General features: G+C 60.3%; 30 protein-coding genes. 12 read left to right on the forward strand and 18 right to left on the reverse strand.

Going from position 1 to position 45147, the window contains the following annotated elements; genetic code table 11:
• Window positions 1–218: 218 nt before the first annotated feature.
• Window positions 219–1187 carry an HNH endonuclease family protein gene (locus tag EII11_RS10890; protein ID WP_240623143.1) on the reverse strand — a complete coding sequence of 323 codons (969 nt, stop codon included), beginning with the start codon at window positions 1185–1187 and terminating at the stop codon, window positions 219–221.
• Window positions 1184–1897: a trimeric intracellular cation channel family protein gene (locus tag EII11_RS09995; RefSeq protein ID WP_124872400.1), complete on the reverse strand. Its 714-nt coding sequence runs from the start codon at window positions 1895–1897 to the stop codon at window positions 1184–1186. The genes EII11_RS10890 and EII11_RS09995 overlap by 4 nt, the downstream gene beginning before the upstream one ends.
• Window positions 1898–2049: 152 nt before the next feature.
• On the opposite strand from EII11_RS09995, the gene EII11_RS10000 reads away from it, so the two are divergent.
• From EII11_RS10000 to EII11_RS10010, 3 genes are all read left to right on the forward strand, one after another.
• On the forward strand, window positions 2050–2388 hold the full coding sequence (locus tag EII11_RS10000) for a YtxH domain-containing protein (RefSeq protein WP_240623144.1): 339 nt from the start codon (window positions 2050–2052) through the stop codon (window positions 2386–2388).
• 212 nt (window positions 2389–2600) lie between these two features.
• On the forward strand, window positions 2601–3647 hold the full coding sequence (locus EII11_RS10005) for a VIT1/CCC1 transporter family protein (RefSeq protein ID WP_124872402.1): 1047 nt from the start codon (window positions 2601–2603) through the stop codon (window positions 3645–3647).
• 75 nt (window positions 3648–3722) lie between these two features.
• Window positions 3723–4493, forward strand: coding sequence for an alpha/beta fold hydrolase (locus tag EII11_RS10010; RefSeq protein WP_124872339.1), 771 nt, complete (start codon window positions 3723–3725; stop codon window positions 4491–4493).
• Window positions 4494–4729: 236 nt separating this feature from the next.
• On the opposite strand, the gene EII11_RS10015 is transcribed toward EII11_RS10010, so the two are convergent.
• A complete protein-coding gene (locus EII11_RS10015) occupies window positions 4730–5905 on the reverse strand; it encodes a PfkB family carbohydrate kinase (RefSeq protein WP_240623145.1) in 1176 nt (391 codons plus the stop codon).
• Window positions 5906–6446: 541 nt separating this feature from the next.
• Between EII11_RS10015 and EII11_RS10560 the strand changes: the two genes are divergently transcribed.
• The 5 genes from EII11_RS10560 (at window position 6447) to EII11_RS10045 (ending at window position 19201) form a co-directional block, all read left to right on the forward strand.
• Entirely contained in the window at window positions 6447–12146 is a 5700-nt protein-coding gene (locus tag EII11_RS10560; RefSeq protein WP_338068048.1) for a DUF3418 domain-containing protein, read from the forward strand.
• Window positions 12143–12658 carry a SprT-like domain-containing protein gene (locus tag EII11_RS10030; RefSeq protein ID WP_124872341.1) on the forward strand — a complete coding sequence of 172 codons (516 nt, stop codon included), beginning with the start codon at window positions 12143–12145 and terminating at the stop codon, window positions 12656–12658. The genes EII11_RS10560 and EII11_RS10030 overlap by 4 nt, the downstream gene beginning before the upstream one ends.
• 280 nt (window positions 12659–12938) lie before the next feature.
• Window positions 12939–17183 (forward strand): alpha-L-fucosidase, encoded by a 4245-nt coding sequence (locus EII11_RS10780; RefSeq protein WP_205649287.1) that lies wholly within the window; start codon window positions 12939–12941, stop codon window positions 17181–17183.
• A gap of 508 nt (window positions 17184–17691) precedes the next feature.
• Window positions 17692–18249 carry a phosphoribosyltransferase gene (locus EII11_RS10040; protein WP_124872344.1) on the forward strand — a complete coding sequence of 186 codons (558 nt, stop codon included), beginning with the start codon at window positions 17692–17694 and terminating at the stop codon, window positions 18247–18249.
• A 217-nt stretch (window positions 18250–18466) separates the two neighbouring features.
• A complete protein-coding gene (locus tag EII11_RS10045) occupies window positions 18467–19201 on the forward strand; it encodes a TraX family protein (RefSeq protein ID WP_240623147.1) in 735 nt (244 codons plus the stop codon).
• 20 nt (window positions 19202–19221) lie between these two features.
• On the opposite strand, the gene EII11_RS10050 is transcribed toward EII11_RS10045, so the two are convergent.
• The 4 genes from EII11_RS10050 to EII11_RS10065 all read right to left on the reverse strand — a co-directional run bounded on the left by EII11_RS10050 (window position 19222) and on the right by EII11_RS10065 (window position 24113).
• Window positions 19222–20169: a hemagglutinin gene (locus EII11_RS10050; RefSeq protein WP_124872349.1), complete on the reverse strand. Its 948-nt coding sequence runs from the start codon at window positions 20167–20169 to the stop codon at window positions 19222–19224.
• A 219-nt stretch (window positions 20170–20388) separates the two neighbouring features.
• Window positions 20389–20922, reverse strand: a complete 534-nt coding sequence (locus EII11_RS10055) for a low molecular weight protein-tyrosine-phosphatase (protein ID WP_124872352.1) — start codon at window positions 20920–20922, stop codon at window positions 20389–20391.
• A 95-nt stretch (window positions 20923–21017) separates the two neighbouring features.
• On the reverse strand, window positions 21018–21695 hold the full coding sequence (locus EII11_RS10060) for a hypothetical protein (protein ID WP_124872355.1): 678 nt from the start codon (window positions 21693–21695) through the stop codon (window positions 21018–21020).
• 30 nt (window positions 21696–21725) lie between these two features.
• Window positions 21726–24113 carry a choice-of-anchor L domain-containing protein gene (locus EII11_RS10065; RefSeq protein ID WP_124872358.1) on the reverse strand — a complete coding sequence of 796 codons (2388 nt, stop codon included), beginning with the start codon at window positions 24111–24113 and terminating at the stop codon, window positions 21726–21728.
• 256 nt (window positions 24114–24369) lie between these two features.
• Here EII11_RS10065 and EII11_RS10070 point away from each other — a divergent pair, with 256 nt between their 5' ends.
• Complete coding sequence (locus EII11_RS10070) at window positions 24370–25191, forward strand: class F sortase (RefSeq protein WP_124872361.1); 822 nt, start codon at window positions 24370–24372, stop codon at window positions 25189–25191.
• Between the two features lie 67 nt (window positions 25192–25258).
• On the opposite strand, the gene mtnN is transcribed toward EII11_RS10070, so the two are convergent.
• From mtnN to EII11_RS10120, 10 genes are all read right to left on the reverse strand, one after another.
• A complete protein-coding gene (gene mtnN, locus EII11_RS10075) occupies window positions 25259–26011 on the reverse strand; it encodes a 5'-methylthioadenosine/S-adenosylhomocysteine nucleosidase (RefSeq protein WP_124872363.1) in 753 nt (250 codons plus the stop codon).
• 172 nt (window positions 26012–26183) lie between these two features.
• Window positions 26184–26708 (reverse strand): S-ribosylhomocysteine lyase, encoded by a 525-nt coding sequence (locus tag EII11_RS10080; RefSeq protein ID WP_124872407.1) that lies wholly within the window; start codon window positions 26706–26708, stop codon window positions 26184–26186.
• 335 nt (window positions 26709–27043) lie between these two features.
• On the reverse strand, window positions 27044–28522 hold the full coding sequence (locus EII11_RS10085; protein WP_124872365.1) for an amino acid permease: 1479 nt from the start codon (window positions 28520–28522) through the stop codon (window positions 27044–27046).
• Window positions 28523–28713: 191 nt separating this feature from the next.
• Window positions 28714–30045, reverse strand: a complete 1332-nt coding sequence (locus tag EII11_RS10090) for an MFS transporter (RefSeq protein ID WP_124872367.1) — start codon at window positions 30043–30045, stop codon at window positions 28714–28716.
• 89 nt (window positions 30046–30134) lie between these two features.
• On the reverse strand, window positions 30135–31139 hold the full coding sequence (locus tag EII11_RS10095) for an acetylxylan esterase (protein ID WP_124872369.1): 1005 nt from the start codon (window positions 31137–31139) through the stop codon (window positions 30135–30137).
• Window positions 31140–31141: 2 nt separating this feature from the next.
• Window positions 31142–33550 (reverse strand): beta-glucosidase, encoded by a 2409-nt coding sequence (locus tag EII11_RS10100; protein ID WP_124872372.1) that lies wholly within the window; start codon window positions 33548–33550, stop codon window positions 31142–31144.
• 63 nt (window positions 33551–33613) lie between these two features.
• Window positions 33614–35140, reverse strand: a complete 1527-nt coding sequence (locus EII11_RS10105) for a glycoside hydrolase family 43 protein (RefSeq protein WP_124872375.1) — start codon at window positions 35138–35140, stop codon at window positions 33614–33616.
• Complete coding sequence (locus EII11_RS10110; RefSeq protein WP_124872378.1) at window positions 35137–35988, reverse strand: carbohydrate ABC transporter permease; 852 nt, start codon at window positions 35986–35988, stop codon at window positions 35137–35139. The genes EII11_RS10105 and EII11_RS10110 overlap by 4 nt, the downstream gene beginning before the upstream one ends.
• Window positions 35985–37019 carry a carbohydrate ABC transporter permease gene (locus EII11_RS10115; RefSeq protein WP_124872382.1) on the reverse strand — a complete coding sequence of 345 codons (1035 nt, stop codon included), beginning with the start codon at window positions 37017–37019 and terminating at the stop codon, window positions 35985–35987. Before EII11_RS10115 ends, EII11_RS10110 begins: the two co-directional genes overlap by 4 nt.
• A gap of 8 nt (window positions 37020–37027) precedes the next feature.
• Window positions 37028–38326 (reverse strand): ABC transporter substrate-binding protein, encoded by a 1299-nt coding sequence (locus EII11_RS10120; protein WP_124872385.1) that lies wholly within the window; start codon window positions 38324–38326, stop codon window positions 37028–37030.
• A 189-nt stretch (window positions 38327–38515) separates the two neighbouring features.
• On the opposite strand from EII11_RS10120, the gene EII11_RS10125 reads away from it, so the two are divergent.
• The gene (locus EII11_RS10125) at window positions 38516–39583 is read left to right on the forward strand and encodes a LacI family DNA-binding transcriptional regulator (protein ID WP_124872388.1); all 1068 of its coding nucleotides are present in this window, start codon (window positions 38516–38518) and stop codon (window positions 39581–39583) included.
• A 123-nt stretch (window positions 39584–39706) separates the two neighbouring features.
• Here EII11_RS10125 and EII11_RS10130 read toward each other — a convergent pair whose 3' ends face one another.
• Complete coding sequence (locus tag EII11_RS10130) at window positions 39707–41110, reverse strand: endo-1,4-beta-xylanase (RefSeq protein WP_205649288.1); 1404 nt, start codon at window positions 41108–41110, stop codon at window positions 39707–39709.
• 330 nt (window positions 41111–41440) lie between these two features.
• Here EII11_RS10130 and EII11_RS10135 point away from each other — a divergent pair, with 330 nt between their 5' ends.
• Together EII11_RS10135 and nhaC are read left to right on the forward strand one after the other, a co-directional pair.
• Window positions 41441–42736, forward strand: a complete 1296-nt coding sequence (locus EII11_RS10135; protein ID WP_124872391.1) for a MalY/PatB family protein — start codon at window positions 41441–41443, stop codon at window positions 42734–42736.
• A 17-nt stretch (window positions 42737–42753) separates the two neighbouring features.
• A complete protein-coding gene (gene nhaC, locus EII11_RS10140) occupies window positions 42754–44220 on the forward strand; it encodes a Na+/H+ antiporter NhaC (RefSeq protein ID WP_124872394.1) in 1467 nt (488 codons plus the stop codon).
• Window positions 44221–45147 lie beyond the last annotated feature (927 nt).

Here is a 45147-nt window from a genome sequence, read left to right on the forward strand (position 1 = left end):
CCACCTACCTCCAACACACCCCCTCACCCCTATCCCCACCCCACTACGACCAACTCCCCACCAACCCCCACTGGACAGTCCCCCACACCACCCCCTGGTAAACCAGCAACCGCCCTATTTCAAATCCAAATTTGCTGCGAGACTGTCGCAAATTTGGCCAACAGCAGGCGATTGAACCTTATACAGCAAAGCCCATCATCCGAGGCTGAGCATTCCCGTCAGGGGCATGTATCAAGAGCGTCAAGCATGGCTTGGCGCTCACTCTCAATGACGCTCAGCCCCCAGGCGTGCTTCACCGCAATCTGGCGGGCCACATACTCGCAGTGATAGTCACGGTTGGGTGGCATCCACTGATCGGCACGAGAAGCCTCTTTATCCTGATTGGCCTGGCCTTCCACAGCCAGCAGATTTTCTGGATCATTGGCAAAACGCACGCGCTCAGCCGTACTCCACTCCCACGCGCCCGCACGCCACGCATCCCCCAAAGCCACCACATGATCGATCTGCACCAGCGGTGAGGTCGCATCCCCACGCTGGAAAGGCATCGTCACGCCCACATAGGGGTCATGCAGCGTGCCCGTCTGGATCACGCAGCGCGAGCCCTTCCGGTAACGAATATTGTCAAGATCGCGAGCAAGCACATCATTGCGCGTATCGCAGCCGTTACCGTCAACGTCCTCCCACGCCGGGCCGAATTCAGACCGGTCATAGCCTTCGACATACGCCTTAGGGCGCACCTCCAATTCGGCAAGCTGACTGCGGGCTTCAGCCTCCATGGGGGACATGGTGGCCTCGCCGCCCTCCAGCACGCCCCCGTCTGACGAGGTAGACGCGCCAGGTGAGTCCGCACGACTGCCTGACGTTTCAGCCGAGGCGGGGTTCGAGCTTCCCCCCAGGTCAAGCACATCCGGCCCCACCCCGGGTAGCACCAGCCAGCCGCCGAATACGGCGGCGACAAGGGATCCGATAATGCCTGCCCACGGGCCAAAGGGAGACTTCTTCTGGCCAGGGGATGCGGGGCGGTGGCCTCGTGAATTGGCTGGGCGCGACTTGGGTGCGCCTGTATGCGACGCCCCCGACTGGCGAGGGCCGGGCTTTGGTGGGCCTGGCCTTGGCGAGCGCGTCTGAGGGGCTCCGGGCGTGGGCCCAGGCGTAGGAGCCGATTCAGGTGAAGACGTAGAGCTCATTGGGGCGGGGCACCTCGTGAAAGCAGTCGGCGGATCTGAGTGGAGGTCAGCGTCAGCGTCCAGTCATCATGCTGGGGGAGCTGCCACCGCTTCCAGTGTGACAGGCCCGTGAAGGCCGTGCCCACGATCGTGGCCACCAGCATGCCCAGGGTTGCCAGCTCAAAGTGGTAGAAGATCACCATAATCGAGGCTGATACCAGTGCTGGCGTGGCGTAGAGGTTATTGCCTCCGAAAACTTGGGGAACAGAGCCGGCAGAGATGTCACGAATCATGCCGCCGCCAACTGCCGTAATAATGCCGAGCATGATCGCCGGAATTACACCAAAACCTGCCGCCAGCGTCTTTTGCGCGCCCGTTGCCGCCCAGCATCCCAGCACCGCTCCGTCGGCAATGACCAGGGCAATCCTCCACGGGCGTGATTCAAGTTTCCACAACATGGCGATTGCGGCACCCACCAAGGCCGTCGCCAAGTAGAACGGATCCGTCAACGCTACGGGCGGACCCGCCTGCAGCAGCGTATCGCGCACCATCCCGCCCGCCAGAGCCGACATGATCGCCAGCACCGCAAAGCCGACAGCATCGAAATGCTTCGCGCGTGCCAGGCGCCCACCGAGGATGCCGTTGAGCAGCACCCCCAGCAGGTCGATAGCCCGGAACAGGTCGGGCAGCATCTCGTTTGCTCCGTCAAAGAGTTCACGCATCACGCTCATATTGTCCGTCATCACGCCACGCGCACGCACGCGCGTGGCAGGGTTCGGACAGGATTCAACGGTGAAAATCGCCACCGGCGGCTGCGGGAGGCACGCGGGCACGCTAGGGTAATAAGGTCGCACTAAGCACCACAATTCCCCGGGAGGCTGGCATGGGCATGAAGTTTGGCGTACTCGTCGGTTTAGGTATCGGCTACGTCCTGGGTACCCGCGCTGGCCGCGAACAGTACGAACGCATCCGCGAAACCACTCACCGCCTGCGTCGCAACCCCCTGGTCGCCCGCCCTCTCGATGCCGCGGGGCAAAAGGTGTCCGATATTGTGCGCTCGCAAGGCGAAGCCGTCACCGACAAAGTTGCCGACGCAGTGAAGGAGCGCCTCTTCGGCGCGCCTGCAACTCCGCGCACTGCGGCGGACCCGACCATCACCGTTGAGGTCATTGACGAGGCTCCCGCCACCCATCCTTCCGCTGGCAACACCGCAGGCAAGTGAACGCGCCTTTCGCTCCGGAGGCGAACGCTCACCCCGCCGCTGAAGACTCCCCCGCGCGCGAGTCCGCCCTCGACAGCCCTGCCAGCACAGCGACGCACTCGGCCTCTGCTTCTTCACCTTCCGTCTCCTCACCTTCCGCGTGCGCGCACACCGTCGACAATCCAACATCAGCGCAGATTCGACGCTGGCGGCGTCACCTCGCTGAAGAGCGCATGGAGGCCGACACCTACCGTTCCCTCGCCCGCAGGCGCACCGGCGAAGAACGCGCCGTACTGCTCGCACTGGCTGAAGCTGAGTCCCGCCACGAGGAACACTGGCTGGCCCTGCTCGGCGACCACGCCCTTCCCGCGCCCAAACCCTCCCTGTCAGGACGCCTAGGAGCCGCACTCGCCCAACGCTTCGGCACCATCTTTATTCTCGCGATGGCTCAGCGCTCCGAACAGCGCAACCGCTACGACTATGACGACGACGCCACCGCTCAAATGGCCGCCGACGAGCACATTCACGGCGAGGTCGTGCGCGGCCTCACCGCCCGCTCACGCCAATCCCTAGCCGGAACCTTCCGCGCCGCCGTCTTTGGCGCCAACGATGGCCTCGTCTCCAACCTCGCCCTCGTGCTGGGAATTGCCGCTTCTGGCGCTTCCACCGCAGTCGTCCTCTTCACCGGCCTGGCTGGCCTCCTTGCCGGAGCCCTATCCATGGCCGCAGGCGAATGGGTGAGCGTCAAAAGCCAACAAGAACTCCTCGACGCCTCCGTGCCCGACCCTGAGGCCCACCGTTCCGTACCAGCTCTGGACGTCAACGCCAACGAGCTTGAACTCGTGTTCCGAGCCCGAGGTGAAAGCGCCCAAGAAGCAGCCGCTCACGCGGCACAAATTTTCGCTCAAGTGCGCACCCCCGCCACCGGCGAATCCTCCTCCATTGCCGTGCGCGCCGCCCTTGGAGAAGGCCTGCCCAGCGAGGCCAGCGGCGCAGGGGAAGAAATCGGCACACCGTGGCGGGCGGCAGCCTCGTCCTTCCTGTTCTTCGCAGGGGGCGCGGCCGTGCCCCTCCTGCCCTACATTGCCGGCCTGAGCGGCTGGTGGGCCATTGGAACTGCCACCGCGCTGGTGGGCTGCGCGCTACTTTTCACCGGCGGCATTGTGGGAATCCTGGCTGGACAGTCGCCTGCTCCCAGGGCTTTACGTCAGCTCGCGATTGGCTACGGCGCGGCCGCCGTCACCTACCTGCTGGGGCTGGCCTTTGGGGCAACCTTCTAGTCACAGGTTTGGCACAAATTCCCGCACAGTGGGCTCCCTCGTGCTCTTCCCAGGATCGACCGATAGGTTTAATTCATGAGCGAAATCACGATCCTGACTCCTCGCGGCGTTGAGCTGTCAGCGACCTTCATTAACCCCGTTGACACCGGCGACGCTGCCGTGCTGTTCTCCCACTCCGTACTGGCCGATCGCCGCTCCATCGGTCACTTCCGTAAACTCGCCGCCGCCTACCGCGGCGCCGGGTACGCCACCCTTGAATTCGACTACTCTGGACATGGCCTATCCAGCGATGACGTCATCGTTTTAGCCAGCCAAGTCGAAGACATTAAAGCAGCCTCCGGGTGGCTGGCCGACCAGGGTTTCACCCGCCAAATCATTCACGCCCACTCTTTTGGCGTGCACGCCGCCCTTGCCGCCCACCTACCGGCTGTGCGCACCCACATCCTATGCGGCGCCGCCCTGCAGCCCATCTCTTTTGACTGGGAAGCAATCTTCTCTGAGCAGCAACTTGACGACCTGGAAACCCGCGGCGCCACCGACATTCCCGATGATTCACCCGGACCGCGCACCCATTTCACCATCTCTAAGCAGACCCTGGCTGACCTGTCACTGACTGACACCTCAGAACTGCTAGGTAACTTGGAGCATCCAGTACTCGTTGTTCACGACGCTGACGATGCGGAAATGGGCCTGGTTGAAGTAACTCAGGAGGCCTTCCCTCTGCTACCTGCCGGTTCGCGAGTTGAAGTCGTGCGGGATGAATCCTTAAGTGCCGACGAAACTCCAACGACCCTGATTGAGGCGGCCCTGTCCTGGGCGAAGCTGCAGGTGCCCGTGGTGCGCTGAGGGTGGATCATTCACTCGTCCGTTGACCTGAATCTATCGAGGCACGGGTGACGCCCCATCTGCATACGCTCAAGGCCAGTTATGAGATAACTCTGCGTTTTTATCTCATAACTGGCCTATTGTTTTCATAACTGCCCATTTTATGGCCAAGTTATGTCATAACTATGGTTTTGACGAACATAACTGCCACTTTTTGGCGTCATTTCATCGGCGCGATGCAACGAGTTCGGACGCCTTCAGTTCCTATGCTCTGCAACCAAATCACGCAAGGCCGGGTCCTCGCGCCAGCTTCGCGTGCCAAAGTGCGTGGTTGATAAGGCGGCGACCTGCGCAGCGAATTCGATGCAGGCAACCGGGGTGGCGGGGGTGGCCTCGTTGTTGGAATGTGCGGACCGTGCGCTCTGACGGGACTCCGATCCCCCAAGGCGATCGTGGCCCTCAATGCGATGCTGTGCGAGCGCCCAGGCGAAGGCTCCGTGGAAAATATCGCCCGCACCCATAGTGGAAATGGCGTTGACCTGCGGCACGGGAACTTCGCCACGCTCCCCATCCCACCACCATTGGACGGGGCCGGGGCCGTTCGTGCGAATCGTGCGCGTAATACCGAAACCACGCAGGAAATCCGCGATAGCCTGCGCATCCCCTGCAGGAACGAGGGGCGGAAGGAAGTCAGCCGACAGCACCGCAACATCCACAAAACCCAGCAGAGGCATCAGCCACGGCTTCCACGAGCCACCATCAAGGACACGCAGGTGAGAGGGCTTATCCTCAAGAGCGGCGAAAGGATCGCCGTCACTATCGACGCTCTGAGTGTACGAGGCAGTTCCTACGCGCAGAGCAAGATCAGCGAGCGCCGGGTTATGCCCGTCAATAAGGACAACGGCGACATCTGCGGCAGAGCTTGACGGCGGGAGGTGAGCGGGGGCAAGAGCCTCGTCAAGCAGACTCCGGGCAGCCGCCGTATCAACGGCCACACGGGCGTTCGTCGAGGCCACCATACGGCCTTCGGGATGCTCAATAATGGACGAGATCGCAGGCTCGGATTCCGTGGGAGTGCTTTGGCCTGCAGCGCGATCGGTGGCATCAAGGATGCTCAGGCCAGCTACCTGCAGGTCTGCGCGCAACAGTTCAGAGCTGGCACCCGTGCCTAGGGCGGTGAGAAGCAGCGGGGCGTTGAGGGGGTGCGCCGCGGTGGGCATCAGATCGTGCGCAATGGCATCAAGTGCTGCGTAGGCGACGGCAGCATTGGTGGCGGGGCCTCCGGCCGCCAGGGTGAAATCAGTAGAAGTCACCTTCACCGTTGGGTCGGGCGCATGATCCAGGCGGTGGATGACATCCACGGTGGTAAGTCCACTAAACACTGCTCGCATCTGCCAGCCTTTCTCTGCAGCGCGGTCTGAAGCCAGATCCATTGTCACCCATTCAGTCCATGTAATGCTTTGTCGCCAAGCTCTGGCCTGGCCTTTCCTTCTCCCTGTTTGCTGCCCTGCTTAATGTCCTGCATCATGTCCGCTGACTCCGCGCTCCCGCGTGTGCGCTCAAGACGATTTCAGTGCCGATGCCCGCAGTTTTTGCTCTGAGCTCACACGCGGGAGCTAGGCGTGCGGGCAGGTACCCCTCAACCTCCGCACGCGCCCCCAACCCGCATACCTCACGCTGCCCACTCAGAGGCATTCGCCCGCCCTTTCGTACACTTAATGCGTGTCAGAATCTGCCTCCTCCTCGCCTCGCTCGCCGCACCCAGGCCGCAGTGGCCGACGCAATTCGCCGCATAAGGGGCGATCCGCAGGCCGCAATGTCGGCCAATCGGGTGCGCCAGCCCGCGGTCGATCACATGCGCGTGCCCACGCTCAGGCGTCCGCACCTGCGCGCCGCCAACGCCGCCCCATTGACGAGGTCGCAGCCCCTTTCACCCCCTTCACCCCTGATGAGCTTGCCGCCCGAGCCGCCGCCATCCCTGTCATCTCTTTCCCTGATCTTCCTGTCAGCGCCCGCCGGGATGAGATAGCCCAGGCGATCCGTGACAATCAGGTGGTCATTGTTGCTGGCGAAACCGGCTCTGGTAAGACCACGCAGCTACCCAAGATCTGCCTGCAGCTCGGCCGCGGCGTGCAGGGCATGATTGGGCACACCCAGCCTCGCCGCCTGGCTGCGCACGCTGTTGCCACGCGCATCGCCCAGGAAATGGGCCAGCAGGTGGGTAAGGAGCCCGGCCAGGTTGTGGGCTACCAGGTACGTTTCACTGACCAGGTGGGCCCTACCACCCTGGTCAAGCTCATGACTGACGGCATCCTTTTGGCCGAGATCCAGTCCGACCCGATGCTGCGCCGCTACGACACGCTCATTATTGACGAGGCCCACGAACGCTCCCTCAATATTGACTTCATCCTGGGCTACCTGGCGCGCTTGCTGCCCCTGCGCCCCGACCTGAAGGTCATCATCACCTCGGCCACGATTGATTCGGCGCGTTTTGCCGCCCACTTTGGCCGTTGGGAGGATGCTGCGGGGAAACACTGCCAGCCAGGGCGCGGTACGCTCACCGCGCCCGCCCCGGTGATTGAGGTGTCGGGGAGGACGTACCCTGTGGAGATCCGCTACCGGCCTCTCAGTGCTGACTTGCCCAGCCAGTGGACGTCGGAGAGCACCAGCCAACGCTCCAACGCGCCGCAGCGAGCCGACGGCGACCTCGACAAACACGCCGACGCGAACCAGATGGACGCCGACAGCGTCCACTTCCAACAGCTCGTCCTTGAAGATCCCGATGACGACCTGCCAACCCTCGGCTACGGGGCGGGCGAGGACATTGACCAGGAGGCTGCGATCTGCGCCGCCGTTGATGAGCTCTGCGCCGAGGGCGAGGGTGACATCCTCGTGTTCCTGCCCGGTGAGCGCGACATCCGCGACGTGCAGCACGCCCTCGTGGATCACCTGGGGCCGCGAGCCGTCACCGACAGCGGCGCCCAACGACGCCAGCTTCTGCCAGATTCCATCGAGATCCTGCCCTTGTACGCGCGCCTGACCGCCGCCGAGCAGCAGCGCATCTTCGAGCCGCATTCCCTGCGTCGCATTGTGCTGGCAACGAATGTCGCTGAAACGTCCCTGACTGTGCCCGGCATCCGCTACGTCATTGACCCGGGTTTGGCGCGTATCAGCCGCTACTCGAATCGCACGAAGGTCCAGCGCCTGCCCATTGAGCCCGTCAGCCAGGCCAGCGCTAACCAGCGTGCGGGCCGCTGTGGCCGCGTCAGTGATGGTGTTGCTATTCGCCTGTATTCTCAGCGTGACTACGAGGCCCGCCCGGCCTTTACTGAGCCTGAAATCCTGCGCACTTCTCTGGCCAGCGTCATCTTGCAGATGGCGGCCCTGGGCTTGGGGTCGGTGGCGGATTTTCCCTTCCTTGACGCCCCGGATTCGCGGGCAGTGCGTGACGGCGTGCAGCTCCTGGTGGAGATTGGCGCGTTGGAGTATGACGAGGCCGGAGCCTCTGGCCGGGCGCGTGGGAAGCGCGCGAGCCAGGCTGGGGGCGAGGGCGGTCACGGTGACACTGCTGGTCACGTCGGCGGGAGCGCTGGTGGTGACAATGCTGCTGCCTCCGACAGAGTCAGCGGCGCCGGTAGAGCCAGCGACGCCGGAGCCACACCCAATGCGGGCGGCACCCGCCTGACACGTATTGGCCGCGATCTTGCGCGCCTACCCATCGACCCACGTCTGGGCCGTATCCTCCTGGAGGCTGACGCGAATGGCTGCGCCTCCGAGGTGCTCGTTATCGTTGCCGCCCTGTCCTTGCAGGATGTCCGCGAGCGCCCCCTTGACCACCAGCAGGCCGCCGACACAGCGCATGCGCGTTTCACGGATCCGACCTCGGACTTCATCACCTATCTGAACCTGTGGCGCTACCTGAATGTGCAGTCACGTGACCTGTCGGGGTCGGCTTTTCGGCGTATGTGTCGGGCGGAGTTCCTTCATCATCTGCGCTGGCGTGAGTGGCGCGATATTGTCAACCAGCTTCGCCAGCTTGCTCGACCTCTGGATTTGGACCTTCACCCTATCGGTATGCCCTCGGGCGAGGATGTAGCCCACGCGGCAATGACGGGTGGGCTTGCGGACGCTGCGGCGCGCGCGGTGGTTGCCTACACGGCGTCAACCTCGTCGGTGGATGCTGACCAGATTCACCGATCGCTGCTGGTGGGCTTGCTGTCGAACCTGGGTTCGTGGGATGAGGCCAAGCGTGACTATGAGGGCGCTCGCGGCACTCACTTTACGATCTGGCCGGGTTCTGGCCTGGCGCACGCCCGTCCGGCGTGGGTGATGACGGCGGAGCTGGTGGAAACCTCGCGGCTGTTTGCTCGCACGGTGGCGCGGATTAATCCTGATTGGATTGAACCTGTCGCTGGGCCGCTGCTTAAGCGCGTTTACTCTGAGCCGTATTGGTCGACCTCGAAGGGGGCGGCCATGGTCAAAGAGAAGGTGCTGCTCTATGGCATGACGCTGGTGGCGGATCGTTCGGTGTTGCTTGGCCGGGTGGAGACGGTGTTTGGCGAGGGCGGCGTGCGGCGTTCCTCTGTGGCCAGGCCGGGGACTTTGGCGGGTATTGCGCAGGGTTTGCGTGCGGCGGAGCCACGTTTTGATGTGCAGATTCGTGGGATTGACCGCCTGGCGGAGGCTAGTGCTGATGAGAGGGCCACTGAACGTGGCATGGCTGAAGGCGCGGGGGCAGAAGATGTGGAGTCCAAAGACGCCTCTACGGGAATTGGCTCTAGGGAATTGTCCGCTGGAGCAGCTACCGGTTCTTCTACTTCCCCCGGCTTGCTTGATGCCAATAACGCTGCGGCAACGTCTTCTTCGTCGGGGATCACTGCTCGTGAATTGGCGCGCGAGATGCTTATTCGGCACGGTTTGGTGCGTGGCGAGTGGCGTGAGGTTCACCGATTCCAGAAGGACAACGAGCGTCTGCTTGAACAAGCGCGGGAGGTGGAGCGACGCTCGCGCACGCATGGGCTGGTGGCCGATGAGGAAGCGCGCGTTGCTTTCTTCGATGACCTGATTCCTGATGATTGTGTGTCAGCCAGGCATTTTGATAAGTGGTGGAAGCAGCAGAGGCGTTCGACCCCTGACCTGTTGACCTATCCGATGGCGTTGCTGTTGCCGCGTGGGACGGGTGATGCGGAGGGGGCTTTCCCTGATTCCTGGGAGTACGGGGATATGTCTTTGCCGTTGTCGTATCAGTTCAATCCGGGGTCGTCCCGTGATGGTGTCACGATGACGATTCCTATTGAGGTGTTGGAGCGTGTCTCGGAGTCGGGAACGGATTGGCTGGTGCCTGGCCTGTTTGAGGAGCTTGTGACCGAGTCGATTCGGGCACTGCCGAAGGCGAAGCGTCGTTTGCTGGCTCCTGCGCCGGAGGTGGGGGCGAAGGTGGCGGCGTGGATTCGTCAAGAATTCGCTGGCGGTGCTTCTTCGGCTCCCATATGTGACTCCACGGGTGTTGTGGCTTCTGGCGGCGCTGCTTCGGGTGTGGATGCACATGCGGGCGCGCAGTCCGATACGCAGAAGACAGTTGGGCATGGCGAAGCTGCCCAGGGTGATCCAGACCGGAGCAATTCCGATCAGGGCAATTCAGGACAGGGCACGCCTGCACAGGGTAAAGCTGCACAAGGTAAGTCTGCGCAGGGTAAGTCTGCACAGGGTAACTCTGCACAAGGTAACTCCGCACAGGGCAAACGAGCACACGGCAATGCGCCTCAGACTACTGACGTGGATCCGATGTCCCTGTCGGCGGCGATGGATCGCCTGGCTGCCTGGGGTGCTCGCACCGGTCACACACGTGCCTCTCAGGGGCAGGCTCAGAAGTCATCCGCAAAGCAAGCGCAGACCCAGGCACAGGCGATGCCCCAGTCAGAGGTGCAGGCACCGCCAGATGGACAGGCACGGACAGAAACACCGGAACAGACAGACTCGCAGGCACAGGGGCACAATCAGCGCGACCAGAAGGATTTAAGCAATCCTTCGTCTGTGCTCCCGGGTGTGCGCCCAGACCAGGAACAGCCCCTTTCGGGTGCATCTGATGCCGTGGCTGCACACGCGGGAACCAACTCTGCGACTGCTATGGCAGACGCTCATACGGGTTCTACCGTGGCCCCTGTTTCGCACACTCAAGCTGCATCCAGCGCGCACTCCACTTTCTTAGCGCCTCCGAGCTTGTCCCTTGATGAGGTACCCCCTGCCCAGCGGCCACCTTTTGCCACGCTTTTTGCTGATGGTGTGCGCACGATTCGCGGCGTTGATTTGTCGGCTGAAGATTTGGCTCATGTCCGTGATGCTTTGCCGTCGCATCTGCAGATGACTTTCGTGGTGGTTGACCGCTCCGGTAAAGAGTTGGGCGCAGGCACCTCTTTGCCGTATCTGCAAAAGACCTTAGCCAATCAGGCTGATGCTGCAGTGCGCCGCGCTGTGCGTGGCGCTGTTGCTGAGGCCTTGGAAGAGGCTCAGCGACGTGGCGCCACCAGCACACGCCGGGGCCAGAAGAAAGGCTCAAACAAAGGCCACAGCGCGGGTCGGGTGCCCGCCGATGCTTCCCCTACTCAGGCCAGTGCAGGGGTGTCGGCTCCCGCCTGTGATGTCAGCGCAGAAAATGCCTCCGCAGGTGGTGTTTCCTCCTTGGGCACACATGCGGGCGCCGGGAAGGATCAAACTACAGCGACTGCCTCGGGTCTAGGACAGGGAGCATCCGACCTGCATATTGATGGCCTCACCGCTTTCCCCGCCTCACCTCTTCCACGCAGCGTGGACTCTCGAGGTATTGGAGGCATGGTGCTGCGGGGCTATCCCTGCCTGGTGCCCCAGGGCACGCCTGCAGCCCCAGCAGCAGGCGTGCGCGTCATGGCAAATCCAGGCCATGCTGATCGCCTTCACCGCGAAGGCCTTGCCCGTCTTCTCGCCGTTCGACTGAGCTTGGCTACCGCACGCATTACAACGCGGTGGACGGGTCGGCAGGCGCTCATGTTGGCTGCTTCGCCCTATGCGGACACGGCTGCGCTCGTTGCTGATGCTCAACTTGCTTCTGCACTGTCCCTGGTGGATGAGCTTGCCCCGTCGAAGGATCCCAGCTCCATTCGTGACGCTGCCGCCTTTGATGCGCTGGCAGTCCTGGCTCGTGACTTGCATGAGGACAGGGTGTATGACTTCCTGGGTGACGTGGTGCGGGCAATGGAGGCTTTGTCAGAGGTTCAAGGAGCGTTGAAGCAGTATGAGGCAGTGTCTTCCCTTCATGAGGTGACAGCCGATGTGCAAGCGACAGTGAATCACCTGGTGCATGATGGTTTTCTCTCAGCTACCCCTGCCTTTGCCCTGCCGCATCTGGCTCGCTATCTGCGGGCGGGAGCTGTGCGTTTGGCGAAGGCAGCGTCCTCATCGGGCGCGTTGAATCGTGATTGTGAGGCAATGGATACTGTTCACGCCCTTGAGGATGCCCTGCAGGATGCGCGTGATGCTGCCCAGGCGCGCCCCTTCAATCCGGCGCGCAACGCTCATCTTGTGCAGGCTGAGTGGATGATTCAAGAGCTTCGTGTCTCTCTTTTTGCTCAGACCTTGGGCACTCCGCAGAAGGTGTCGGCTAAGCGTGTGCGCTCTGTGCTGGCGGAGGCGGGCGCGTGAATCGTGAGGCTGCGCGGCAGCTTGCTCTCCGTTTGATGGCTGAGCATGGCGTGTCTGATTGGGGGTTTCGTTTTGATCGGGCTCGGCGTCGGGCGGGGGCGTGCCATTATTCGTCGCGCACGATTTCTTTGTCGGCACAGTTGACGGATCTGTATGACGAGGCCACCGTTCGTGGCGTGGTTTTGCACGAGATCGCCCATGCGTTGGTGGGGGCGCGGCATCATCATGATCGGGTGTGGAGGGCGAAGGCTCGGGAGTTGGGGGCACCGGATTCGGTGCGTTTACCTCGGGAGCTGCCCTCTGTTGAGGCGCCGTGGGTGGGGACATGTGCTCGCTGTGGAATGCAGAAGCAGTTGTTTTCTGCGCCGCGGCGGGTGGTGTCGTGTGGGAGTTGCGACCGGATGTTTAATGGCGATCTGGTGTTGGAGTGGTCCTATGGTGGAGTGCCAACTGTTCCTGGTGGCCGGTATGCTCGGGAGCTTGCCCACCTCAAACTTAATCGAGAATTATAACATATCTAATCTAAGGGCCGGTTGATACTTGTCGCCCACAGGAGCAGTCGCGCCATATTACACTCCCCTTGCCGCGCAGCTTGACGCGGTCAAGCCCTAGCAACATCTTTCGTTAAGGCTAACGATCCCATTTTTCGTGAGATTCATCACTTTTTCAGAGGTTTTCCTCGGTTTTTCAAGGCTTTGTTCAGAAGGTCACCGCCCCTGAGCAAATGGTCAGGATCACATTACTTATGATCCTTTGTGTCCCTTTTCACTGACCACACGCAAGGAGGCGTGCATGTCACTCTATCGTCATAAGGGTGCACCACCGCGGGGAGGCTGGCTGCAACGCAGCATCGCCAGCATCGCCACAGGTGCCCTCACCCTCGTTTTGCTCACCGCACCACCGGCCACAGCAGACACCCCTGACACCGCCCCCTTAAACGTTGGTTTCGCCGGATCTTTCGGCGACAACAACTCCTACACAAAGGCAGACGGTGAAGTAGTTACCGGTTCACTTCAGCGCCTCGCCGGCACAGAAACTATCGCCAACGGCGCAGTAACCCTTGCTGGCACCACCACAGGTATTCAATACACCAGCAATGAGGCCTCCCCCTTCGCCTCTGAAGGAGAGGACGCCAACAAGAAGATCCGCGCAGAAATGATCTTCACCCCCCAAGCAGATCAGCCCAACTTGGCAACCCTGTTCTCTGCGGGCGGCAACCTGTTCGTCCGTTATGAACAGGGAAAGATCTACTACGGATACTCCGCCAACACTCCCGGCGCCTCACCCGCATGGAGTAATCACAAGGGCAGCATCGACCTGCCTGAAGCAGGCAAGGCGCACCTACTCCGAGTCGAATACCTCCCTGGTGACACGACCACAATGAAGGTCAGCATCAACGGAACAGACGGCGACATCGTTTCCTCCGACAAGAAGTCTCGCCTCTCCGGCCCCGCTAAGGCGCTCTACGGATTCGGGCGCGAGGTCAACCCCGGCGGAGACTCCCCTCAGCGCGGCTTCAAGGGTTCCATCCAGCATGTGCGCATCCTTGCAGACAACGACGACTGGGCATTGACCCGCCCGACTGAGGACGGCGCACCCGGTAACCCACCAGCATCGGAACCGCCCTCGACAGGAGATGGCGACACTGAAGACGGGCAAGAAGCAGGCGACGTTCGCGACGCTGTGGACGTCACCTTCGGCGGCGACTTCTCCTCAGGTAACGAATACACCGCTGCAACCGGAGAAAAGAAAGAAGGCGTGCTGGCGCGCGTAGCAGGCACCGAAAGCAAGCTCGATTTTGGCGGCCTCTCACTGCCCGGAAGCCGTACCGGCGTCACCCTCACGGCCTCCCAACCCGAGTTCAACCTCGCTGACCCAGGCAGCCAGGACATGGTGCGCGGGTTCCGCGCCGAAGTTCTCTTCACGCCCGAAGCTGATCAGCCTGACCTCGCCACAGTTTTCTCTGCCGGCGGCAACCTGTACGTGCGCTATAACGGTGATTCCATCCAGTATGGATTCTCCTCAAACAACGGTTCACGCTGGTCAACCCACCAGAACTCCATTGCCGCTCCACTCTTGACTCACCCGACGCTGGTGCGCGTGGAATACCTGCCGTCAACAACCGGTAACACCACCATGCGCGTGTGGGTCAACGACAAGGAAGCAACCCCCATCAACGTTCGCGCGGTCTCGCGCATGAGCCCGAATAAGAGCAACGTGTTTGGCTTCGCCACCGAGGTTCACCCCGCTGGCCAGGGACGTGGCGTCAAGGGCACCCTCAAGCACATCCGCCTTGCCGCACCCACCTCCAGGTGGATTGTCGAGGTTCCCAAGGGCATTGGTGACATTCTCGACGGCACCTGCGAGTTCGACAAGCCCGCTCCGGCCAACACCATCACCGTCACCCGAGAAGACTGCGCCGCCTCAATCCGCGCGAAGCTCTCGGCCCTGCGCCCCACAGCTCAGCAAGCAGACTTCCTCGATGCTGGCCTGACCGCCTTCATCCACTACGGCATCAACACCTACTGGGGAAGCGACGGGCGCGAATGGGGCTACGGCGATGAGAACCCCATGGACTTCAACCCAACGAACCTCGACACTGACCAGTGGGCAAAGACCCTGGCCGATGCGGGATTCCGTTACGCGATCCTGACCATCAAGCACCATGATGGCTTCACGCTCTACCCCTCGCGTTACAACGAGTTCGGCGTTCAAAAGTCCTTGAACTTCGAGGGCGGGAAGGGCGACGTCGTTCGCCGCTTCGTTGACTCGTCCCGCAAGTACGGCCTGAAGGTCGGCTTCTACGTCTCCCCCGCTGACTCCCACCAGGAACGTCGCGGCATCTACGGAAACGCCCGCCCCAAGCAGGAACGTTCCATCCCGACCCTCGTCGCTGGCGATAGCCGCGAAGGAAAGATCGGCACCGAGTTCCCCGGCCCCTTCACCTACGAAGCCTCGGATTACGGGTCGCTCTTCCTCAATACTCTCTACGAGCTCCTCACCGAGTACGGCTCCATCGACGAAGTCTGGTTCGATGGCGCAGGTGGTAACACCGCTCGCACCGAGGTTTTCGATCACACAGCTTACTTCGATCTGATCCGTAAGCTTCAGCCCCACGCACTGATTGCCGTCGCTGGCCCTGACGTGCGTTGGGTGGGTAACGAATCGGGTCTGGCTCGCGAGGCCGAGTGGAGCCCACAGGCTGTGAAGGACAACCCCACCGGCAACTACTCGGTTGTGGGTGCCACCAGCCCGAACCTTGGTTCTCTGGAAAGCGTCGTCGGTCAGGCCCTCTCAGGCCGCGTCTCTAAGCTGACCTGGTATCCGGCTGAGGCTGACGTTTCGATCCGCCATGGTTGGTTCCACCACCGCAACCAGCGCATTAAGCCCATGAGCGAGCTGCAGAAGATTTTCCGCGAGTCTTACGGCCGCAACTCTGTACTGCTCTTCAATGTGCCCCCAACGCGCGAGGGTAAGTTTGACGACCGCGATGTCGCTTTGATCCAGGAATGGACCCAGTGGCGTCACGCCGCCTACACCGCGAATATTGCCTTGGGTCGTCCCGGTAGCGTGTCCTACCCGGGTGCCGCAGAAGGCGAAAACCTCGTTGAAGAAACGAAGCTGCTCACTGACGGATCCCTGGATACCGGCCCCGGCAATCCCAACGCCTCCGAGACGGGCACCTGGACTGTGGAGCTTGACGGCGTTCACTCTGTGGATGCGGTCATGATCTCCGAGCAGACGCGCGCCCACGGCCAGCAGGTTGAGACCTTCAACGTGGAGGTCCGCAATGGTGGCCAGTGGACTCAGGCCGCTACTGCCTCAACCATCGGCGCTCGTCGCATCGTCACTTTTGATCGGGCTTACGAGGCCGACGCCGTGCGCGTGAACGTTGTCAAGGCACGCGGGCCGGTGTTCCTCTCTGAGGTTCACGTCCACGGTGCAGGTGTGGCAGCACCCGACTACGACACCTACTACGTTGACACCTCTGCGCCGGTTTCTGGCCCGGGCACCCTTGAACGCCCAATCGGTCACCTGGATCAACTCAAGCAGATGACCTTCAAGCCGGGCACGAAGGTGCTGTTCAAGCGTGGAACCACGCTGAATGGTCAGCTTGTCATGTGGGGCTACGGCACCGAGGAATCCCCTGTCACCGTTGGTTTCTACGGTGAAGGTGCCGATCCTGTACTGGCCTTGTCGAACTCTACCCAGACCACCTTCGAGGCTGTTTTGAAGGATCTGGGGCGCACTGAGGCACACTGGCGCATGGAAGCGTCGACGACTCCTCCCACCGAAGATCCCGGCAACGGCAGCCAATCCGGTGGCAACGGCACGCCCGGCACGCCTGATCAGCCCAAGGTTCCTACGCCTGGCGAGGATGAGGATGTCACCAAGGCCCCCGCAGTCTCTTTGAAGATCGGCAACTCCGCTGCAAATGGCTCCGTGGCCGTTGGTATGGAACTCACCCTTCAGGCTTCTGCAAAGGCTGGCGAGACAGTGCACTTCTGGATTCACTCTGATCCTGTGCTGGCTGGCAGTGTGGTTGCAGATGCTTCCGGTGTCGCTACTGTGAAGTGGCGTATCCCAGCCGACTTCCCGGCGGGAGATCACCAGATTTTTGCCCGTGACAGCAAGGGTAAGCTCTTGGCCTACGCTGCCTTCAAGGTAGCAAAGGCCAACACCGCGCCCGATAACAACGCCCCCAACCAGGGCAACCAGGGCAACCAGGGCAACCAGGGCAACCAGGGCAACCAGGGCAACCAGGGCAACCAGGGCAGGGCAACCAGGGCAACCAGGGCAACCAGGGCAACGGTACTCCGTCGCCTCAGAATCCCCAAAAGGATGATTCGACGAAGAACCCCGCTCCTGGTTCCTCCGATGGCGCCAAGGGCCAGACGCCTAAGACGGGTGATGGCCAGAAGAATGACAGCGCGAAGAAGACCGGCACTGCAAAGAAGGATGGACAGTCATCGTCCACGACTTCCGCTCCTTCAACAAAGCAAGGTGGTCTTGCTTCGACCGGTGCGCTGCCTGTAGCTGGGCTCTTCGCCCTCTTTGCTCTTGCTGGTGCAGGGGCTCTTGCAACCAAGCGCGTGTCACGCAAGGGGGTGGAATGATCCCGCGACAGTGACCGCCTAATCACCTGAGGGTGGGGGAGTGGCTCGCATGAGCCACTCCCCCACCCTCTTGCATTATCCGTTTTGAGCTCAGACAAATACGCCTCAAATAGATACGCTCCCCCCTGCCCGAAAGCGTCTCAAAGACTCGATCTCATAGGACAGTCCGCACCCCGTCAGTGTGTCGGTTCCCGGGTGTGATCCCACCGTGTTTTTGCCCCCTTACGCGCTGATTTCACCTGTGGATGCACATGTGGGAGCCGAGGATTAGCTCACACTTGCCTTGGCCATGCCTTCTTCCTGTGTCTGAACAGCGCAACACTTGGGGACTTGTCGAACAGCTTGGGACCCTCGGGGATGGGAGCATCCGCCGGGGCGCACTACGATAGAAGCACCTACCCGATCGTGAGACCCTCCCAGGAGCACTCGTGACCACTGCATTTGATGATGGCGCAACCACCCCCGATGGCCTGCCCGCAGACCAGCAGCCCGACCGTGAAACCTTGACCTGGCAGGGCTTTGGTGACGCTTCGCGTGAGCTGACAACCAGCATTGTCGAGTCAGGCTGGGTTCCCGACCTCATTATCGCGATCGCACGAGGCGGCCTGGTGCCCGCGGGTGCGATCTCCTACGCGATGGGTGTCAAGGCAATCGGCACGATGAATGTCGAGTTCTACACCGGTGTTGGAGAGACCCTTGAAGAACCTGTGTTGCTCCCACCCCTGATGGACGTGTCGGCAATGGACGGCAAGCGCGTCCTTGTGGTTGATGACGTGGCGGATTCGGGTAAGACCCTGAAGATGGTCATGGACCTGATCGCAGAGCATGGCCTGTCCCTGGATGGTGAAACGACTGTGCGCGTTGAGGCTCGCAGCGCCGTCATCTACGAAAAGCCTCGCTCGATCATTCACCCGGACTATGTGTGGCGCGTGACTGACAAGTGGATTAATTTCCCCTGGTCAACCCTGCCGGTGATTACTGCCTGAGTACTTTACTTCCTGAGCATTTTACTGTCCTGGGCTGTGCCCCCCTGACTGCTTTCGCAGTCAGGGGGGCACCGTTTCCCCCACTTCACGCTGGGGGTGATTACGGGGACTTTCGGGGTCATTTCGGGGATTTTCAGCCTTTCAGATTCATTAGCCTTGAAGCAGGTCTGAGTTAACTACACGCGCTTCTTCTGGCATCAACGCTTTTTGGTTGAAGGTGCTTGCCCTGGTGTTCATGCTTGTCGACCATATTCATAGCTACCTTCAGGTACTGCCTTCCTGGACGGGTTTAACCACCCGGTTTGTTGCCCCATTATTTGTCTTCTTCATTGTCGAAGGCTTCTTCCTCACGCGTAATCGCAGGGCGTACGCCATTCGACTGTGGGTGGGTGCCCTGCTGATGCTCGCAGGGAATATGCTCATCAATTACGCCTTCAATAAAGTTGACCTTACGACGGGGCAGATGAGTGTGTACTCGTTGCTTCAGGGGCACAATATCTTCTTCACTCTGGCACTCTTCTTCACAATGATGCAGGTCTTTGAGCGCATTTCACTGTCCTCAGGCCTTCAACGCGGGCTCTGGATTCTTGCTCTCGCGCCGCTCTTCCTGTTGACGCTCGTCGCAGAAGGCGGAATCCCCATGCTGCCAGTGTTCCTGATCTTCTTTTTCCTTCGCGGCCGCATTGGCGCGATCTACTCAGCAATTGCAGCGTGGGCGGGCCTGTTGTTTGCCTCCGAGCTCTACTCCTACTTCTCCACAGAGCAAGTGGCTACCCTGTGGCAGTCACTGACTTTCAATAACTCTTTTGCTCTGGTAACGGTGTTGATCCCGCTTGCGTTCTATAACGGCCAGCGTGGCTCAAACTCGGCTTTCGCGAAGTGGATGTTCTACGTTTTCTATCCTCTGCATCTGTGGGTGCTGATGATCCTTAGTTACCTGTTCATCCGCTAGGCCGCGCGCCCTACCCCGGGTCAGCTCCCACCAAACCACGCATTCCAGTAGGCGTAGAAGTTGAGGTTGCCCCAGGCGGAGCATTCGTCCCCCTGTCCGGCAAGTGCAGCCGCGTTGGGTTGGTAGGGCGTGTAGTTGTAAAGGTTGGCGGTGGCCTGGTTGGTGATGGCAACAGTGTCAGCACCGCATTGACCAGAAGGATGGTAGGACACGGGGGCACTGGCACCCGCTTGGAAGGTGTAGCGGTGAGGAATGATCCGGTACATCTGGAATTGGCGGGCCGCGTAATACACCTGTTTGGTGAGCCCCGCGTAGTTGGCGTCACATTCGGCCCCGTCAGGACAGGAGTATCCCATAGCCGAGGCGTAGCGGTAGGGAGCAAGCCCGGAGCCAGAGGCAGTAATGAGTCCCTGCTCTTTTTGGAGGACGACGAGCAGCACCTGCGGGTTGATTTCGCAGGCTTGGGCGGCTGCGTAGATGAGGTCGGCGGCACTGGCCCCCTGGGGCAGGTTCATGGCCCAGCAAAAATCGTCCTCGGGGAAGGAGGCGTCAGCCTCGGCCTGCCAGTCGGCTAGGCAGGGGGTGTCACCGGGGGTGCACCCTGCGTTCCAGGTGGTGATAAAGCTGGCAATGTCGTCGCGGCTCATGGCCGCGGTATTGTAAAAGTCGGCGTCGGAGATGATGGTGCCCGGGTCAAATCCGGCATAGCTGAGGGTGGGGGTCTGCGGGCCGGAGTCGCCTTCAGGGTGGGGCGTGCTGTAGTCGGCGGCTGGGCGTGAGCCTAGGAGTGCGATAAGGATGGCGACTAAGGCCCACACGAGGAGCAGTCCCACCACGATGACGCCGAAGAAGACGACGCAGCCTCGTGCGGGTGTCGATTGACGAGGCCGCCGCCGTGTTTGTCGAGGGCGACTCTGTGCACTCTGGCGTTGAGCCGAGTGGTAGTGGGCAGCGCGACGCTGAGTCATGTGTTCCTGAGCCTCATGCTGCTGAGCTCCTTGCCTTTGTGGTCTTTGCGTCCGTTGTGCCGGACTCTGACGCGTGTGCCCCTGCTGTACCTGCGTTGGCTCCGATGGAGGGCGCTGCGCGTGGCCCCCGCTTCGCTGGGCACCAGCGGAGCGGGGGCGAGGACGAGGCGAGTAGCCCGACTGATTATTACTCATCGGCGCAGGTTGGTAGCAGGAGTGTTAGCGGTTCAGTGCCTGGCGAATATGGTCGATAATCTGCGGTGTTGCTCGTTCAACAACATCCAGGGTGTCAAGGAAATCCTCATGCCCGCCGTACCAGGGGTCGGGTACGTCCATGTCACCGGCACTAGAGTGCGGGTCGAAAGATCGGAACATGCGAATATCCACGGTGGAGCGGTCGCCAACTTCACCGTTTTCGAGGCGCTCCACTCCCGCCATGTCAGCGAGGCGAACCAGGTTGGAGCGGTGGTGGCCGGTCATCGCAAGAATCAGGTCCCAGTCTCCGACCTCGTGGGGGCGAATTTGGCGGGCGCTGTGCGGGTGAACGGTGTAGCCGGCGTCACGCAAGACTCGGGCGGCGCGGCGGTCAATGGGGTTACCCTGCTCTTCGTTGGACACTCCAGCCGAGTCAACGACGACATCCAGGTTTTCTCCGTCACGACGCAGGTCAGTGAGGGCCTGCTGGAGGACTTGATGAGCCATTGTGGAGCGGCAAATATTGCCGGTGCACACCATGAGGATACGGAAGGTCATACTGAATATTATGGGCTACTAGCCGTAGCTACCCCTCACGATCCGACAGTGGTTGGCGATGATTCTTTCCGGCAGGCGGAGTACGAGGCAAGATGCTATTTCTCGATGAGCATGCGAGCAGAGGTAAGAACGTTAAGCATGTCCATCATGAGCTGTTCATAGTCGTAATAAATATGACCATTATCAACGACAGTCCCACCCAGGCGCTCTACCGCTCGATCAACCGCCTGATGAACTGCACCCGACTGATCCTCACGGTACTCCGTTGATACCATCCCCAAGCGCCCAGAATCAATGAAGAAGGTGAAGCCAGGTGCGGCAGACAGGACTTGGGACAAGGGAGAGAATACCTTGGCGAGCTGTCCGCAGTTGAGGGCCGACCGCCAGCGAACATCGTGAGTGTCACGTGGAATCACAATGACGATATTCTCCCAGTTGAGGGGGCATTCAATCCACGCCCAGGGGTGTTGGAAGAGTGTATTCGCGTCCCCACGTCGTGCGTTGTATTGAAAGACACCAAGCGTGAAGGGGAATCCCCTATGGTTTCCTGACGTGACCCAAATATTCTGGCCTTTCTTGCTGTCAGTAAAAGGCCGGAAGTTGTATGCGTCCGTGAGTGAGGAGTCAACATCCCCGTGATACGTCCACCCTCGCGATTGTGCCCACTTGAGACGCATGCTTTCGTAGGCGCGTCGTTGCTGTCGGAGCCATTGAGCTCCGACAACAACGACAACAGCAATCACAACAAGGTAGAGCGCCTGATCCCAGGACATCGTCTGCGTTTCCTCGTTGCTTCAGAGGTCTTACTCGGACCAGATACCGCGGTCAAGCAAAGCGATGGCAGAATCAAGGACGCCGTCACTGGTGTCGGCGAGTTTGATAACAACCGTTGCTTTCTGACCGGGAGTAACTGGAACCGAGCAAGTGAGTGGAACAGTGATGCCATCCATTGATGTCCCGTATCCGGCCTGACCACCCTGATTGTCAATAAAGTATTGCGCGTTCGACACAGCATTGATTGTGTTGACAGAGACAGGGGTGTTTGTTCCGGGTACGAATGCGCAGTTCTTTCCATTGACGGAAATCTGCATAACATCATTGAATATTGAGCCAACATACTCGGGGTACTCTTCACTAGCGAAGGCATACCGAACCTTTAGCGTAGATCCCGTTGGGATGACTGTGACCTTGTAACTCACTGCATCGTGAGTAGGATGTCCTGCGTAAGCACTCAGTTCAGGGTCCCCAGGAAGGTTCAGTTCGGTGCTGGCAACGGAGGAAGGAGAGCCTACGGCGTCCTTGATACGCCCGGTACTCAACACCCAGGTTTCCTGGCCGGGCACGAAGCCTTCAACACGGCCCCACTGTTCCGATGAGCCTGTGGTCTCAGCGGTATCTTTGCTCACACCGTCACCGAGCACATCATTCGATACGTCAGGGGTTTCGCAACCGGCAGGAAAACTCCACGGGCCACCTAGAGCAACGCTTCCCTTGAGGAGCTCCCATGAAGCTTCAGCATTCAAGAAAGTGAACCATGCCTTAGCGGTCAACTTCAGTGCTGCTTCTGCCGAAGCTCCCACTGTGGCACATGCCTTCAAGCCCTTTTCAGGCGCAGCAACAGTGAACTTTGCCTCGGCCTTCAACAGAGCGACTTCACCGGAGATTCCTGCGACAGCGCCGACGTTGGAATTACCAACGCCGGGACCAAAAGTGAGGGAGCCACCAAGTTTGACAGTTAAGGAACCGCCTCCACTGTGAGTGGGGGTGAGGGAGGTGCTTTCATTGATCCTCTTGACGTCGAGATGGTTGCCGTCGGCGCCGATTCTGAGTTTGGCATCGAAACCGGTGGTTGCTGTCACACCGACGTTTTGAGCCGTGTAGTTGCCCTCAACCTTAACCTCTGCAGTGGGTTCGAAGACGAGCATGGTGGGGACGCCGGCGATGAGGAAGCTCTTTGTCACCTTCTTCAGGGCTTCGGGCGCACATGTACCGGAGGCCTTGACGGCAACATCCGCGCGACCTGTCGCAGTGAGGGCCACGTAGGTATCGATCTGGATTTCAGTGGGGAACATCCACTTGTACTTGTCCAGCTTGTGGTTAAAGTGCGCAACAGGCTTTACTTCGGGCTGAAAATCAACGGATACTTCCCCACCTGGCTCGAAACAGCTCAGTATCGGGTTGCTCCCCGTGTTCGGCAGCTTTGTCGGCTTTTTTCGTGGCGTCGGGAAGATCGTTTCACTCCCCCCATGGTCCTCCGGATCCCGATCTTTCGGCTTGTCAGGCGTGAGGTTGGGGGTGTCCTCAACTACAGGGTAGTCCCTGGATTCCAGGTTGAGGAATGCGAGGGCATCAGAGTAGCCACCGGCCACCAACTCGACCTGTGAGCCGTCAGGGGAGATTGATGCAACGGTTCCAACGAAACCACCCGGAAGGTCGTCAGAGACGGGGACGACAACGCCGGCGCCAAGCAGGGGTAGTCGCAAGTCCACTGGCCACTGGACGACGAGGTTGTCGTTGAGCGCTTCCCAGGCAGGCGTTGCGGTGAGGAAGGTCGACGCGTAGTCGCGCACGAATGCCATGCTCATCTCGGCGTTTTCGTCAGAAGTGCCGAGAATGAGCGAGTATGCGGCCTGTCCATCCTGGAAGAGCGTATAGGCGTAAGTGGTGCCGGGGGTAAGCCCAGAATCGGAGGCAACCCCATTTCCGACAGTTACGCTCACACCTTGATCGGTACTTGTGGGCGCAATCTCACCTTCTTGGCGCCGTACTTGGATGTTTCCTTGTCCTCCCGTCCACGCCAGGCTGACTTCAGTGTCGCTGAGAGTGGTGACCTCAACGTCTTGAACCCCTTCTGCGAGCGCCCATGTCAGTTCGACGGATGTAGCGTCTTTGCTGATTTTTGTCAGCTCAGGGGTGGTGAGGGTATAACGCTTACCTGCCCAGAGAACAGCGGGGGCGTTGAGTATGTAGTCACCTCGCGGCAGTTCGAGAGTTTGCGATGGAGCATTTCCCGGTTTTGCCAGAACGTTCTTGCCTTCTCCAATCGCCTCTGCAAGGACGGGCACGCCGATAGGCGCGTTAAGCTGGACTGTAATACTGTCCAATGGGTCAGCTGCGTGTGCGGGGACAAGTGACGCCGACAGCACAACTGCAATACCGCTGACGAATGCAGCTAGCTTTTTTGCAATCATTGCTCACCTTTGGGATCGAAAATGCACAGTTGCACAACAAATCTATCCGATCTCGGCACATATCTCTCAAGTTTGAAAACCTATTTTTCGCACTCTTTCGACAAAATAATCCCCAATATTAGTCAAATCCGAGCATACATACTTCTTCATACCCCAAGACCGATACACTCACTCCAAATCAAGGACGTAAGGGGAAGCTGCGTGATAGAAATAGCCTCCAGAGACTCCTGTATCCCATGAGCAGAGACTTAGCACAATGACTGAAACTAATACACACCCCGAATTCTCCACTGCATCAGAAAAGCCTCAAGCGGCTACCTCTCACAAACATTCACTCATCATCGGAATTGCCATTATCGCCATTTCGGCACTTGTTATTGCAGTACTGGCCTACTTCTATCGGGGACAGGACGCCGACTCTCCACTCACCGCCGCATCCCGTCAATCTGCCCAAAGCAATGCTGGTGACCCTCCTCAGAGCGCATCCCCCGAAGACATCCTTGAGGCCGCTAAAGCTGCTGGCTGCAACCTCACCCCACAAGAGATTCTCGACCCCACACGTTTCACGATGGTTCGCGACACACGCGCTTTGACCATGATGTCTCTGAGTCGCGACGAAAGCGACGCCGCCGGAGCTCCTCCCATCTCTGAGGGATATACCGTTGGATGGTTCAATGAGGGCCCCAAACTTGGATCCACTCAAGGAAAAGCGGTCCTCACCAGCCACACCTACTTCACCGGCACCGCCCTCGGAAATGAACTCAATAATGGCTTATGGTCACGCGGTGACATTATCAAGGTCGAAGACAGCAATGGAAATAACGCCTGCTACGTTTACCGTGACAACGCACATATTCTCGTGGAGAACTACGACCCCGAGTCCTCCATCGTCTACGACGAGGGAAATTCCCCGATGTTTGCCATGGTTGTCTGCTCAGACTGGGATGAGCATGGCAACCCCCTTGGCCGCATGATCTACTACGCCGACCTCATCACCGAGCACTACCCCAAACAGCCTCCGCTCTCCGACCACCTCACTGATGCCAGCCGATCTGCAGAGGCCACCGAATCGGAGTGAGTGTCGAGCAGAACAACAAGAGCTCCCGAGTCCTACGGACTCGGGAGCTCCGTGGCTCATACCCTCCTCAGATCCCCAAGAAGGCAACAACCGCATCGTAGGAGTGGCGGGCGGCGTCCTCGCCATTCATGTGGAAGGCCTCATCTGAACCCGCACCACACAGGTCAGACACGGCGCGCAAGCACACCCAATCCACGCCCATGCCATAGCAAACCTGAGCGGAAGCAACCGTTTCCATGTCGGTGCCGATCGCATCGGGGAAACGCGAACGGATACCGGGCACGACCTGTTCGGAGGCAAAGGAATCACCCGAGACAATCCGGCCCACCATCACCGGATGAGGGCTGACTTCACGCAGGTGGTCGAGCTTGGCGACGGTGGTGGGGTGCGTGCGGTAATCAACCGGCATCCTGGGGATCTGCCCCATTTCGTAGCCGAAAACGGTGACATCAGCATCGTTGTAGATCGCGGTAGTGCCACCGGTGATCTCTCCGACGTTGATGTCGACATGCAGGCCACCAATAGTTCCTGCAGCAATAAACAGTTCAGGGTCAACCAGGCTGAGCGCACGAGAGGTAGCATTCGCCGCATTAACCAGGCCAATACCGGAGGTCACGACGAGGACGCTCTTCCCGGCGAGGGTGCCCAGGGCGAAGGTCTGCTGGTGCAGGTCCTCATCGCCGACGCGAAGAATCTGCACCTCAGAGGCGCCATCAACAGGGATGAGGGCCTCCATGAAGGGGGCAGCCTCCATGTCCATTGCGCATTGAATGACGGCGTCGACGGCGGTGCGCTCAGGCAGGGCGGGGAGGGTGAGCATAGGAACTCCATTGGTGAGAGGTCAGGAGGCGAAAGGGGGTCTGTGGCAGCAAGGATGCGAAACACCCGAATGTCAGGTATTCACATGGCGCAAGCGCGACAGCAAGGACCTGCGCGACAGAGGAACGTCAACAGCGGCGTGCCTGCGCACCGGGGTGCGCAGGCAACGACTTTCAGTGCTGACAGTTGCAGCCGCAGCCACCCGAAGGCGCAACGGGCAGGGACTCGGCTGCTTCTTGGGCGGCGGCCTCGTCCATGACGTCTTCCCACTCGTCGCGCTTGTCAAGGAAGGCGGCAACAGCAGCCTTGGCGGCCTCCAGGGAGTGGTTGGCGCCCCAACCGCATTGGATCTCGTTGGCGGCAGGCACGTCAGTGGCGGCGAGGACGTCGCGGAAGGAGGCTTCAAGGAGGGGCAAGAAGTCGTCGGTTTCGACTCCGAGGAGCATGGCGTAGAAGCCGGTCTGGCAGCCCATGGGGCCAAAGTCGATGAGCTTGTCGGTGTGGTTACGCATGAGCTCGGCGGTGAGGTGCTCGATGGAGTGGACGGCGTCCATTTCGAGGTGGTCCACGTTGGGCTGGGTGAAGCGCACGTCGTACTTGACTAGGACGTCGCCACCGGGCAGGGTCTTGCGGTCGGCAACGCGGACGTAGGGGGCGCGGACATAGCGGTGATCGAGGTTGAAGGACTCGACATTCATGCGTTCAGTCATACTGCCGATTCTACGGCTGTTAGCCGTCAGGTGGCCTGCCTGTCCACGCATCACGGTGCCCTGAGAGGGCCGCCCATCCGCCTGCTTCACCTCGTGAAGATTGGCGAGGACGTAGCCCGCAGTTGCGTGACACTTGTTGCGTTTTGTGAGAGCTATAGGTGCTCCATCTTGCAACAAGTGTCACGCAATGCAACAACTGCGGCGAGGCCCTCTGAGAGCACCCGCGCACAGGCAGGAGGCTGCACAGGTAGGAGACTGCACAGCCAGGAGGCCGCACAGGTAGGAGGCTGCACAGCCAGAAGACTGTACAGGCAGAATGCGGCTTAGTCGTCGGTGCGTGACAGGTCAGCCGTTGCCAGGTCCACGGCCGGAGCCTTGGTGACGATCTTGTGTCCCGCCCACAGGGCCAGGAAGGCGATCAGGCCGATGTAAGTGGACAGGACCGTTTGCCAGTCAAGGATTCCCGCGTAAATGTCGAGGTTCTGGCCAGCGATGACAACGACCACCATCAGGAAGGCAACGATGGGGCCCAGGGGGAAGAACTTTGATCTGAAGGGAAGTTCGGAGACGTCATGGCCTTGCAGGATGAAGGCTTTACGGAAGCGGTAGTGGCTCCAGGCAATGCCCGCCCAGACGATGAAGCCTGCCAGACCCGAGACGGTGATGAGCCAAATGTAGGCGGCTCCGTCTCCAATCAGGGAGGTGAGGAAGGCGAAAGCTCCCACAGCGGTGGTGGCAATGACGGCGGGCATGGGGACGCCTCGCTTGTTGACGCGGGCGAAAATCTTGGGAGCCTTGCCGGAAAGGGCCATGGCGTAGAGCATGCGCGAAGAGGCGTACAGGCCCGAGTTTCCTGCCGACAAGATAGCGGTCAGGATAACGGCGTTCATGACCGAGGCTGCACCCAGGATGCCCGCCTTTTCAAAGATGAGGGTGAAGGGTGAGACGGCAACGTCCTCAATCTCTGAGGCCAGCAGGTGGGGGTCGGTGTAGGGCAGGAGGAAGCCGATCACGATGATCGCACCGATGTAGAACAGGGTGATGCGGAAGAAAACGGTTCGTACAGCGCGAGGAATGGTGACCTCGGGCTTGTCGGCTTCGCCGGCTGCGACGGCCAGTAATTCGGTGCCTTGGAAGGAGAAGCCGGCGATCATCATGATGGAGAAGGTGCCGAAGAAGCCGTTGACGAAGGGGCCTTCCCCTGCTGTCCAGTTGGTGAAGCCGGGGGCGGGGCCTGCGATGATGCCGAAAATCATGAGGACGCCGACGGCAAGGAAGACGACGACGGCAACGACCTTGACCAGGGCGAAGGCGAATTCGCTTTCACCAAAGCCTCGCACGGTGAAGGCATTGGCGACGAAGAGGATGGTGAGGAAGATTGCTGACCACACCCATGAGGGAACGTCGGGGAGCCAGTAGCGCATGACGAGGGCGACTGCGACAAGTTCGGCTGCCAGGGTGATGGCCCAGTTGAACCAGTAGTTCCAGCCGGTAGCAAATCCGAAGGAGGGGGATACCCAGCGGGTGGCCCAGGTTTCAAAGGATCCTGCGGTGGGCAGCCAGGTGGACATTTCGCCCAGGGATTGCATGAGCAGGAAGACCATAATGCCGATGGCGCCGTAGGCGAGGAGCGCTCCGCCGGGGCCTGCGGTGCTGATGGAGCCACCTGTGGCGACAAGCAGGCCGGTACCGATGGCGCCGCCAATGGCGATCATGTTGAGGTGGCGGGTGCCCAGGCGGCGCTTCAGGCCCTTCTCCTCTGCGTCGGCGTGGGTGCCTACTGCAGTGGGTGTCTCGCTCATGACCGGTCTTCTTTCGCTGAAAAGGTTGAGGTTTTTGTACCTGTCGTATTAAACGCCCCTAGCTTAGGATCGTCAGCCGTATGCAGTTTTTCTGCACACTATGCGAGACAATCCCTCTTCTAAAGAACCTTATTTCAGCAGGTCAGAGGCATTTTTTATCCTGGTTTTCATGGTCTAACCCACATCGGGCATCACGGAGTGTGAGGAGCGTGTGCCGGTTGAATAGCGGCCCGAATTGAACGCAAGGCTACAAGAGCAATCAGCATGGCGAGGACAGCGAAAGCAATGGTGGTGCTGAAACCGCCCTGAGAGCCGAAATTGTCAATCATTTGCCCGGTGACAACATTGGAGACGGACTGCCCAATCACCCACATTGCTCCCATGAGTGCCATGCCTTCAGTCAGGCGCGAGGCTGGTGCAATGCGCATCAGCAGTTGGTTGATATTGACCACTGTTGGCGCGTGAGCAGCACCGGCGAGCAGCATGAGGACGGCCGCCATCGGCATAGAGGTTGCCAGAAGCAGCGCCGAACATCCGCAAGCCAAGAGGATAAGAAACCCGTAGAAGCGTTTCCAGAGGGCCGATTGCCAGGTTCGCGCCCCGTAGAAGAGGGCGCCAAACATTGCTCCAGCTGAAAAACAGGCGAGCACCGCGCCCGACCAGGTCTTTTGGTTGAGCTCTTCAGAAAATGCGATGACGGATAGGCCGATGGTGGATTGGAAGGCTCCGTAGCCAATGAGGATGACCAGCAGTGCCACCACCGCGGGGGAAAGGAGTGTCTCCTTCCTTCCAACAGACGAGGCCGCCGTGCCAGTTTGAGTCCCTGCACCGGCTTTTGATTGGGCGGGGTCTGGGGCACGCTGCACGCCCTCGTTTTCCGACATGGAGATTGCCGCAGCTTCCAGATTGGGCACGGGTTCGTAGGCGCGTGTGCCCAGTACTGCCCACCCGCCGCTCATGAGGCACAGTGCCCCCAATCCGATACTGAGGAAGGGGGAATAGAGTGTGGAAATGACCGTGGCAAGGGGCGTGCCAACCGTCCACATGAGTTCTTCAGCGACCGAGATCATCGACAAAGCGGAGTTCATGCGTGCGGGTTCGTCCCTCAGAGCAAGATTCCAGCGGGCACGCATCATCGACCCGAAAGGCACGGCCAAACCCGCAGTACCTGAAGCCACAATAATCACCCACACAGGTGCGTGGAGCCACAGGGCCACGCACAGGTGAATGATTGCCGCGCACCACACGCCAATAAGAGGAACACCGACACGCCTTTGTCCGTAGCGGTCAATGAGCCGCCCAATAATGGGGCTGGTTACGGCGAAGCAGACCGCTGTGGCGGCTGATGCTGTGCCCGCAATAGTGAAGGAATCGTATTGGGCGCGCACCGCCAGCAGCACCCCCATCCCCACCAGTGGAGCGGGGGCTTGGGCGATGACACCACCCACAGTCACACGGGCAGCGTGAGGCATCCTGAGAAGCTGGCGGTAGACAGCAAATCCCTGTGTCTGTCCATCAGTCATGGGATGCCTCCGGTGAGTGCGTGATGGGGATAGGAAGACGGCACATTGTCACGAGTCTAGTGCCTAGTCAACGGGGCCTCTACTTCCTGTTACACGCTTGATGTCCCGTCGCTGAGTAGCCCCGCAAGCCACTCAGTTTGCGCCTGCCACTGATAGCGCTCACCGCCTTCGTGACCGTTGAAGGTGTAGACCCGAATGTCACGCTCAACTGCTTGTCCAGATGTTTGACCCCACCGGTTATATGCGGCGAACACGCTTGAGGGCGGACAAATCTCATCCATCAAAGCGGTAGAAAACAGGGCGGGCACGCGGGCGCGCCTGGCCAGGTTCACGCCATCAAAGTAGGACAGGACGGTGAATACGCGGGCGGCTCGACTGCGGTAGACCTTCAAATACTGCGTGATCTCGTCGTAGGGGAGAGCGCCGGTGAGCCCCACCGCGCGCGGGAAATCACAGAGGAAGGGTACGTCTGGCATGGCTGCCCATACGCGAGGATTCAACGCCGCTGCGGCAATAGCCAGGCCCCCACCTTGGCTGATGCCGTGAACAATCAGGCGAGCAGAATCTACGCAGGGCAGGTGCGTGGCGGCCTCAACAGCGTGGTGAGCATCAACGTAGCACCTGCGGTAGTAGTAGGTGTCTGCAGAATCGATACCTTTGGTCATGACGCCGTTGAACGCTGGGCCGGTGCCGTGCGGGTCGAGGGTGTCTCCCCCGCTTCCCCAGCCTGCGCCTTGGCCTCGCGTGTCCATGAAGAGGTGGGCGTATCCTGCGCTTGCCCACTCCAGGTGATCGACCGGCAGGCCTCGCCCTCCCCCGTAGCCGTTGAATTGGATGATGGTCGGGAGGGGGCCGCTAGCCCCTGCGGGGGTAAGGAGCCAGGCGCGGATGGGGTCATTGGCAAAACCGCCGAAGGTCACGTCCCACACGTCCACGGTGGTCAGTGGCGTGCGCACGCGTTCAGCGACCACGCTGGCGGGATCAAAGGGGTGCTCGCGTAGGGTTCGCTGCCAGAACTCATCAAAGTCGGGGGGTTCTGTGGTGCTGCCCGTGTAGTGTTGCAGCTCATCCAAAGGCTTATCAATCCACTGCATAGTTACTCCCCTACCTGCGTGGTCTTTGTTGGGAGGCTATCCTTTTCGACTTCGACCCGACAGATCATGCGCCGTCCTTCTGCGACAATACGCCGCTGTCCTGTGAGGTGAAGGATGAGGCCGGGCAGGCGTTCCTCGCTAGAGTGGCCGGCGCTGAGAAGGATCTCGCCGGGTTCAACAATGCGTTGATAGTCCCTGCCGGTAAAAGAGAAGAAGTCAGCGCTGACGGCGAAGTTCAGGCGCGCGCTTTGCCCGGCAGCGAGGGCGATCTTGTGGTAGCCGATAAGTTGCTTAAGGGGGCGGACAACCTCCGCGATGGGATCCTCATAGTAAAGCTGGATGACGGTGTGGCCGTCGCGCTCTCCGGTGTTGGTGACCGTCACCGAGTAGGTCACCTCGCCATCGACACTGATCTCTGATTCGGAAAGCTGCGGATCGCTCAGGGTGAAGTTCGTGTAGGAAATGCCTGCTCCGAAGGGGAAGCGTGGGCGCGGGTCAAGGTTGGAGATGCCCTCGGATTCCCACGCCAGGGGTGGGGCCAGGTAGGTGCCGGGTTGTCCGCCCTTGCCGTCGGGCAGGGCAATAGGCAGGCGTCCCGAGGGGTTTACTGCGCCGGTGAGGACGTCAGCCAATGCTGCCCCGCCCTCGACGCCAGGCATGAAGGCTTGAATGATCGCGGCGCAACGGTCAGCGTAGGCGCCCACCGCGTAGGGGCGTCCGGTGACAAGTAGCAAGATGGTGGGGGTACCGGTGGCGAGGACGGCCTCAATGAGTTCCCCTTGGCGTCCGGGGAGGGAAAGGTCCACGACGTCGCAGCCTTCACCGGAGGTCCCCCCGCCGAACATGCCGGCAATGTCGCCCACGGTCAGCAGGGCAACGTCGCTGTTGCGTGCGGTGTCAACGGCTTGGGCGATACCTGCACTGATGTCTACGTCGGGGCCATCCATGAAGCCCACGCCTTGGACGTAGGCGGGTGCGGTGCTCAAAGCACTGTTGAGAGCCTCTTGCAGGGTGGGGATGGGCAGCCCCAGCCCGTGGTCAGGATGCTTGGCCAGGACGTGGTTGGGGAAGGAGTAGCACCCCATGAAGGCGCGGGCTTCACCCCAGGTGGGGCCAATAACACTCAGGCGGGTGCTGGGTGTCAGGGGCAAGATGCCGTCGTTGGAGAGCAGCACAATGGATTCTTCCGCCATTTTTCTAGCGATCGCCCGGTTTCCAGGACTGTCGAGGTCGCGTGTGGGGTCGGCGTGTTCCTCGGGTGACCATCCTTCGTCGAGTAGTCCCTGTTGGGCCTTGTGGGTGAGGATGCGGACCACCGCTTGGTTGAGTTCATCCTCGGTGAGCAGGCCTTCTTCAAGGGCTTCGCCGATGAGGTGGAAGCAGGTGGTTTCAGGCAGTTCCACGTCCAGACCTGCCCGCAAAGCCAGGGCCGCAGCGTGGGCGGGGGATGCGGCAATGCGGTGCATCTTCTGCAGGAATGTCACTGCCCAGTAGTCGGAGACGACGGTGCCCTCAAAGCCCCAGCGTTCACGTAAGACTTCAGTGAGGAGGAAGCGGGAGGCTCCGGCCGGTTCGCCGTCAATGTCTGAGTAGGAGTTCATGACGGAGTGGACGCCACCTTCACGCACGGCCATTTCAAAGGGGGGTAGCATGACGTCTTCAAGTTCTCGGCGTCCCATTGAGACGGGTGCGTGGTTACGGCCAGCACGCGAGGCCGGGTAGGCGACGAAGTGTTTGAGGGTGGCGATAATGCCTGCCTTCTGCAGGCCCCGGACGTAGGCGGTGCCCAGGGTTCCTACCAGGTAGGGGTCCTCACCACAGGTTTCTTCCACGCGCCCCCACCGGTAGTCGCGCACAACATCAAGCAGGGGGGAGAGCCCTTGGTGGATGCCCACGGCCTTGAGGTCCTCACCAATGGCGGTGGCCATGTCCTCAATGAGTTCAGGATTCCAGGTGGCGCCCCAGGCAATGGCTGCTGGGTAGACGGTGGCGCCCAGTGCGGTGAAACCGGTGAGGCACTCTTCGTGGGCGAGGGCGGGGATGCCCTGGGGTGAGCGTTCCTGCACCTCTCTTTGGCGGGCAATGAGTGTGGCAACGCCTTCGGCGACGCTAACGGGTTCGGTGCCGAAAATACGGGTGAGTTGTCCAAGGCCCAGAGCGCTTGCGTCCTCCCAGGAGAGGGCTTCTTGAGCGAAGGCATTCTCCATGGGAGCGACCTCGTGGATGGCCTCCCGCTCTGCCTCTCTTTCGCCGGGGGTGGTGTCGGGTCGCGGTTCGGGGGCCGGGGCTTCACCGTCGGATCGTTCCCAGAAGGAGCCAAGTTGGTGGATTTTTTCTTCCCGGCTCATGGTGTCGCACAGGGCGTGGGCGCGCTCTGAGGGGCTGAGGTGGGTGTCGTGCCAGGGTTTCATGGTGTGCACTCCTTTGTGCGCTGAGGTGCTGAGGTCGAAGCGTTCCGGTCTGTGCTGTGAAGGCTAGTGGTGCGGTGATAGGGGGAGGTCTGCGCCGTGGAGGCACATCTGGGAGCTTGCATGGGCGTTATTGAGGCCCCATACGCCAAGGAGGCAGCCTGTGAAGCCTCCTGCGATTTCGGTGGAGAGCCATTGGGCGTCGGTGCTGTAGGCGTAGCCTGCGTTCTCCGTCGGCCCGATGCCTGCTCGCAGGACGAGGTCATCAAGGGCGATCCACGCGAGCGTATCCGGCGCAGCTTCGGTAGGGGTGACACTCGAATCTGTCGCACGATCAGGAGGAAGGTCAGGCACACGGTGAGGTGTGACCTCAGGCGCGGGGTCTGCTAGTGGTAGGCGCTCTACCGTGCCTGCGCGGCATAGTTCCAGAATGTAGTCATCCGCGCTGCGGGTGATACGCGCCCAGTTGTGCGCGTCTTGGACGATGCCAATAGCGCGCACAGTTCTAGCAGACGGATCGAGCGCTCCAGCATCCATGGCGATACTTGCCTGCCATTCATTCATGCGCACGCCACGGAAGTCACGTTCGGCCTCTTCCCACATGGCGCCCACTGGCCGCAGGCAGTGGGGCAAGAAATCCGCGAGCGCAATATTCACTCTCTCGGGGGATTGTGCTCGCGTGACAGTCAGGCGCCCCGTGTCGGGGGCGAAAATCGGCCAGTCGTTTTCCCACACCACCGGGCATAGGAAGGTTTCTCGCCCAAGGAGGTGGCGGTTGCCTCGTAAACGCACGCCCAGCATGACCGCCCACCATGACCCGTCGGGCCGTTGGAATAGGTCTGCGTGCCCGATATTGTGGATTTCGGTGTGGCCATCTTCGCGGCTGAAATTGCGGTGCGTGAAGATGGGGTTGCGTGGGCATCCCTGCCACGGGCCGGTCACTTGCCTGGCGCGAGCCACTGACACGCTGTGTTCCTCTGCGGTGCCGCCTTCGGCGGTGAGCAGGTAGTACCACTGGCCACGCTTGTAGAGGTGGGGGGCTTCGGCCCAGACGGCGCCTTGCACCGCCCCATGCCAGATGACGTGCTCGTCGCCGGTGAATACTCCGGCGTCAAGATCAACGGGGCGCGTCCAGATCTCCGTTTGCTGTTCCCATAGGGGGTCGGCGGCCAGGCGAGTACCCGTCCACCACACGGTGCCGTCCTCGTCTTCAAAGACGTCGGGGTCAATGCCACCGGCTTCTTCAAGGAATACGGGCGGCGACCACGGGCCTTGAGCTTGGGGGGCGGTCATGACGAAGGAGCGTTGAGTGTCGCCTACGACGGTGGTGCACACAAGAACGAAACGCCCATTGATGTGCCGCAGGGTGGGGGCGAAGATGCCCTGTGATTCTCCGGCCTGATCGAGGTGAAGTTCACCTGATTCTGTTTGGGCGTAGCCGACGCATTCCCAGTGTTCGCCGTCGGTGCTGGCGTGGATGGGCAGGCCCGGCAGCCAGGTGAAGGTCGAGGTGACGATGTAGGTGACGTCCCCAACCTGGCAGGCTGAGGGGTCGGGGTACATGCCCGCAAGGATGGGGTTGGCGAGTGTCATCCCTTTACTGCTCCGGTTAGGCCGCCCACGATGCGCCGTTCAAAGAGGCTGAAGAAAACGAGGGCGGGGATCATGGAGAGGGAGGTGAAGGCCAGGACTCGCGCCGTGTCGACGGAGTATTGCGAGGCGAAGGCTTGCACGCCTAGAGGCAGGGTGTACATGCTTTCGTCGCTGAGGACGAAGAGGGGCAGCATGTAGGCGTTCCAACTGCCGATGAAGGCGAGGATTCCAGTGGTGATGACGCCCGGTGCGGAGAGCGGCAGGACGACGCGCCAGAAGAATCCGAGGCGGCCGCACCCGTCGAGGGCGGAGGCTTCTTCGAGTTCTTTGGGGATGGTGCGCAGGAAGGGTACGAGGATGATGATGGTGGTGGGGAGGGCGAAGGCAATGCCGGGCAGGATGACGCCAAGCAGGTTATTGGTCAGGCCCAGGCTTTTAATGAGGATATACAGGGGTGTGATGGCTACCGTCATGGGGAACATGAGGCCCGCTGCGAAAAGGGAGTACATGGCCTGGCGGCCTTTGAAGGGGTAGCGGGCGATGACGAAGGAGGCCATGAGGCCCAAGATGACAACGCCGACGGTGGTGCTCAGAGCGGCGATGGTGGAGTTGAGGACTTGGCGCCAGAAGATGGGGCTGGCCACGACCTCGGTGTAGTTTTCTATGACCCAGGGGTTGGGCAGGCCTGCAGGGTTGGCGGTGATTTGGGCGTTGGTCCGAAAGCCTCCCAGGATCACGTAGGCCACCGGCGAGAGGATGGCGATAATGACGAAGGCGGCGAGGACGTAGATGCCGGGGTTACCCCAGGGGAGGGCTTTGTCGCGCTTGGGGGTGGTGAGGGTGCTCATTGTCCGCCTCCTGTGAGTGCGCCTTCAGTGTCGCGGCGTAGGACGAAGCGTTGGTAGGTGAGGGCGATTGCCAGTGAGATGAGGAAGACGACCACTGCCACCGCGTTGCCGTAGCCGTAGTTGCCAGCCAGTCGACCGTTGACGACCATGTAGGTCGCCATCGTTGAGGTTCCTGCTGTGGAGGCGATGTATTGGCCCCAGATGATGTAGACGAGGTCGAAGAGTTGGAGGGAGCCAATGATGGAGAGGAAGGCCCACATGCGGATGGTGGGGCCAAGGAGGGGCAGGGTGATTCGGCGTTGAATCTGCCAGTAGGAGGCGCCGTCAACTTTGGCTGCTTCGAGGAGCTCGGTGGGGATGCCCTGCATGCCCGCTAGGAAGATAATGACGGCAAAGCCAACGTATTTCCAGGTCAGGATGCCCATGAGGGTGATCATGGCGAGGCGCGGGTCAGCGATCCAGTCGCCGGTGAGTGCTCCCAGTCCCACGTCTTCGAGAAGGCGGTTGACGCCGCCTCGGCTTTGAAGGAGCAGGGACCAGGCGGTACCGGCGATGACCTCGGAGATGACGTAGGGGATGAAGATGAGGACACGGATGAGGGATTGTCCGCGCATCTTTTTATTGAGTAGTAGGGCCAGGAGGAGGGCGATCGGCCCCTGAAGGAGGAGCGAGGCCACGAGGATGATGGCGTTGTGGCCAAGGACGGCGTGGAACTCGGGGTCGGTGAGGATGGTGATGTAGTTTTTCAGGCCCACAAAGTTGGTGGGGATACCAAAGCCCTTCCATTTGAAGAAGCCGTAGTAGGCGGCCATGATGACCGGGAAGATGACAAAGGTGAGGAACAGGAGGATCGCCGGGCCTGACAGGAGGGCGATCTCTAGGCGTTCTTGCCTCCCGATCGCCGACTTGTTGCGGCTACGGCCGCGGGAAGCAGGCGTGCTGCTTCCCGCGGCCCCGGCTCCCTGGGCTGCTCCACGATCATCTGTGCGCTCATTTGCGCGGTGATCGGCTGCAGTGGGAACCGTGCTCATGGTGGCTGTTACTCCTTCGCGGCTGCAGCGTTGGCGGCATCAATGATGCCTTGGGCGTTGCCCTTGCCAGCGAGCATGTCGACCACACCCACATTGAGGGCGTTGCCGACATTTTGGCCAAGCAGGGTGTCGAGCCAGACCGAGACGTAGGCGGCGTCGTTGTAGGCGTTGAGGATGTCTTTCAGGGCATCCTGTTTGACGACGCTTTGGGCTTCGGTGTTGGCGGGCAGGGTTTCGAAGGCGTCTGCGTAGAGTTCCTGGTACTTGGTCTGGACGACGAAGTTGAGGAAGTCGGCGCATTCCTTGGGGGCGTCGGCAGAACAAGCGAAGGCGTCAAGGCCGCCCATAATGGCCTTGGGATCGCCCTTTCCACCTTTAACTTCGGGGAAGGGGAACCAGCCGAGGTCTGCGAGGGGCTGCTTGTCAGGGGTGAGGTCAGCGATGACGCCAACATTCCATGCGCCCATGAGTTCCATAGCTGCCTGGTGGTTGGCAATCAAACCTGCCGAGGAGCCTGCGCCCTGCTGGGCGGAGGTGGTGAGGAAGCCCGAGTTGAAGGGTTCAGTTCCGGCGAAGCCTTGGAGGTCTTCGCCTGCCTTGAGCCAGCAGGGGTCGGAGAAGTCGCCTTCAGCGGAGGCGGTGACAAAGACGTCCTGGGGGCATTCGCGCAGGGCGAAGAAGTAGAACCAGTGGGCGGCTGGCCAGGCGTCTTTGGCGCCAAGGGCGATGGGTTGGATACCGGCGGCCTTGAGTTTATCAACGGCGGCGCTGAGTTCTTCCATGGTGGTGGGGGTGCTGGTGATTCCTGCCTGGGCGAAGAGGTCCTTGGAGTAGTAGATGCCGCCGGGAAGGACCGAGGTGGGGATGCCGTAGACCTTGTCGTCAATGGTCAAGGCGCTGAAGGCTGCTTCGCTAATGACGGACTTGGTTTCGTCTGTGATGAGGTCGGTAATGTCCATGACCTGACCAGCCTCAACCATGTCCTTGAGCTTGCCGCCGCCGCGAGCGAGGAAGGCTGATGGAGCGTCTCCAGAGTTCATGGCGGTTTGGAGTTTGCCATCCAGGTCCTCGTTCTGGACGGGTTGGACGGTAATGCTTACCCCTGGGTTGGCGGCCATGAAGTCGGCGGCAGCTTGTTCCCAGAAGGCTTTGCCGTCTCCGGTGGTGGAGTTATGCCAAAAGGTCATTGCGACGTCACCAGTGGCACCACTTGCAGCATCACTGCTTCCGCCACTTGCGCAGGCGGTGAGAGAAAGGGCGGCAGCAGTGATGACTGCTGCTGTGAAGTAGCGGGTATTGCGTCTCATCGTTGAAACCTCCTTCGGTGGATGCTCCGGTCACTATTAACCGAAATCTTTCGCAACCCAAGCCGAATACCATTTAGTTTATCTACTATCCAAAGGCTGTCAACCGCTATTTATAACGAAATAGTCAAGATGTGCCGACTTTTCTTCAGCGAAATATTTTCGTAAACTGCCACTCAGAAAGGGAGCACCATGACAGAATCGGACAACACATCCCCCCACCCCACCCTCGACGACGTCGCCTCACATGCAGGAGTGTCGCCCTCAACGGCATCGAAAGCGCTCAACAATCGCAAAGATGTCTCTGAAGCAACCCGCCAGCGGGTTCTTCAGGCATGCGCAGAGCTTGGCTACCAGCGCAGCACCACACCCGCCACCCCAACGACCCCTCATATTGCGATCGTGGCGGACAACCTCGCCAGTACCTACACCATGGAAATCCTCAAGGGAGCCGCCGCCGAGGCCATGCGCCACGGCGTCCCCCTCGCCCTGTCCTACACCCAGCTTCCCGACACCTATCGGGAACACACGCTCATCCCCCTGAGCACCCCATGGATCGCGCGCGTGGCCAGCGAAGGATATATCGGGGTCATCACCATCACCACCCCCCTCACCCCCCACTTGGCCACACACTTATCCGATGCTGCCCTCAGCCATGTCGCTATTGATCCTGCCAACACTCCCCCCTCTGGCACCGCCTCGATCGGGGCAACAAACTGGAATGGTGGGCGGGACGCCACCCAGCACCTCATTGAGTTGGGACACCGCCGCATTGCCTTCATTCGCGGTTCTGAAAACTCTGTCCCTTCCAATGAGCGCTATGAAGGTTATCTGTCGGCTCTCCGCATGAACGACCTTCCCTTTGACCCTGACCTTGTCATCGACGCAGGTTTCGCCTACGGCGATGGCGTCGCCGCAGGACGACGCCTCCTCGATTTGCCCTCATCCGAGCGTCCCACAGCGATCTTCGCGTGCAACGATAGTGCGGCACTTGGCGTGTACGAGGCCGCCCGCGAGCGAGCCCTCCGTATCCCTGAAGATCTGAGCGTGGTGGGCTTTGACGACACCGATTCTGCCCGCTGGGCAACCCCTCGGCTGACCACAGTGCATCAACCACTCTTTGAAATGGGGGCGCGTGCCGTGCAGACCCTCCTGGCAATGCACGGCGGAGAACAGAGTCTTTCGTCAACGCCGATTCGCCTGAGCACTCATCTGGTAACGCGCGATTCGACTGCCAAGATACCTTCCGAGGTTGCCTGAGCATCGGACAAGCTAGAGAACACTCGCCTGGGGGCGGGCCTTGCGGCCCGCCCCCAGGCGAGTTGTTACGTCCTACCCGGAGTCTCACTCAGTTTCTGAGAGAACCTAAGCAGCTCAGGTCACTCAGTAGCGCTTACGCATTATCAACGCGACGCTGCCAACTGCTGCAATCACACCACCTACCACAAGGGTGCCACCAGCAAGGGTGCCGGTTTTGGCAATCTTCTGGGGAGGCTTCTTGTCGGGCTGCCCCGGCTGTGCCGGTGGCTTTGTTGTGGGGGGCTGAGTTGTCGGGGGTTGAGTGCTGGGCGGCTGAGTTGTCGGCGGCTGAGTCGTTGGTGGCTGGGTCGTTGGCGGCTGCGTTGCGGGAGGCTCGGTCGTAGGAGGTGGCGTGGTGGGCGGCGGTGTCACGGATGGCTCCACGCCCATTTCTTTGAGCAGGCGGAAGTATGCGGGCTTGGGGGTGTAATCCTCCCAGAGCACTGTGGCTGCACCCTCGCCCTTGAAGAAGTTTGGCACCCATGAGTAGGTGTCATTGAATCCCCAGAGGGTCACTGATTGGCACCCCGGCACATCCAGGCATGCCCGCAGAGTTTGACCGTAGTGATCGGCTTGCTTAGCAAGAAGCTCTTCGGAGGGGCGTTCCCCTTCAAACTTGATGCGGACGTCAAGTTCGGTGATTGCGGTTTCCAGACCGAGGGCGTCAAAGCGAGCGAGGTTATCACGCAGGGAGGTGTCAAAGCCCCATTGGGTGCCAAGGTGAGCCTGAGCGGAGAATCCGTGGACAGGCACTCCTTGGGCAAGGAGTTTCTTGGTGAGTTCGTAGTAGGCAGTCGACTTGTCGTTGATGCCTTCTACGCTGTAGTCATTGAAGAAAAGCCGGGCCTGGGGGTCGGCTTCATGTGCCCAACGGAAGGCATCAGCGATGATCTCTTCTCCAAGTTCACGAATCCAGATATTTTCATCCGTGCGCAATTGCCCTTCGCCGGTGAAGATCTCGTTGGCGACATCCCACTGTTGAATCTTGCCTTTGTAGCGGCCAACAACGGTGGTGATGTGGTCTTTAAGGATGTGCCGCAGCTCTTCCTTGGAGAAACTCCCCTTTTCTAGCCATTCGGGATTTTGGCTGTGCCACAGGAGGGTGTGGCCTCGAACCACCTGATTATTCCCCTGAGCGAAGGCCACAATTTCATCAGCGAAGGTGAAATTGTAGGTGTCTTTCTCGGGGTGGATGTAGTCCCACTTCATCTGGTTTTCTGGGGTGACGGAGGAGAACTCATGTGCCAGGATTCGCCGGTAGATGGGCGAATGACGGAAGGGATTTTCGTAGGGCATCGCGTCGTGGTGGCCGCCACCAGCAACGGCAGAGCCAATGACGATTCCTTTTGCTTTTGCGGCCTCGCGCAGGGAGATGAGGTCGGGTGCGGGGTCGCCGTCGTAGGTATTCGAGGCGAGGGCGGATACGGGAGCGAAGATGATTCCTGCGCTAAGACAGAGTGCGGCTATGCGCCTCTTCATTGAGTGCATGCGTGAAATACCTTTCGGTGAACAGTGGTGAAGAAGAGACAGTTATTGCATGGCTCTTCTCGGGGAAGGTGTTCCGATAAGTCACGTCGGGACGAGACAGGCGATGTTGTAATGTGCTTCGGCAATGAAGCAGAGGCGGTCCCTCAGGTATTTAGTTTATCCACGAAACTAATTCTGTCAAGAGAAGACTATAGAACCACAGGGAACCGTAAATACCCCCAAAGCGCTTGACGCCCTTCTTCCCCCCGAGTAAGTTTCTTTGTGTAACAAATCCGAGCGCTTTCCAAGACACTGCCGTCAACGCCGACGCATGAACAAGGATGACCTCGCATGGATGATTCCGTGTACCGCCCCTATCCCGGCGCGCCCTCCGACGCCCAACAATCCTTCACTGCCCGCCCCCACAGGTGGGGCACTCACAGCGCCAAGTGGGACCTCCTCGCCTCGCCTCTTGGCAGCGACGCCATCAGCCTGAGTGTGGCTGACATGGAGTTCTACAGTGCCCCCACCGTCATTCATGCCATCACGCGGGCCGCCGCCCACGGCGTCTACGGCTACACCGAGGTTTTCACCGACTTCGCTCAGGCGGCCTGTCGCTGGCAGCGCGTCCGCCACCAGTGGGAGCCTCGCCCAGACGAGACGCACTTCTTTCCCCGCATCGTCCAATGCCTCAGCGCCCTCTTGGATCGCGTGATCGCACCGAAGAATGGCGAGCGGCCCGTCCTTGTCACCCTCACCCCCGCCTACGGGCCACTCCTTGAGGTCGCCCGCCGTCTGGGAGTACACATCCGCGAGGTTCCCCTCATCTCCCACCCCGCCCCCAACACTGCCTTCCTCACCCACCGCATCAATGACGATCTACTCAACGCGGCAATGACGGGTGCCGATGTGCTCCTGTGGTGCAACCCGCACAACCCCACCGGACGAGTATGGACCCGCGACGAACTCCACGCCGTCGCCACCCTTGCCCTCACGCATGACGTGCTCGTATTCAGCGATGACATCCACGCTGACTTCACCCGCACTGAGCGCACCTCCTACACGCCCCTCGCCCTCGTCAGCCCCGAGCTATGGGAGCGCGAACTACTCATCCACTGCGCCTCTCCCGGTAAAACCTTCAACACTGCGGAGCTGGAAAGTGCAGCCATTTTTGCCCCACCCGCCCTCGGGCAAGCGCTGGAAGAAGCCAAGCGTGCCGCCGGACTCCACAACCCGAACTATTTCGCCATCCCCGCCACCATCGCAGCCTGGACTGACGGGGACAAGTGGGTGGATACCCTCCGGCAACGTATCGACGCGAACCTCGCCCTCGCCGTTGACCTGCTACACACCCTCCTGCCTGCCGCCCACATCACCGACCCTGACGGCACCTACCTCGTATGGGTGGATGCTGCGGCCTACCTGCCCCACGCCGACAGCCTCACTGCGGTGATGGACGAGGCTCGTGTGGCCGTCAGTCCCGGCATCGACTTCGGTTCCGAGTACGGCAGCTACTTCCGCGTCAATGTCGCCCTGCCCCCTGCAGATCTTGAAGGCGCACTGGAACGGTTCTGCCACTGCCTCAACGCCCACGCCACCTCACCCATTACCCCCACCTTTTCTTCATCCACTGAACACCCTGCATGATCACAAAGGAGTGCCTCATGTCCACACCCCTACCTGCTGAAACAACCCGCGAGCACCGCACCCCCAGCGTCGCGGTTGCTGCCATCCCCGTCATTACCCTCATCGCCCTATTGGGTTTTGGCTACATCCTGGCCGAACTCCCCGTTGAGCCTCTGCTCGTCGCAAGTGCCATCGTCGCCGGTATTGTCGCCTGGAGGCTGGGCTACACCTGGGATGAGATCATTGGCTCGGTTGCCCAGAAGATCGCCAAAACCATGCCCGCTATCCTCATCCTCATTACGGTGGGTGCCCTCATTGGCTCATGGATGGCTGGCGGCACGATCCCCATGCTCATCTACTACGGCCTGAAGATCATTAACCCCGCCTACTTGGCTCTTATTGCCCTGGTGGTGACCTCGATCGTGTCCCTGTGTACGGGCACATCGTGGGGGTCGGCGGGCACGATCGGCGTGGCGTTCATGGGTGTTGCCGTGGGCATGAATGCTAACCTCGCGATGGTTGCTGGCGCTGTCGTGGCGGGCGCCTACTTTGGCGATAAGCTCTCTCCCCTGTCGGATACGACCAATATCGCGGCGGTTGCTACAGGCGTGAACCTCTTCGACCACATCCGCCACATGCTGTGGACCACCCTTCCGGCTTTCCTTACCTCCGCCGTCGTCTACCTCATCTTTGGCTTGAACTCGACCGGCGGCACTGTGCCGGAGAAGGTCAACACGATTCTTGCCACCTTGGATGCGGCCTTCACCTGGAATATTCTTCTGCTGCTTGTGCCGGTGGTGATCGTTCTAGGCGGCGCCATGATGCGTAAGCCCACCATTCCTGTCATGCTCATCTCGATTGTGGTGGCCATGTTTAATGCGGTGGTTGTTCAGGGCATTTCCTTTAAGGACACTGTTGTGTCAACTGTTAATGGCTTCAATGTGGAGATGGTGACCGCCAGCGGATTCAGCGCCGACACTGTCATTGAGGATGTCACGCGGCTACTCAACCGCGGCGGCATGAACTCCATGATGAGTGTCCTGCTGATCTGTTTTTGCGCTATCACCTTCGCGGGCGTGATCTCCGTGTCGGGCTCTTTGGATGTGCTGATCTCGCGCCTATTGGTGGGCGTGAAATCCACTTTCGCCCTCATTGGTGCCACGATTATTACTGGCCTGGCCACTATTGGTATTACCTCGAACGGTCAGGTGTCGATCCTCATTCCCGGTGAGATGCTGCGCTCGGCCTACATTCAACGAGGCCTCCACCCCAAGAACCTGTCGCGCACCATTGAAGACTCCGTGACCGTCATCGAGCCGATCCTGCCGTGGACCTCTGCTGGCGCCTACATGGCGGGCACCCTGGGGGTCGCCACACTCAGCTATCTGCCATGGGCGGTATCGAACTGGATCGCCATTGGCTTTGCTCTTCTCTGGGCGGCCACCGGCATTGGCATTGCCCGACTGACCCCGCAGGAGCAGGAGGTATTCGCCGCCGCAGAGTAGGTCACGCCGAGTGGGTCACTATCTGCTCACGTCAGATCCAAACTCTCAAAGCCAAACCAGAGCCTTGCTCCTTGGCCTGATAGGGGTGCTCCCGTGGAGTATTGTCCACGGGAGCACCCCTTTTTATTTATCGGAACTTCACCTCAATCGAATCATGAAAACTAAACATTTGAGCCGTCCTCGCATCCAGAAAACACCCAATACACCAGATTCACAAGGCCACGCCGATCAGACATAATTACAACACTCCAAAAGAAAGAAGGTGGGCATCTGAGCAGTCTCCCAACTCGTGCAAGTGGGTGTACTTTTCGCGTGTCGACTCCTGTTTTTTGTTGAATTTCTGCGGCTCATTGCATGGGGGTGGGCCACTAACGGGATGGGCGGAATCAGGGGTGTAGCCCCGCTTTGTTCACCCGCGTGAGAGCTGCTTGTGGTGGCATTGCTGTGCAGGTTATGGAAAAGTAGCGGCGCAGAAACATGTTGGTAACGCATGTTGACTATGCTCGCAATGAAGTTGAGCTGGCCATGTTGGCGCAGGCCGCTCACGATGAACTCAACCCTGGTCAGATGACGTTCGAGTATGAACCTGTGCTTCGAATGGTAACGGGTGTATTGCGGGTGGATGTCAGACGCTCAAGTCCTGCTATGGCGCGTCCTTGAGAAGGCTTGCAATGACCTTGGGTTTGACGTGCTGGGTGATGAGGCGTTTTAGCAGATGGCGCTAGCCCGGTTAGCGGAACCAACGTCAATGCCGGATACAGCGCGAGTGCTCGAGGAATCAGGGGTCGACCCAAGGCGCCGTGTTGAGCGCATTTGTTTAGCTGCTCTCATCTTCCTGACTTTGGGCAGAGTCGAGGCCTGGGGGTGGAGCAAGGAGCTTGTGGGTGGTTTGGGTGGCGTAGTGGTAACGCATTTTCGCTACCTGAG

It is taken from the genome of Schaalia canis, assembly GCF_003858455.1.
GTDB classification, from domain to species: domain Bacteria; phylum Actinomycetota; class Actinomycetes; order Actinomycetales; family Actinomycetaceae; genus Pauljensenia; species Pauljensenia canis.

Bases quoted from the DNA above. Each gene is read 5' to 3' on its own strand.
- EII11_RS10890 (WP_240623143.1), bottom strand. From the start codon at position 1,187: ATGAGCTCTACGTCTTCACCTGAATCGGCTCCTACGCCTGGGCCCACG.
- EII11_RS09995 (WP_124872400.1), bottom strand. From the start codon at position 1,897: ATGAGCGTGATGCGTGAACTCTTTGACGGAGCAAACGAGATGCTGCCC.
- EII11_RS10000 (WP_240623144.1), top strand. From the start codon at position 2,050: ATGGGCATGAAGTTTGGCGTACTCGTCGGTTTAGGTATCGGCTACGTC.
- EII11_RS10005 (WP_124872402.1), top strand. From the start codon at position 2,601: ATGGAGGCCGACACCTACCGTTCCCTCGCCCGCAGGCGCACCGGCGAA.
- EII11_RS10010 (WP_124872339.1), top strand. From the start codon at position 3,723: ATGAGCGAAATCACGATCCTGACTCCTCGCGGCGTTGAGCTGTCAGCG.
- EII11_RS10015 (WP_240623145.1), bottom strand. From the start codon at position 5,905: ATGGATCTGGCTTCAGACCGCGCTGCAGAGAAAGGCTGGCAGATGCGA.
- EII11_RS10780 (WP_205649287.1), top strand. From the start codon at position 12,939: ATGTCACTCTATCGTCATAAGGGTGCACCACCGCGGGGAGGCTGGCTG.
- EII11_RS10050 (WP_124872349.1), bottom strand. From the start codon at position 20,169: ATGACTCAGCGTCGCGCTGCCCACTACCACTCGGCTCAACGCCAGAGT.
- EII11_RS10055 (WP_124872352.1), bottom strand. From the start codon at position 20,922: ATGACCTTCCGTATCCTCATGGTGTGCACCGGCAATATTTGCCGCTCC.
- EII11_RS10060 (WP_124872355.1), bottom strand. From the start codon at position 21,695: ATGTCCTGGGATCAGGCGCTCTACCTTGTTGTGATTGCTGTTGTCGTT.
- EII11_RS10065 (WP_124872358.1), bottom strand. From the start codon at position 24,113: ATGATTGCAAAAAAGCTAGCTGCATTCGTCAGCGGTATTGCAGTTGTG.
- EII11_RS10070 (WP_124872361.1), top strand. From the start codon at position 24,370: ATGACTGAAACTAATACACACCCCGAATTCTCCACTGCATCAGAAAAG.
- mtnN (WP_124872363.1), bottom strand. From the start codon at position 26,011: ATGCTCACCCTCCCCGCCCTGCCTGAGCGCACCGCCGTCGACGCCGTC.
- EII11_RS10080 (WP_124872407.1), bottom strand. From the start codon at position 26,708: ATGAATGTCGAGTCCTTCAACCTCGATCACCGCTATGTCCGCGCCCCC.
- EII11_RS10085 (WP_124872365.1), bottom strand. From the start codon at position 28,522: ATGAGCGAGACACCCACTGCAGTAGGCACCCACGCCGACGCAGAGGAG.
- EII11_RS10090 (WP_124872367.1), bottom strand. From the start codon at position 30,045: ATGACTGATGGACAGACACAGGGATTTGCTGTCTACCGCCAGCTTCTC.
- EII11_RS10095 (WP_124872369.1), bottom strand. From the start codon at position 31,139: ATGCAGTGGATTGATAAGCCTTTGGATGAGCTGCAACACTACACGGGC.
- EII11_RS10100 (WP_124872372.1), bottom strand. From the start codon at position 33,550: ATGAAACCCTGGCACGACACCCACCTCAGCCCCTCAGAGCGCGCCCAC.
- EII11_RS10105 (WP_124872375.1), bottom strand. From the start codon at position 35,140: ATGACACTCGCCAACCCCATCCTTGCGGGCATGTACCCCGACCCCTCA.
- EII11_RS10110 (WP_124872378.1), bottom strand. From the start codon at position 35,988: ATGAGCACCCTCACCACCCCCAAGCGCGACAAAGCCCTCCCCTGGGGT.
- EII11_RS10115 (WP_124872382.1), bottom strand. From the start codon at position 37,019: ATGAGCACGGTTCCCACTGCAGCCGATCACCGCGCAAATGAGCGCACA.
- EII11_RS10120 (WP_124872385.1), bottom strand. From the start codon at position 38,326: ATGAGACGCAATACCCGCTACTTCACAGCAGCAGTCATCACTGCTGCC.
- EII11_RS10125 (WP_124872388.1), top strand. From the start codon at position 38,516: ATGACAGAATCGGACAACACATCCCCCCACCCCACCCTCGACGACGTC.
- EII11_RS10130 (WP_205649288.1), bottom strand. From the start codon at position 41,110: ATGCACTCAATGAAGAGGCGCATAGCCGCACTCTGTCTTAGCGCAGGA.
- EII11_RS10135 (WP_124872391.1), top strand. From the start codon at position 41,441: ATGGATGATTCCGTGTACCGCCCCTATCCCGGCGCGCCCTCCGACGCC.
- nhaC (WP_124872394.1), top strand. From the start codon at position 42,754: ATGTCCACACCCCTACCTGCTGAAACAACCCGCGAGCACCGCACCCCC.